This is a genomic window from Paenibacillus amylolyticus (assembly GCF_047302515.1).
Taxonomy (GTDB): domain Bacteria; phylum Bacillota; class Bacilli; order Paenibacillales; family Paenibacillaceae; genus Paenibacillus; species Paenibacillus amylolyticus_G.
On the sequence record NZ_CP168019.1, the window covers coordinates 749,726 to 807,396 of the forward strand.

Below are 57,671 nucleotides of genomic sequence, written 5' to 3' on the forward strand. Positions count from 1 at the left end.
GTATCTATTCATGCATAATAAGTGGAGAAACAACTGGGAACTTCCAGGTGGTATTATTGAAGCTTGAGAGAATGCGGAGCAATGTGTAATTAGAGAATTGTTTGAGGAAACCAATCAAAATATGGATTCGGCTGAATTCAAAGGGCTAATGAAGTTTAGACTCCAGCCAAGTTTTCATGGACCCGAGCGGACGGAGTATGGAGCTCTGTTCATGGGTGAATTGTGCCAACTTGATGATTTTGTTGAAAACGATGAAGCTTCTTCCATTATCCTTTGGGATGGTACATCGGAGATTGGTGATATCGCGGAAATAGATAGGAAGTTAATTGAATTCGTGTGATACATGATTGAACTAACAGTAAACAATATTTAAGGGAAATTAAGGAACAATTTGAGCAACCCTTTCTATACATCATTCGTTAGAGTATGAGAGAGGTGAGATGAAATTATTAAAATGAGTAATAGCATCTTAATGTTGGTGTTAGCGTTATCCATGATATTTGCGGGATGTTCACCAAAAGAAAAAAATGAAGATACAATTACTGAACGTATAGTAACATCTGATTTCGTTCTTGAAGTAACAACACCAACTGTTTTAGGTACTGGTGAGACAATGAAAGTAAAAGGAACTCTGAAATATAGAGGTATGAAACCCGTTGAAGTTTCCCATGGAAAACCTATCATTCGTTTTTTCTTTTCCGGTAGTGACGAGCAGCGTAATTATGGGGATGTGGGATATGTAACTGAGTTTAAGTCAGGTCAAGTGGTTGAGGTTGAAGATGAGTTTATAGTAACCAAAAAAGGGAAACAAAATCTCATTGTGGATATGACCGCGGATATCTCTATGACCATGAACCCAATTGAAATTGTTGTGAAGTAATCTTAGTAATATTTAACTGACAACAAACGTTAGCTCACATGAAATGTTTACGAAAATAATGCCTAATGAAATCATTGAAATTGATAAAAAACCTCCCGTCCCGCATGACATCTGGGCTTGGGAGGTTTTGATTATAGTGCTAATTCAACGTTTATCGTACAAACCATCCAGTGGGCTGAGGGGCTACGTCTGCGGTATCTCGTAAATCATGGACTTTGACATTACTGCCATAGATCATGGAATCGCTACTCAGTCGGAATGAAGGGAAACTGTGCTCGGATTGCAGACGCAGAGAGGGTTCAAAGTAAATCTGCTGCTGTTTGTTGATTACAAAGGGAAGCGACCCCGCTTCTACGGTAACATCATCGCTATCCGGTTCGTTCAAGATCAGAAGTACCGCAATTCCGTCACAACCGCATCCATCGGTATCATAAAACAATTTGAAATAGCCTGGTCGATCTCCCAGCTTTTCAGTAAGTCTTGCTTCTGCCAGCGGACTGACTTGAATGATCATGACGTTGTTCACACTCCTCTAATCTCCAATGAATTCGCTTACAATTTAATATATGGACCATAAACGCAGATTAGAAGGTGAAATAAAGAAAAGCAAACATGTCCTGTATATATTGACGCTAATGCGTAATGCAACGAACAATTCACGTATGAATGTTATACCCGGAATTTCTATGGGTTCAGTGTGAAATCATTCGCCCGTCAATGAAACCCATTTCATCGCCATTCCTTATCTGGTATGATAAGCAGGGAAAATAGGGAAAATTAGAGAAAAAGGAAGGTTCCGCTATGACACCGATTACCATATACGACATCGCCAAAGAAGCAAATGTATCTGTAGCGACGGTCTCCCGGGTACTGAATGATACGGCACCTGTGCGTGCAAGCACCCGAGAGAAGATTATGTCCATCATTGAAAAACACCAGTTTCAGCCAAACGCGCAGGCGCGCAGTCTGATCAAGAAAGAGACGGGCACCATTGCCATCATCCTGCCGGACATTACCAATCCCTTCTTCCCGGAAGTGTTCTGGGGCGCGGAGAATGAGGCTCGCGGATTGGGGTATACCTTCTTTCTGTGTAATACCGCAGGCGACTACAACAGGGAATCTGAATATTTGTCCATCCTGCGAGAGAAGCGGGTAGACGGGATTATTTTTCTCGGCGGGCGAATCAACATGCAGGTCTGTCCGGATGACATGGCTCAGGAATTGATTGATATGGGCAAACGTATGCCGATTGTGCTGGTTAATGGCAATATTGCCAAAGGCGGGTTCCACCGGGTGTACACGGATGAAGGTGCAGGAGCAGCCCTTGCAGCGGAGCATTTACTTGAACTGGGGCATCGCGATATCGCCTTTGTTGGCGGCCTGAAAGAGTTGTCCACCACCATGGTCAAGGTCAGAGCTGTGCAGAAGAAACTTCGGGAGCATGGGCTCGAAATACCAAAAGAACGGCAACTGCTCGGCAGCTTCTCCATCGACGACGGCAAACGGGAGATGTCCAAACTGCTGGATCGTGACAATCCGCCCACCGCAGTCATCTGTGTCAATGACAATACAGCGATTGGTGCCATTAAGTCAACGATTGAGCATGGGCTCTCGATTCCGAGGGACATATCCATTGTGGGTTTTGATGATACGCCGCTCGCCAGTGCCGTTATACCGGAACTGACAACCGTATCCCAGAACACGTATCAGCTTGGCAAACAGGCTGTGGATGTGCTTCATGAGTTGATTAACCAAGGCAAACCGAAGAAGCAGATCATTCTGCAACCGGAGCTGATTGTGCGTCAAAGTACAGGACCTGCTGCAAGATAAAGGGGCCTGTAATTGGAAAAGAAAGCGTTGACATTTCCTCGAAGGGTGAAATATAATGAGTGCGTGAATGAAACCCCTTTCATAAAGTGGAACGGGTTTTATGTTTCAGCTTAATGAAACCCATTTCATGAAACGGGTTTCAGTGTAGTCATCCATTCATTATATCAAGGGGGCGTAACGTATGAGAAGAAGTCTAAAGGTCATTTCGTTATTGATGCTGGTCATGGTAATGGGTCTGACAGCCTGTAGCAGCGGGAGTAAAAACGGTTCTTCCGGCGAGTCCGGTGGCAAGGTTGATTTGAGCATGACAATCTGGGGCTCGGAGGATGAGAAGAAGATTTATCAGGAACGACTCGACATTGTGAAACAGACGTATCCCGATATTAACGTGAAGCTGAACGTGGTTGCAGGGGATTATGACCAGAAGGTACAGACCATGATCGCCGGAGGAACGGCACCGGACATCATGATGATTGCCGAGAACTATCAGGCTTACGCCTCCAAGAATCAGATTATACCGCTGGATGACATGATTCAGGCGAACAATGTGAACATGTCCGAGCGTTATTCCGATGATATCGCAAACCTGATGAAGTATGATGGCAAACAATTTGGTTTGCCGGATCGGGCAGGCGCGATGGTCCTCTTTTATAACAAAGATCTGTTCGACAAGGCTGGGGTGGAATATCCAACCAAAGATTGGACGCAGGATGATCTAATGGCGGCAGCTCACAAGCTGACGGTGAAGGAGAATGGCAAAACGGTTCAATGGGGTTACTATCCGGGCAGCTGGTGGCCGCAGTGGATGCAGCTGATCTACCAGAACGGTGGCTCATTGTTCGATGAGAGTGGCAAACCAACCTTCAATACAGATCCTGTGCGTAAAGCATTACAATTCATGAATGACCTGACCTTCACACACGGTGCGGGACCAACGCCAACCGAGATTGCCGACATGGGGAATATCGGAGCTGATCCGCTGTTCGCCCAAGGCAAGATCGCCATGGAAACGACAGGCTTCTGGAACATCGGTTCACTTGCCAAGGTGGAAGGCATTAATTGGGATATCTCTCCGGTATGGGGCGAAACCAATGCATTCTTTAACGGGTTAACGATTACCAACGCATCCAAACACAAGGAAGAAGCATTCAAAGTAATCGAAGCACTGACCACACCTGAAGCACAGATGCCAATGGTCAAAGCCGGTCAGGATGCTCCTGCAACCAAAGCGGGTCTGTCCAGTGATGAATTCCTCAATGCTGAATATGGCGGCAAGAAAATCAACATGGCTGCGTTTAGTGAATCGACGATCTATGCTGAACCATTCAACCCGCAATGGAACGAAATGATGAAGCTCATTAACGATAAGCTGGGTGTGTACTTCAACAACAAAGCCTCGCTTGATGATACCGTAACCGAAATTCAGAGTGGACTGGAAAGACTCTACAAATAGAGGATTTTTCTGAACATGCACAAATAGCAGCGACAGCAGGACAGGTGGAATCGGCGTGAATGCGGGTTCCATCTGCTCTCTGCGTCATGGGAGGGCTTAACGTGATAAAAAAGGACGGGAAATGGTTCTACATCTTCATCTCGCCTTGGCTGATCGGGTTTCTGGGGCTGACTCTGGGTCCGATCCTGTTTTCCATCTATATGAGTTTCACAAATTGGGATCTGTTCCAGTCCCCTGAATTCATCGGTATCGACAATTACAAAACACTACTGACTGATGATCCGATTTTCTGGAAATCCGTCGGCAATACATTCTTCTATGCGCTAATATCCATTCCGCTGGGCATGTCGATCTCGCTCTGGATTGCATATTACCTCAACAAAAAAATCAAAGGGATCACCTTCTTCCGTATTCTGTTCTATCTGCCTTCCGTTGTTCCGGTGGTTGCGAGTTCATTGCTCTTCATCCACTTGCTTGCACCGACTGAAGGATTGATCAACCAGGCACTTGCGATCTTCGGTATTCAGGGTCCTGCCTGGCTTCTTGATCCAAACTGGGTTAAGCCTGCATTGATTCTCATGTCCTTATGGGGTGTGGGTGGTGGCGTGGTGTTGCTGCTTGCAGGGATGAAAGGTATTCCACAGGAGCTGTACGAGGCCGCTGCCATCGATGGGGCGAAAAGTACACAATCGTTCTTCCATATTACATTCCCAATGCTGACTCCCGTCATTTTCTTCAATCTCGTGACTGGCATGATCGGAGCGCTCCAGACCTTCGCGCAGGTATTCATCGTAACTGCCGGGGGACCTGACAATTCAAGTCAGATGGTTGTTCCCTATTTGTTCCAGAATGCGTTCCAATTCTACAAAATGGGATATGCATCGGCGATCGCCTGGGTATTATTCATCATCATCATGGTGTTGACACTCGTTGTATTCCGTTCATCGGCGCTATGGGTGCACTACGAGGAGGGAAAAGCCAATGAGTAATCCATCCACTGTGGAGAAGACGATATCCTATATTTTTCTGATTCTGGTCGGGGTGCTGCTTGCTTCGCCTTTCCTGTACATGATCTCCATTGCACTGGCAAGTGACGCAACAACTGTCAAATCAGCCTTTACCTTCGTTCCAATGGAGTTTCAATGGTCGAACTTTTATACCATCTTCACGAATAACAATCTTGGCACGTATCTCAAAAATTCGGTCATCATTACCGTCTTTACGATTGTCGGATCGGTATTATCAGCTTCGATCGTATCCTACGGCTTTGCCCGAATCAAGGCAAAAGGCAGCCGTTTCCTGTTTATTGTGTTGCTCAGTACGATGATGATTCCGGGTGAGGTGACGATGGTACCGCAGTTCATCATCTTCCGTCATCTGGACTGGATTAATACATTTTACCCGCTGATCGTACCGAGCTTCTTCGCCGGAGCGTTCAACGTATTCCTGATTCGGCAGTTCGTTATGAGTATTCCAAAATCACTGGATGAAGCCGCCATGATCGACGGTATGGGGCACCCGGGAATCTACTGGAAGATCATTATGCCACTGACGTATCCGATACTTGCGGCCATTGCGATCTTCTCATTTTCCTATAACTGGGGTAACTTCATGGGGCCGCTCATCTATATCAATGATCCGGAGAAGATGCCGCTGGCACTTGGGGTGCAGCTGTTGACTACGGTAGGTGGTGGACAGATGCCGCCATGGAACCTTGTGATGATTGCTTCCCTGTTCCTCACCATTCCGATGGTGCTGGTATATCTGTTCGGACAGCGTTATGTCTATGAAGCCAACATTAGCGGCGGAAGCAGCGGAATCAAGTAACCGAAGTGTCTGTAGTGGTTGTATGTATTGAACTTGATGTTCAGGGTCAACGGAATAATCAACGTACATGGAGAAAGGATTGTATAGCCCATGGCGCATAAAGAACAACGCAGCAGAGGCAAACGGAGTTATATCCTCATGGGTGTCGCTCTGATTGCTCTGCTGGCAGGAGGAGGAATTGTTATCAATCATTTTGCCAATGAATCATCCAAAACACTTGAGTTCCAAGGGGAACCAGTACGTCTGAAGCTGGATCAATCCTATGATCATTTTGAAGGTTGGGGTACGTCACTTGCTTGGTGGGCCAATAATCTTGGTGGATGGAAGGATCAGGCGAAGGTTAGTGAAGTGATGGATCTGGTCTTTGATCCGGAGAAAGGATTAGGTCTGAACATCGTTCGTTACAATATTGGCGGTGAGGAAAATCCGGAGATGAAAGCCCTTCGTCCCGGCGGGGATGTACCTGGCTTCCAGCCTGAACCTGGAGAGTGGGACTGGGATGCTGATGCAGGTCAGCGGGCTGTATTACAAGGCTCGATGGAGCGTGGCGTGAATATTGCTGAAGCATTCTCCAATTCACCACCTTACTGGATGACGATCAGTGGATCGGTTACCGGAGCCGTGGATGGCAGCAATAATCTGCGTGACGACCAGTATGATGCATTTGCAGATTATCTGACCGAAGTTGTGAAGCATTATCGGGACGAGTGGGGGATCACCTTCCGCACACTGAATCCGCTCAATGAACCTTCCTCCGACTGGTGGAAGAAGGGCAATATGCAGGAAGGCAGTCATTTTACGAATGAGAAACAGGCCGAGATTATTAAGAAAGTTGCTGCATCGTTGAAGAGCAAGGGACTGGATGGAACCGTCATTAGTGCCGCGGACGATAACAGCATTGATGAGACGGTGTTTAATTTCAACCTCTATGATCAGGACACGCTGGACGTAATCCAGCAGATCAATACCCACTCCTATAATGGTAGCAAAATGGAGGAGCTGCGCACGCTGGCAGAACGCCAAGGCAAGAAGCTGTGGATGTCCGAGTACGGAACCGGCGGCAGCGAGCCGCACAGTCATGAGGATATGACCTCGGTGCAAGAATTGGCGGAGCGGATCATGTTTGATCTGAAAATCATGCAGCCATCCGCCTGGGTATACTGGCAGGCCGTTGAAGATGAAGGTGCCAATAATAATTGGGGATTCATTCATGCCAATTTCAACGGAGAAGAGCAGTACGAGATGACCAAACAGTATTACGGCATGGCCCAGTTCACGAAGTTTATTCGTCCCGGCGCGACGATTATTCCAACCGATGGTGGACGCACACTGGCTGCCTATGACGCGGAACATCAGAGACTGGTACTGGTGATTCGTAACGAATTGTCAGCGGGTACAACGGCGTTTGAACTGGAAGGGTATGCATATGGAAAATCATCCACCGCGCAGGTGTATCAAACTTCACCGGAACGGAACATGGAACAGCTTGAAGACATTCCGGTGTATGCCAACGGACTGGAAGTACCTACCGCAGATAATTCCATCACAACGGTTGTACTGGAAGGCGTGACGTTGCAGGGGAACTAATGATTAAGGAATATAAGTTCAACTACAGATTTACACAGAAACGGAGAGGACAGAAAAAACCTGAAAAAGCGAAGCACTCGCCTACAAGCTTTCTGCAAGAAAGCTACATCGGAAGCATACGCTATCCCCGGATTTTCCCTTTGAGAAAAGGGAATCAAAAAAAATCTGGGGATAACAGCGATCGGAAGGTTGTTCTGTCATCGGAGTGCCAGTGTAAATAATTTTAGTTCAATTTATATCAATAAAGAGAAGGAGGGGATAACTTTGACAGAGAAAGCATCCCTTTTGCTGCAGGAACAGGAGAAGAACATCGCAAGGGCTGAGAATGGTGTTCTATCTGAATTAACATACGATGCACGCAGCTTTTTCCTAAACGGAGAGCGTGTATTTCTGAACAGTGCCACGGTCCATTATTTCCGTATGCCAAAGGAGGAATGGCGTGAGGCTCTGCTGAAGGCGAAGCTGGCAGGTATGAACTGCATCGACACCTACTTTGCGTGGAACGTGCATGAACCGGAAGAAGGACAGTGGTCCTTTGAAGGGGACAACGATTGCGGAGCATTTCTGGATTTGTGCGCAGAATTGGGCATGTGGGTCATTGCGCGTCCGGGTCCATTTATCTGTGCAGAATGGGATTTTGGCGGTTTTCCATATTGGCTGGGTACGAAGGAAGGCGTGAAATTCCGGGAAAATAATGAGACGTATCTGCACTATGTGAATTTGTATTTTGACCAGCTTGTGCCGATTATTCGGGAGCGCCAGTTATCAGCTGGGGGTACGGTCATTCTTGTGCAGGTGGAGAATGAATACGGGTATCTGATGGATGACGCTGCTGCAAGTGAGCATATGAATACGCTGAGAGATGAATTGTTGCAACGTGGCATTGACGCTACGCTGATCACTTGCGTTGGCGGGGCGGAAGGCACGATTGAAGGGGCTAATTTCTGGTCAGGTGCTGACGGGCATTATGAGAAACTTCGAGTCAAACAGCCGGACACCCCGAAGATGGTCACGGAATTCTGGACCGGATGGTTCGAGAATTGGGGAGGGCCTTCAGCCATTCAGAAGACAGCCCCTTTACTAGAGAGACGTATCATGGAGATTCTGCGTGCCGGGTATACCGGAATCAGTCACTACATGTTCTATGGTGGCACGAACTTTGGTGGATATGGCGGCAGAACGATGGGTAGCAGTGACATCTTCATGATTACGTCCTATGACTATGATGCACCCCTGAACGAATATGGACGGGTGACACCGAAATATGCAGTAACCAAGAATTTGTCCTATTTTGTCCATGCTTTCGGGGCCCTTCTGATGAAAACAGAGGGAATTCCAGAAGAACAGATCGTTGTACGTCATCCTGAAGGCATATCTGTACGAGGCAGACAGGCTGACAACCAGAAGATTTGGTTTCTGGAGAGTCACAAGGATGAACGCGAGACCATGCACATTACGCTGGAGGAAGGCCGGACTCTTCAAGTATCGGTGAATCCGGGTCAGATTGTTCCGTTGCTGGATCGAGTACAGATTGCTGAACACGTATACCTGACTGCGGGTACGATGATTACGGGCAATGAAATGATAAACGGAGACTTAACCCTGTTCATCGTGGCCGCTGCGGGACAGCGTTCTGTTATTGAACTGGAAGCCGAGGCATTGAACGTCACAGATAGCACGGTGCAAGTGCTGGTTGAACATGATTCAGCAAGGAACCTACACCGCTTCGATCTATTCCATTTCCAAGAGCCGGGAATGATCCAACTGGAAGCAAACGGCACACCGATCCGTTTCGTTATTCTGGATCAAGAAACGATGAATCGAACATGGCGATTGGAAGCAACAGACCAGAAGGGACTTCGTTATGTGATCGGCTTCGATGACGTGGACGTGTTGCCATCTGGTCAGGTCAAGGGTATGATCACGGACCCAGATCGCACAATTATGCTGCTTGGTGACTGGACCGATGGAGAACGGACGTTAACAGGTCACGAGTTCTATGCCAGCGTGAAGCCTATTGCAGGCAAACAGCAGCAGCTTCCGTGGACATTACCGAGTGCGCCGACATTGTCTGATTCTCCTGAGATGTCACGTATTACGTTAACTGCGAAGCAACGCTCGGCGAGTGGACAACCGGAAGACTTTTCCCGGTATGGACAAGATTTTGGTTATTTATTGTACGAATGTGATTTCGAGAGGCCAACCGAAGGGGTCACTAACCTCATTTTGCCGGATATACAGGATACTGCCAGAATCATCGTTAACGGTGTTCAGCAGGCATTAGTGCGTCAGGTAGGTGCCGCAGGAGTGCAGTTACAAGTAGCCCAAGGGCAGAACACACTTCAGATTCTGGTTCAGCATATGGGCAGATTGAACTTCTCTCCATATTTGGGTGAGAGCAAAGGTCTGGCTGGTGCTGTGTATCTGGGCGGCAAAGTTCAGGATATTCGCCGGGATTGGCGTATGGAGAGTGGACTTGTGCATCTCGATGAGGTGAACTCTCTCCAAGGATCGCCACTTCTGAGCAGAAGCTTTACACTGGATAGCATGGATCGGGCGATTCTTGTAGGTGCCTTGAGCAAAGGTTTACGTATCAATGGCATCGAAGTTCCGATGGAAGGATATCAGGACTGGTTTGCCTTTCAGACGCTGGACATATCCTTGTATATCAAGCCCGGAGAGACGAATACACTGGAAATGCCGTATAGCCGTTCATCACTGAATCGACTGGAACTAATCACATATCCGAGTCAGGGAGAACTGAAGGATTGGCGTATGGCAGGGACGGATGCATTGCTTCCGCAGCAACAATGGGAGAGCTACGAGGTAGGACAGGAATCGATCCATCTTGGAGCACAGGGGTCAATCCAGCGTGTAGGACAGCCTGGTATCGCCGCAGGTGGCAATTGTACTGCCAATCTGGTGCCCGACACCACGAATGAATCGGTTAATCGTGCTACATTGAGTGAGAAGTCTCACCCTGTATCCAATCATACTCCAGTCCGAGGATCGTATGGTCAGCCGGTCTGGTACCGCTGGCGTTTCGCGAAACCTACTATTTCCGAGCACCATAAGGTGAACCTGATGCTTCGCCTGACCGGAATGAGCAAAGGAACCATTCACCTAAACGGACATCATCTGGGCCGTTACTGGCAGATTGGTCCTCAAGAGGATTACAAAATTCCAGTAGCATGGCTACAGGAAGAGAATGAATTACTTTTGTTCGATGAAGAAGGCAGAACACCAGAACGGGTACGATTCCTGTTGGACGCATTATCCCGTTATCCGTGGGTTGTGGTGGAATAGTTCGTGTATTGATCGTTAGCTGTCTTACCGATCCAACTATGGTTGAGAACAAGAACTGGATTGAGATAGTTCGAGTTGGACGCAGCATTTCACCTTTTACGACAGTCACACTACCTCATTTTCTTAGTCAAATAACTCGAGCTTGTGAATCTTTCGGATTCAGTTTTGCGGAGTGAATTAGGCTAAGGGAATGGGGGGAACTGTGGTGACCAGGTCGGTACAATTAACTAAGGTAACACTTGTAAGTTTATTAATTGTAACCGTTTACATATATAAAAAAGTGTTCATCCATGATCTGTGAAGGGAGTGATGCTTCATGTAATTGGAATTGGAACAGGTGGTCGTGAGGTGTTGCTCATCAGGGGCAGTCCCAGGTACGCTTTGTCTTTGGTAATACAGTGAGGTATTCCTCTGTTCATCACTTATGGATAAGGAGATGACCCAATGTTGACGAAGAAGGAAGAGGGAATAGGAGGAATAGGAGTAGGAAAGTCCAAAGGTTTCAAGGCCGGAATGATTCTGCTGCTCGGAACATTACTTCTATTAACGATATTATTCCCCAATACAGCCAGAGCAGCGACAAGTGTATATACGATATCCGCCTTTACGAACACAAGTGAGTCCAATATGTACATCTATGAATCATATAATGCGACCCACTATGGTTTGCTAAAAGGGCCAGCCTATACACCTCCGGCCGATCTGATCCGCGATCCCAGCATCATGAAGCACACAGATGGTCTATATTACGTTATTTACACCACGAACTGGTCGGGTAACACCATCGGCATTGCCTCCAGCCCGGATAAGGTAAACTGGACATTTGTCCGTAACATTACATTATCCACACCTACCACAATTGCACACACCTGGGCACCAGAATGGTTCAAAGACAGCAACGGCAGTCTGAACATTATCGTGTCCCTCTCACCAGGCAACTATCAGAATTTCAAACCTTATGTACTCACAGCTTCAGGCAGCAATCTAACATCTACCTCATGGTCTGCACCTACTGAACTGGCAGGCATTGCTCCCAATTATATCGACACTTTTATCGTGAAGACAGGCTCAACCTATCATGCTTTTACCAAAAACGAGACCACCAAATACATTGAATATGCGACATCCACTTCGCTAACGGGTCCATATACCTTTAAAGGCACAGGGGATTGGGCAGGTTGGGGATCTTGGGTGGAAGGACCGGCGCTTGTTCAGCTGGATAATGGTTCATGGCGAATCTACTTTGACGGCTATGCAACACAAAAATATTATTACAGCGACTCTGCTGATAACTTCCAGACTTGGGGTGTCAAACAAGAGATTGCGGGTCTTACCGGACTCGTCCGGCATATGACCGTAATGAAAGAGTCCGGACAACCGGGGGATATCCGCAAGCTGGAGTCATTCAATGTGCCTGGCAGTTTCATTCGTCACTACAACTATCAGGCACGGATTGATGCCAATGTCAGTCCGGCGGAAGATGCACAATTCCGTATCGTTCCCGGGCTGTCGAATGCAACAGGCATTTCGTTTGAGTCCATGAATTATCCGGGTTATTTCCTGCGCAATAATAATGGCAACATCACACTCGTGAAAAATGACGGCAGCACTACATTCCGAAATGACGCCACGTTCAAACGTGTAAACGGACTTGCTAATGCTAGTTGGACATCGTATACCTCGTTTAGTAACCCGAACCTGTACCTGAGACATTATAATAATATGCTGAAACTGGAAGCTGTCGTTACCGCACTCGATAAGTCAGACGCGACCTTCAGAGAGGTTGCACAATAATAGGTGTTTATTTTCTAAGTTAAACTATACATTTACACGATAACGGAGAGGTCAGAAATAACTTGAAGAAGCGAAGCGTGCGCCTAAAAGCTTTCTGAAAGAAAGCTACATCGGAAGCATACGCTATCCCGGGATTTCCCCCTTTTAGAGAATAATTAAAAAAATCTGGGGATAACAGCGATCGGAAAGTTGTTCTGACATCGGAGTGCAAGTGTAAAATGATAAGGAGTGAAGCGGATGAAGTGGTTAAAACGAATGAGCTCGCTGCTGCTGGCAGGAAGTCTGCTAACAGGAAGTTTAGGTGTGGGGACAGAGGTATCTGCGGCGGGAGCCTACACGGCTGTTGCCGATCCATCGAAGCAATATCAGACGATGGAAGGATGGGGGACATCCCTCGCGTGGTGGGGCAAAGTGGTTGGAGAATATTCCAATCGGGATGAGTATGTGGAGAAAATGTTCAACGCAAATACCGGACTTGGGCTGAATATCCTGCGGTACAACATTGGAGGCGGGGATAATCCATCATCCAATATCCTCGAATATCGTAAAGCCGTTCCTGGTTACCAGCCTTCTCCCGGCGTGTATGACTGGAATGCAGATGCAAACCAACGATATATGCTGCAAGCTGCCAGAGCTCAAGGCGTGAATGTCATCGAAGCTTTTGCGAATTCCGCACCTTACTGGATGACCATCAGTGGTAATGTGTCCGGTTCGGCCAATGGTGGGAACAACCTCAAGCCTGATTACTACGATGATTTTGCCGATTACTTAACTGAGGTTGTGAAGCATTTTAGGGATAACTGGGGGATCACATTTGATAGTGTAACTCCGCTGAATGAACCAATCTCGACATGGTGGAAGCAGGGCAATGACCAGGAGGGCATGCACTTTGACCGTGCGGATCAGAACACAATTCTGAGTCAGGTACAAGCTTCGTTGAATGCAAAGGGCCTGTCCACAAAGCTGAGCGCACCGGAAGAATACAGTATCGATGATACCAATGTGTCGTTCAACAGCTATAGCAATGCCGTTAAATCAGCGATAACTCAGATTAACACCCATACGTATGGCGGAAGCGATCGTACTGCTTTGCGCAACACAGCGACGTCTGCGGGCAAACATCTGTGGACCTCGGAATATGGAGACGGAGATGCAAGCGGACTTACGATGTCACGGACCATCCTCAAGGATATTCGCAATATGGGCGCAAGTGGATGGGTGTATTGGCAAGCCGTGGATAGTGCAGAAGGATGGGGATTCTTCAAGAACGTGTTGAACAATACCCAAACGACCAGTTACACCGTGAACCAAAAATATTATGTCATGGGCAATTACAGCAAATTTATTCGTCCTGGGTACAAGATTATCGGCATGAGTGATGCCAATACCCTTGCAGCCTATGATGCAGCTTCCGGCAAAGTTGTGCTGGTTACAACCAATTCGGAATCGACGGATACAACGGTAAACTATGATCTCAGTCGTTTTACTAACACAGGCACGTCTGCTCAAGTATATCGGACCTCTTCAACGGAGAAGTTGCAGCAACTGACCAATATTTCGGTGCAAAACAAAACCTTTACCGCTACGGCCAAGGCCAATTCGGTCACAACCTACGTCATTTCCGGTGCAACTTACAATGGCGGTACAGGATATGAATCCGGGGCCATCTACAAATTAATCAACCGCAACAGTGGACTTGCACTCGATGTTAACGGTGCTTCTTCTACGGGTGGGGCAACAATCATTCAGTGGAATGATAATGGAGCAGCCAACCAGCAGTGGAAGCTAGAGTCCGCAGGTAACGGATATTACAACATCCGCAATGTGGGCAGTGGGCTTTTGCTGGATGTGAATTCGGGTTCTACACAAGGCGGAGCCGCTCTGATTCAGTGGCAGGATAACGGGGGCAATAATCAGCAATGGCTGCCCATTGATGTGGGAGGATATGTGGTACTTGGGAATCGAAACAGTGGCCTGACAGTTGACATCAATCAAGGTTCTCTGACCGCAGGTGCCTCCACGATTCAGTGGGCCGACAATGGCGGAGCCAATCAGCAATGGAGCCTCGTCAAAGTTAATTAGTGTGAGTACGAATGAATTAAACGTTATTACGTGTCCTTTTTTCTTGGGGGTGCAGTGCTCTAAGCAACACTGCACCCTCAAGGAAAGTAGCTATTTTAGACATACATATATTCATCCACCCAGCTGGTACTTAACGAAAACGGGATAGGGCGAACCTGCTAATATCTCGATCCGTGTGCCCCGTTTGCACCAAGTCGGATAGAATCTGCCCAATGGCACTTGCAAACTTGAAGCCATGACCGGAGAAACCGCCTGCGAGCCACACACGTTCATGGGCAGGGTGTCGGTCGATAATAAAATCTTCATCCGAAGTGAATTCATACTTGCACACACTACCACGTTTCAATGCTCCAGCTGCCTGAGGCATATGAAGTTCGAGCAGCCTGCGCAGATCCCCCTCGTCCGTTTCTTCCGTACCAAAAGGAGCCATTGTACTTCCTGGTGTCCACACTTGGCCCGTATCATGACGACCCATCTTCAGACCTGATCCGCCAATGCTTGGAAATCCATAATATGTACCTTCTTTTCCTGCGAGTGTGAATCCGGGGAAATGTGCCTCACCGTACAAAGCTTCTGGTGCATCAAACCATCCAACCGTTTTACGCACTGCCTGAATGGGGAGATCCACGAAAGGTTTTAATGTCTGAAACCAGGCGCCAGCGCTCAGGATGATTTGATTTGCATGGTATGTATCACCACCTGAAGTCTGAACTGCCACGGAATGTGGTCCGTATTGGATATGCTCCACAAGCGTGTGCGTTAACAAGGTGGCACCGTGAGTCTCGGCTGCTTTGCGGAAGGCACGAATACAGGGTTCACTATACAAATAACCCGCATCAGGCTCATACATGCCCTCGTAATGTTCAGGTATTGTAATACCTGGCCAGCGTTTCATCACCTCGGCTGCGTGCAACGTTTCATAACGAATGCCTGCATCATCTGCATGGCTCAATCGGTTGTGGAAGGAATGAATCTCTGGATCAACCACATTTATTACACCGGAAGGAACAAACAGTTGATCGCCAACCGTTTCCTCCAGCTCGTGCCATAACTTCTGTGCAAGTAATGCCATGGCAATATAGTCAGGCCCACCACTGTACACATGGCGCATCAGTCTGCTATCCCCGTGATGACTTCCTTCCGTATGCGGAGGATCAAAGGCATCAATTAATAAAGTTTTGCATCCACTGCGCGATAGATAATATCCTGCACTCATGCCCATGGAGCCGGCTCCAACGATAATAACGTCATATGATTGTGTGATAATAGCACGTCCTCTCCTATGTATCCTTTTCTACAGTAATGCCTTAATAGAACATATTAATAGTAAAAGCTTGATGAAGGCAAGTGTAGTAAAATGGACTTTACAATGAATGTTGCAAAGGAGACCTCGCATGAGTGAGCAATTTAGGTTTGATCTATTTCCATTAATTCAGACAGAACGATTCATCCTCCGGTCAGCCGAGGCTGGAGACAGCCATGATCTGCTCGCGTTATATTCCGATGAAGCTGTGGTTCAATATATGCCATTCACTCCCTTTGAATCCGTGGAGGATGCACAGGGTGAGATGAATTGGTATACGAAGATTTTCAAAGAACACACGGGTTTACGCTGGATGATTGAAGACCGTGAAACTCGTAAAGTGATCGGAACCTGTGGGTTCCTGAACTATGAAGATGTACATAACCGTGCAGAGATTGGATACGATTTGCGTTCCTCTTTCTGGGGCCGCGGTGTTATGACTGAAGTAGCCCGTGCTGTGTTACATTTTGGATTCACAAGCATGCAGCTCAACAAGATCGAAGCAAAGGTTGAACCGGAGAACGAGGCGTCAATTCGCCTGTTACATAAACTTGATTTTCAACAGGAAGGTGTACTGCGGCAGCATGAGTTTGAGAAAGGCAGATATATTGACCTTGCGGTGTTCTCTAAGTTACGAAGCGAAATATAGGCAACCTAGCCCACAAGGATTCCAATGACTCCATCTCATTCCAGAGCCGTAAGGCTTGTCCCTCTGAATGAGCCCGTGCTATATTGGAGAGATGTGAGGAGATGAGGATATGAAGCTGGTGTCCTGGAATGTGAATGGCTTAAGGGCATGTGTGACCAAAGGATTCATGGATTATTATCAGGAGAGTCAGGCGGATATTTTCTGCCTTCAGGAGACCAAATTACAAGCCGGACAGATTGAGATGGACCTGGGGGAAGATGTTTATCAATATTGGAATTATGCGATCAAAAAAGGTTATTCCGGTACGGCTGTATTTAGCCGAATCAAGCCTTTATCCGTTCGTTACGGGATGGAGGAGGTTAGTGAGCCGGAAGGCCGGATGATTACACTGGAGTATGATGAGTTTTATCTGGTGAACGTCTATACCCCTAATGCGAAGCGGGATCTGACCCGGCTGCCTTACCGTCTGGAATGGGAGGATCGATTCCGGGGCTACATTCTGCAATTGGAGCAGACTAAGCCGGTTATCGTCTGTGGTGACTTGAATGTGGCTCATCAGGAGATTGACCTGAAGAATCCGAAACCCAATCTGGGCAATTCCGGATTTACCCTTGAAGAGCGCGGCAAGATGACCGATTTGCTTGCTTCCGGGTATGTGGACAGCTTCCGCCATCTCTATCCAGATCGTACAGATGTATACAGCTGGTGGTCTTATATGCCCAAGGTTAGAGAACGGAACGTGGGCTGGCGCATTGATTATTTTCTCGTATCCAATCAATTGGCACCTAAGGTGGCAGATGCGCATATCGACTGCCATGTGATGGGCAGTGATCATTGCCCGGTGGGTCTTACTTTGCAACTATAGGTAAGGTTCATCGTGAGATAGATTGAGGTAAGAGTTTTAGAATACAAGTATAGATGAACTGCAAGTTTCCTGAATGGGAGATTTGCAGTTTTTTTGCGTCACAGGTAGGGGAGGGACACTGGACTTTGGTTGGGGAAAGAACTGGACTCGGGATTGTTTCAATCCCGCTATTTCTTGGGTACGATTGAAGCATACATATATAGATGAACCTTTGGGATAAGGGGTAGAGAAGATGAAGAAGGGGTTACGGAGAGGGTTAAAAGTGCTGGGAGGCATCATGCTTGCCACAGGACTTTTGCTGCTGGCAGGTACAGCGTATGAAGCGTATCAATCCACGCAGGATATGAAGTCCTATCCCCCGCCAGGCAAGTATTATGAAGTGAGTGGTCGCAATATGCACCTCTACACCGCTGGCAAAGGAGAGGTAACCGTGGTGTTTGCCTCAGGCTGGGGTACGCCCAATCCGTATGTGGATTTCAGTCCGCTATATGACAAGTTGAAATCACAGGTGAAAATTGCGGTATATGATCGGTTCGGATACGGATACAGCGACTATACGGATGACCCTCGTGATGTTGATACCATCTCGGAAGAGATCCACCAATTGCTGCGAACATCCGGTCAACGTCCACCTTACATCATGGTCGGTCACTCCCTGGGTGCGCTGGAGACACTGCGGTTTGCGCAAAGGTATCCTGATGAAGTGGCTGGCATGGTTATGATCGATGGCGGAAGCCCGGAGTATTACAGTCGTACGGACTTGAATACACCAGAATGGATGATGGATTGGTCCCGTTTTCTGGTGAAAACAGGCATCGCACGAACATTGCTGCAATCGGATCGCATGATGGCATCTCTGGTCATTGACCCAAATCTGGTAACGGAACCGATGAAAAAAGCCGTCACGATATCCACGCTGAGACATGCGTACAATGACAATGTCATGGAAGAGGTTCGGAATTCCAGAACAAATGCAGCGTGTGTGCTTGAGAACAAAACGAAGTTTGGCTTCCCCCTGACGATCCTCACAGCCGGTTCGGAGGAGTCGGATGAGGACAGTCATGCATGGCAGGACGACCAAGCGAATTTTGCTTCATGGTCAAGACACGGAACACAGCTGACGGTTCCACAAGCGACACACAGTATCCACAACAGTCAACCGGATATTGTCGCCGCCGAGATCATGAAATTAGTGACACCGTCCAGTGACCTATGAGTAACATGATTCCACAAACACATGATGAACAGGAGGAGGAGGGATGGATGAAAAAGTTTAAAGTAATCACCCGCTTCCTGTCCATTCTTGTAGCCAGTTGTCTATTGTCTCTAAGTGTATTATCTGTATCTGTCATATGGGTTAAGAATAACGTTCATGACGTGCCTGTAATCCAGTCGTTTGAACGTGATTAGCACATAAAACGAAGAAGAATGAGTGGTAACGGATGGTGAAGAGAAGGAATTATGTATTGGTCTGTGCGGCACTGGCGATGATGGTGTCCTTGCCAAAAAGTTGACGGATGCAGGTCAGACGATCGATGACAAAAATATTATCATTCAGGGAACCGATCCGGAGACGAAGGATGTCTGGTCCTTGATTGGAGGAACATTGGCGGGACAGGAAGGCGTCATTGAACTGACGTTGACCTGGACAGAATCATAAGCAGAAGATAAGGGCTACTTTTCTTTCCTGCTTTTTTTTCTTCCTAAAATAACGAATGAACGCCATAATACCTTGCATACGGAGCCGCATTATTGCTGCACCGCTGCAAGGGATTTTTATTTCGAACTGGAAACCTGACAGGTTACATGTTATGTTATATCATTATAAACAGAGTAATAGACAACTATAGAAGAAGACAGGAGAGGATTGAACATGATTAGAGTGGGTATTGTTGGTTACGGTAACTTGGGTAAAGGTGTAGAGAAAGCCATTTCCCAGAACGAGGATATGGAACTGATTGCTGTGTTTACACGTCGTAATCCGGAGCAGATGGTCGCTGAAAGCACAGAAGTACGTTTTGAGCATATCTCTGCAGCGGAGCAATACATAGGCAAGGTTGATGTTATGATCCTCTGTGGCGGTTCTGCAACCGACCTTCCAGAGCAAACACCAGCCATCGCCAAGTTGTTCAATACGGTAGATAGCTTCGATACACATGCGAAAATTCCTGAATTCTACAAAGAAGTTAATGCTGCGGCAGAGCAAGGCGGTCACGTAAGTGTCATTTCCACAGGTTGGGACCCAGGCTTGTTCTCCATGAACCGTCTGCTTGCACAGTCCATCCTGCCAGAAGGAAAAGAGTACACGTTCTGGGGCAAAGGTGTGAGCCAAGGCCACTCGGATGCTATTCGTCGTGTTCCAGGCGTTAAGGCGGGTGTACAGTATACTGTACCTGTTGAAGAGGTAATAAACCGTATTCGTGCAGGGGAGACACCAGAGCTGTCTACACGCGAGAAACATCTGCGTCAATGTTATGTGGTAGCAGAAGATGGTGCTAATCAGGATGAGATCCGTGAGACGATTGTGTCGATGCCAAACTATTTTGCAGATTACGATACAACTGTAACGTTCATTAGCGAAGAAGAATTGAAATCCGAGCATGAAGGTATGCCGCATGGTGGATTTGTAATTCGCAGTGGGGTTACAGGTGCAGGTCAAAAGCAAATTATTGAATTTGGTCTGAAACTCGACAGCAATCCTGAATTTACAGCAAGCGTGCTTGTAGCGTATGCAAGAGCCGCACAACGTTTGAGCGTGGAAGGACATAAGGGAGCGAAAACAGTATTTGATATTCCGCTTGGTCACTTGTCTCCAAAATCGGCTGAAGATCTCCGCCGCGACTTGTTATAATTCTGATTCGTTCCAGTGATTTTATAGAAACAGCTCGTCCTTGGATGTATAGGACGAGCTGTTTTTTTGCTGTTGCTGTATACGATTCACACATTCATATGAATTGGCAGGTACTATATTGCCTGTATCCCTGCTTATGCTCTTGCGGAAATGGCATCCTACACCCAGTGTGAGGGAATGTTAAGATGGTCCGGCAACTTGGTATTCACATTACCTTTGGCTGCATTAATCTGGGATTGCGTCAGGAAGATGCCACCTCTCAGGTCTGCATCGCCCAGATCCGTATCCCGCAAGTCCGCGCCAATCCAATCCGCATTTCTTGTGTCTGCATTTCGGAGATCGGCTGCGATCATTAAAGCCCCTCGGAAGCTTGCGCCCCGCAGGTCAGTCCCTTTTAAATTGGCACCAAAAAAGTCACTTCCGGTACGTTTTTTACTCTTCTTCGACTTCCCTTGTCCATGAGCGGTGGGTGGCACATTCGCGCGTACCATCTCACTTGCCTGGACCAAGAGTTGATTCACACTGGACCGATAATTGGCGATGTCCAGACGGAGAAGGGCCGCAGGCTCCAGATTGCTCAAGCGCTCAACCTCCTCATATAACTCACCAAATGCCGAGTGAAGGGATGACGTCTCCGGTCTCATCATCATTTCCTTCATATAACTGAGCAACTCGTGAAGTTGTCGCAAGGCAGGCAGACAATCGAACATCTCGTTTGCAGTCTCTGGATGATCACGCCAATCTTTGCCCGCGTAGGTCACTTGGGACAGCTTCTGTCCAGCTCCGAAACAGTCGTATACCGTGCAACCTTTGAACCCTTTCTGCCGAAGCTGGGTATGGATACCGCAGCGATTGTCCGTGCGCAGATTGGGACAGGGTGTGCCGCTGGCTTTATCAAAAGCAAAGTCAGATGACTTGCCATAGGGCAAGGCAACACAGCACAGGCCAAAACATTGCTCACAGTCTGCGCTAAGATGAGGACTCGCAGTGCTGGCAAATGGTTGGTTAGACAATGTAAACACTTCCTTATAATAGTACAAATAGATGGAATTACGTCAGTACCACTTTACCATTGCCTTGCGATTAGAGCAATTGAAGACAAGGAAAAAAGGGCAGTTACCCAAATTGATGGGAACGCCCTTTGATCGTGGAGAATCACGTATTTAAATTAAACTACACCTTGAGCGATCATGGAGTCCGCTACCTTGAGGAAACCGGCGATATTCGCTCCGGCTACGAGGTTGCCTTCACAGCCATACTCTTCAGCAGCTTCTACACAGCTGGTGTAGATGTTCTTCATGATGTCATGCAGCTTGGCGTCTACTTCTTCAAATGACCAGGACAACCGCATGCTGTTCTGTGACATTTCAAGAGCAGACACGGCTACACCGCCGGCATTAGCTGCTTTGGCTGGACCGAACAGCACGCCTGCACCGTGGAAGACGTCAATGGCAGCCAGGGTGGAAGGCATATTCGCGCCTTCGCCAATGGCCTTCACGCCACCTTTGATTAGAAGGGCCGCAGCTTCTTCATCGATCTCATTTTGCGTTGCACATGGAAGAGCAATATCACAAGGGATAGACCAGATGCCTTCACAGCCTTCGGTATATGTAGCATGCGGGTGTTCTTTGATGTATTCGCTGATGCGAAGACGATCAACCTCTTTCAGACGTTTCACGGTATCCAGGTTGATGCCTTGTGGATCGTGTATATAGCCACCTGAGTCACTACACGCCACGACTGTAGCTCCAAGCTCCTGTGCCTTCTGAATGGCATAGATGGACACATTACCAGAGCCAGAGACAACGACTGTGCTGTCTTGGAAGCTGAGCCCCTTGGATTGCAGCATCTCCTTCACGAAATACACACAGCCGAAGCCAGTCGCTTCCTTACGTGCCAAGCTTCCTCCGTACAGCAGTCCTTTACCTGTCAAAACGCCTGCCTCATGCCCGCCATGGATACGTTTGTATTGGCCGAACATGTAACCGATTTCCCTTGCGCCTACACCAATGTCACCTGCCGGTACATCCGTATCGGAACCGATATATTTGTACAGCTCTGTCATGAAGCTTTGCGTGAAACGCATGACTTCCAGATCCGATTTTCCTTTGGGATCGAAGTCAGAACCGCCTTTACCACCGCCAATGGGCAGACCGGTCAAAGCATTTTTGAAGATCTGTTCGAAGCCAAGGAACTTGATGATGCCCGAGTATACAGAAGGATGGAAGCGAAGTCCGCCTTTGTAAGGGCCAATGGCACTGTTGAATTGCACCCGGAATCCACGGTTAACCTGAACTTTGCCCTGATCATCTACCCATGGGACCCGGAATGTGATTACACGTTCGGGTTCAACAAGCTGTTCCAACAGACTATGGTTCTTATACTTGGGGTGTGCTTCAATAACAGGAATAAGGGAATCCAGAATTTCTTTGACAGCCTGATGGAACTCGTCTTCGTGCGGATTTCTGGCGACAACCGACTCATAAACGGAATGAACATATTCTGCGGCAGTAACTTGAACGGACTCTGTAGTTTCTTTTGTTATCGTGGACACTTTTTCGATGCACTCCTTTATTGTGTTAAAGTCTGTAGAGGCTTATTTGCATAAATTGAATAAAAGTTTGTAGTTAAATATACAGGAAAGCAAATAAAAATACGAGATGAAAATTCATAAAATGTTTTTTATGCAGTAATTAAAATGTTCTATGGATCTATCATATGATGTGAAGAATTAAGTTATTAAATGGAAGATATGACCACAAATGATAATAAAAAAGCAAGTTAGACGAATATACTGGATTAAAATATTAGTTTTGGTAAGATGGTAAGAAGGTCTCGTATCCCGGGGTCTTTTTAAAATAAAAAGGAGGAAAACAAGATGATGAAGAGAAACATGCCAATCAACATGGAGAACAAGGCTTGTATAGGGGGTGAAATCTATTATGAACCATAGGACTTCCCGCCATAATTGCAGAGAGAAGCTGGTGAGCCAGCTATTTACATTCGGTGAAGAGAAAAGAACATTTCTCGACGCCTATTTCGACGCGCGTGATCCAGAGCGGATACAATTGGAAAAACAATTGTCCGCATATACAGAGTATGTGGAAAAACTGCTCCTGGGCCCGGATGAAGATCTGGACTCGGCGGTATTGATCGGTAGTCATATTGATTTTGAATATATCGATTTTCATACATCAGATTCGTTCATGATTGTCATGCCAGAGGATACCAATCCTGATGAGGGGCGTATTTCCTTCCTCTCTCCAGTAGGGAGTCAATTACTGCTTGGCAGTGTAGGGGAAATTAGGTCTGTTCATACACCATCAGGTTCCATGAGAATACGCATTACGGGGATTGAGCTGAGGAGCGAAACCTTGAACGAGCCGGCCCTAGGGGGTGCAGATCATGCACTTTAAAGAGACGGACTTACCAGGGATTGGACGTAAATACTGGCTGCATACCCGTAGTGGTGAGCATTTGGTCATTGTGATTCATAACGACGAGCGACGTGACCTGTTCCATATGGAGTCAGGGGATACACCTGAAGAGGTGGGTGATATGGTATCTCTTGTCACCCTGGACGATGATGAAGCCCGGGCGGTAGCCGCTATTGTTGGTGGTATGACCTATAAACCGAAGTTTCAGGATGAGCGTGAAGTGATGCTTGAAGGGCTGTTAATCGAATGGCTACGGATTGAGCCTCACGCCGCAAGCGTAGGCATGACGATTGGTGAACTAGATATCCGTCAGGCCACGGGCGCCGTAATTCTCGCTGTTGTGACTAAGGATAAGGAGAAGCATTTTAATCCAGGCCCGGATTATGCTTTTACCGCTGGAGCTACAATTGTAGTTGCCGGTGAACGGAATCAGATCAAACATCTCAAACAATTGTTGACTGATGGACGGACTTAGCCTATGGATATGCTCATATTCGAAGTGGGAATTGCCGTTGCGCTGATTACACTTACTGGGCTGATATCTTCACGATTACGATTTTCGGTCATTCCTTTCTATATCCTGATTGGTATGGCTGTTGGACCACATGCACCACAGATTGGCATAGTGGATTTACGTTTTATCGAAAGTTCGACCTTTATTGAATTTATGGGCAGGCTTGGCATTTTGTTTCTGCTATTTTATCTGGGTTTGGAGTTCTCGGTCTCCCGGTTATTAAAGTCTGGCAAAGCCATTCTGACCGGGGGCATGTTCTATGTGGGCCTGAATTTTGTCTCTGGATTGCTGTTGGGGTGGTTCATGGATCTGCCCCTTCAGGAGACACTTGTTGTCTGCGGGATCATGACCAGCTCTTCTACAGCGATTGTAGCTAAAGTGCTCGTTGATCTGAAACGCACGGCAAACCCTGAAACAGAGATTATTATGGGCATGATCATGTTTGATGACTTGTTCATCGCGATTCATATCTCTATCCTGACTGGGCTTGTGCTCAGCGGGGCAACTTCATTCTTAAGTGTTCTGCTGGTATCGCTGTCTGCCCTGCTGTTTATTGTGCTGTTCCTGATTATTGGCAGGAAAAGCATCAAATATATTGATAAGGCACTGAATATTAAGTCATCAGAGTTGTTTCTGCTTACCGTAATGACACTGCTCTTCCTGGTGGCTGGTTTCTCGGAGACACTGCATGTAGCAGAAGCCATTGGAGCATTGATGATGGGGCTTGTGTTGGGCGAATCAAGACATGTGAGTCGGATTGAACATCAGATCATGCCTTTCAAAGATTTTTTTGGTGCAATTTTCTTCTTCAGTTTTGGCCTGACCATCGAGCCGGCTTCACTTGGCGGAGCTGTTGGGATGACGATTATTGCCGTTATTCTGACGATTGCCAGTAACTATGGTGCAGGTATGATCGCTGGCAGATTGGCTGGAATGAGCCCTAAGGCCTCATTGAATGTGGGCTTTACCCTGGTCTCGCGGGGCGAATTCTCCATTATCATGGCGAATATCGGCAAGGCCGGAGGGCTGATGGCATCCATCCAATCCTTTGCCGTGTTGTATGTGTTAATTCTGGCTGTGCTGGGGCCTATACTGACAAAAGAATCTCCGCGGATCTATGCTCAGTATGCGCGGCTAAGGAAGCGGATGAAACGAAGGGAAACGGGTTGAGTCAAATGCTGGCCGTCCTTGGACAGACCGGGTATTCTGACCGTAGTGTTTAATAGGCGCCACACCATTTGGAGAGCGAAATTACTCCAGGGTGTGGCGTTTTTTTATTACTGGGAACCCATCCAATACAGCCTTGTTATTATACCTATTTCACCAAATTATGGTATGTATCCATATCTTGTGCGTGGTCGTGAATGTTTAAGTCTAGAGGCAGGACTATAGATGTGATTTAGTATAGAGGGATTGAAAATAAGAAGTTATTATGTAAAATAATGTTATATTCAAATCTAGCAGACTTATGTTTCAGTGTAACAGAAGGTAGAATGACGAGGAGGAATAGCTCATGAACAAGAAAAGTAGATTTCAACGGTTAAAATGGGCCGGTACAGGGATGTTGCTCAGTCTCGTATTATTTGCTCTGCCTGCATCTGCCGCATGGAATGATACATATCAGGGTTACGCGACGTATACTGGCTCAGGTTACTCGGGAGGTGCGGTGTTGCTTGATCCCATTCCGGCGGACATGAAGATTACTGCACTTAATCCGTTCCAACTCAATTATAACGGTGTCAAAGCCGCTTTAGCGGGAGCCTATCTCGAGGTGCAGGGTCCTAAAGGCAAAACAACCGTCTATGTAACAGACCTCTATCCAGAAGGCGCCAGCGGAGCGCTGGATCTCTCACCGAATGCCTTTAACCTGATCGGTGACCCAAAGGCTGGCAAAATCAATATCAGTTGGAAAGTGGTCAAAGCCCCAATTCAAGGCAACGTCTCCTATCGGATCAAGGAAGGCAGCAGTCAGTGGTGGGCAGCCATTCAGGTTCGTAATCACAAATATCCGGTGCTGAAGTTCGAAGTGAAACAGAAGGATGGTACGTGGCTCAATCTTGAAAAGCAAGACTATAATCATTTCCTCGGAACTGGACTGGGCAAAGAAAAACTAAACGTTCGTATTACTGATATTCGCGGTCAGGTATTAAATGACACGATCCCGGCTCTGCCTAATGATGGGTCAGGTGGTGCATATATTGTACCGGGCAATGTGCAGTTTCCCGATTGACAGATATACGAAGGTGTTATAAAAAGAAGTATGGTCATAGACGTATTCTTAACGAAAAGTCGTACACTGTACGGCTTTTTTTGTATACGAAAAGAGGAGAATATACCGTATGAAAAAAAGTTTGCCTTCATATCAGACAACACATCCCTATTGGAAACAGTATCAGGCCTTTTTCCCGGAAGAAGTGAGGTTAGGGGAGAATACAGTTCCTGAGGAAGAATGGTGGGAGTCAAATGGGGTTCATCTGCATATCGATCGCTTGCCTGCGTCGGAGTCTTCAATCAAAATTCTGTTCATTCATGGTGCGGGAGGCAATGGCAGGTTGCTCGCTCCGTATGCCCGCATGTTGCAGCGACATGGATACGAGGTGGTATCGCCAGATCTTCCGCCATATGGGTTAAGTTACGCAATGTCTGGTACAAGTATTAACTACGAACTATGGATAGAGCTACTTGTGTCACTCATCGAACGGGAATACAAGAATGACGGCAAGCCAATCGTTGTATTGGGAAGTAGCATCGGAGGTATGCTTGCCTATCACACCAGTGCACGCAGCAAGCGTGTTAAGGGTTTGATCGCAACTACATTTGTAGATACGAGTAATCAGGAAATGCGTGACCAACTTGCGCCGAATCGTCTGGTGAGTCGGGCGGGAAAACGGATGATGGATCTGTTCCCTGGTCTGCTGGATCATGTACGTATTTCGGTCAAACAGGTATCCCGAATGCAACTGATTACTAATAACAAGGACTTAACCCGGCTTATTATGGATGATCCACAAGCGGCAGCTACACGTATTCCGTTGGAATTATTAAGAACATTCCTTAATAAAGAACCGGAGGTAAGCCCGGAACAGTTCAGCCAGTGCCCGGTCCTGTTGGTTCATCCTGAACTGGACCCCATGACACCGATCAGGTTCAGCCAATCTTTTTTTGATCGTCTGATGGTGGACAAGGAATGTGTGATCTTGGAAGGGGCAGGCCATTTTCCTATAGAGCAGCCAGGGCTGGACCAGTTGGAGGTAGCGGTACTACGATTTTTACAACAAATTCAATGATTTAAGGTCATGATATTGCTTCAAGTACATAATTCTCATATTCGTAGTACGGACAACACCTCCCATTAAGGGAGGTGTATTTGAATGTTTTCGATATGAATTGCACTACCGCCAACCTGAATCTGTGTGATTTCATTAGAGCTGTCCAGCGTTAATCTGGCTCGGATCTCGGAGGGGCGGTTCATGGTATACCCTTGTCTGATCGTGTACGTGTGAAGATGAGGATCTGTGAGTTGGTTGTACTGGGATAAATAACAGAGCATGGCACCATTGGATGTGCCCGTCGCGCTCTCTTCCGGTATATCATAAAGCGGTGCAAAATTACGGCATTCTGCGAGAACGTCCATTACATCTGATTCGAGTGTAAACACGTGATAACCTATGGCATGATGAGCCTTGCTTATTTCAGTGATACGCTGGAAGTCAGGATCGATTTTGGTCAGAACATCAACATCTTTAACAGCTATCATGATATCGGGTAGCCCGGTAGACACAATCTGCACAGGTAGCTCGTAATGCAAATCCTCCATAGAAATACGTAACGAATCGGCAATCTGCTGTCGATCCACGATCTCCCCAAACTCCGGCAACGTCTGAGACAGATAGACTTCTCCATTGACTTCGATATCAACTTTAAGAATTCCGGCCAGTGTCTCCAGTGTATATATACCAACATTAACGAGATGTTGTGTCTTCATTAGATAAAATAAAGCAATGGTGGCATGTCCACATAGATCGACTTGATCACTTGGGGTGAAATAACGCACTTTGAAATTAGCCTGATCCGACGGCATAACAAATGCAGTCTCTGAAAAACCGACTTGTCTGGCAATCTCCTGCATCTGGGATTCAGACAGATGCGCTGCTTGTAAAACAACACCTGCGGGGTTTCCGCCTTGAGCCTTGTCCGAAAATGCATGTAATGTATTTACTTCTACTTCCATCGTGTTACCTCGCTTGTTCAGTTATTGGGTTAAGATTTAACGTAATCGATAATCGACATTATATCACGATTGTTGAACGGGCATGTGAGCCCCAGATTGCTGTGAATTTTGAATGAATAGGTCAAGTGATCGCCGGGAAAGGGTAATGAAGGGAGAGAGAGTATAACAATAATCAATGGAAAGGCTGGGATTTCTAATGAAAGCAATTGTGATTGAGGAATTTGGTGGAGCGGAACAATTGAAGGAACAAGAAGTAGCCAAGCCAGCATGTGGAGTGAATCAGGTATTAATTCGAACACATGCCACGTCGGTGAATCCGGTCGACTTCAAAATCAGACAAGGTTATATGAAAGAAGCAGCGGAGAATTTTCCGTTGATTCTGGGCGGCGATGTTGCCGGTATTGTGGCTGAAGCAGGCTCAAATGTCACGAGGTTCAGAGAAGGTGATCGGGTATTTGCGCGTCCGCGTCAATTCGGAACCTATGCAGAATATGTTGCTGTTGATGCGGATATTATTGCCCGTATACCGGAGCAACTGAGTTTCGAGGAAGCAGCAGCGATCCCGCTGGCGGCGATGACGGCTTGGCAGGCCCTTGTGGATCACGGACGTTTAGGTAAAGGGCAGAAGGTACTCATTCATGCTGGTGCAGGTGGTGTGGGAACGTATGCCATTCAAATCGCCAAGTCCCTCGGCGCTGAAGTGGCTTCCACGGCGAGTGAATCAAACGAAGCGTTGCTTCGCTCGTTGGGTGTGGATCATTTTATCAACTATAAAAAAGAAGATTTCTCGGAGATTCTCTCCGGTTATGATGTTGTACTGGACACCATGGGCGGTGATATTCAGCGCAATAGCTTCAAGGTGTTAAAGTCTGGCGGGCATCTGGTATCCTTAGTGGAACAACCGGATGAGAAGCTTGCCAAGGAAGCCGGAGTAACGGCCAACGTCTTCATGATGGAGCCCAAAGGGGATCAACTGGATCAGCTGGCTGAACTGGCTGCGGAAGGCAAGCTCAAATCGATTATTGATGGAACGTACCCGCTAACTCAACAGGGAGTACGGGAAGCACATGAGAAGAGTGAAACCCATCATACTCGCGGGAAACTGGTTATTCAGGTGCAATAGAATTCATTAACTGGTAGAAGTATTTGGACTCATGAGTCTGATACAGATTGAACCAGGCCTGTAATGTTTCTGGTGCAAAGACATTCAACAGCTTCAACACATGCATCGTAAATTCTAACGGAGCTATTCCAGATGCAGTAACTAGATTTCCGTCGGTTACTGCAGGCTCCGTTACATAATATGTTTCTCCAGTATAATCTGGGCATATCATCTTCAGGTATTCTAAATCATTGCTTGTATGTTGTCTGGAATCCAGTATCCCTATTTTTGCAAGTGCAACTGTCGCACCGCAAATCGCCGCAATAACCGTACCCTCTTCTATAGAGGCAGCAACTTTTTTCAATAGGGGATCATGGATGGTGTCCATCCACGTGTTTCCTCCTGGAAGAATGATGACGTCGTCACCTTTCAATGTACATTCATCAATAGAAATATGAGGAAGGATGTTCAATCCGCCCATGGTAGTTACCGGATGTTTATCCACGCCTACGGTTACGACCTGTAAAGGCTTGATCTCTTTCCTGAAATACCTTCCCGAGTTCAATTCAGCAGTTAGATATCCTACCTCCCAGTCTGCCATCGTATCAAATACATATAGATATACGTTCTTCGTTTGCATCATACATGCTCCTTTTGTTTTCATGATTGAATGGAATACTCTTGTATTATAAATTAACTTCACTGACATCTACGGTCAGTGAAGTTTTTAAAATTGAAAATTAACAGCCCTAAGAACCAATATAGGGACTGCTCCCCAATTGTAGTGGAATAAGATATAATAGGAGAAATTTATTCCATTTTGTGCATGAGGTGATTAGGATGTCCAACGAACTCATTCAAGCCATTCAATTGTTAAAAGAAAAGAAATGGGTGGATCTGACCCATACGTTTGGTCCAGGCTCTCCACATTTTTCAGCTTTTGAGGCAGCACAATTCGATACATTGTTTGATCACGATCAAGGTTTCTTTGCCCAGAGCTTCAAGTTCCCGGGTCAATACGGGACACATCTTGATGCGCCGATCCACTTCGTTCGGGATACCCGGTATCTGGATGAACTAGGTTTGAAGGAGCTTGTGCTCCCGCTTGTGGTCATTGACCAGTCTGCCGAAGTAGAGAACAATCCGGATTTCACACTGGATGTGGAGCATATTCTTGAATTTGAGAGAGAGCATGGCGTGATTGAAGCTGGAAGCTTTGTAGCCTTACGTACCGATTGGAGCAAACGCTGGCCTAAGCATGAAACATTTGATAACAAGGATGATAAGGGCAACAGTCATGCACCCGGATGGTCGGTTCGTGCGCTCATGTTTTTATTTGAGGAGAGAAAAGTGCAAGCCATTGGGCATGAAACCTTTGACACGGATTCCGCCGTGGATTATCAGAAGAATGGAGCACTTCTGGCAGAATATTATGTACTTGCCCAGGATACATATCAGGTCGAGCTGTTAACAAACCTGGATCAGGTGCCTGCTAAAGGCGCGGTGATCTTCAACATCGTCCCGAAGGCGGAGAAAGCATCTGGTTTTCCAGTCCGGTCTTTTGCCATTTTGCCGTAAAACGGGGGGATCAAAAGCTATAAGATAAATCAGGTACAGAACTCATAATGATACTCAAGCAGACAGCCGGCTAAATAGTCGGCTGTCTTTCAGTTAAGCTAACGGGCAGGATAGTTGAAAAAGGTATTTTAATTTAAACCTCGAATATTTAATGTAATCGGATAGCTAAAAATTTGATGATAGACAGGAGTTAGATACGATGATATAAGGTTTCGGAGGAGTATTTTGGAGAACTAAGAATCTTAAAGTTATAAAAAAAGGTATAGTGAGGTAGTGAGGTGTTGGGTGTTGAAGATTGAAATAGAAAATTGGAATGGGACTGTGATAAAACCCAATTAGGAAATGAGACGATCTTTTCTTTATCGAGAATGACAGTTATTTTCCAACAGAACAACAAGTGATGTTAAATTTCCAATTACATAATCTAAACGAGACTATGAAGCATCTTGAACAGATTAGTGTACTTCTTGCAAAGAAAAAAGAGGTTAGTGAATTTGGAAAGTTTATTTTGAATGAAGATCCTGAAGGTCGACTGATCGAGTTTTGGGAGAAATAACGGCATTAATTTTAAGATTAGAACAGGTATTCCATAATTTAAATATAAGGGGTAAGTGTATGCAGATTAGAGCTTTTCAAGAGTCCGATAAAGATTTCATTGTAAGTCTGGCTTTAAGATTTATGGACTTTGAGCTGATGAGCTGGCGTGATCCAGGCAAAATGGAAGAATCACAGCTCAGCCTAGCCCAAGAATCAGTAGACAGTCTTTCTCCTGGTACGGAGATTTTTGTGGCGGAAGATGAAACAGGAGAGCTACTGGGTTTCCTTGAAGTACAGCCGCATAAAGATAAATTGAACGATATAGAACAAGGCTATATTGTGGCGATTGCGGTTTCTCCACAAGGAGAAGGAAAAGGGGTCGGCAAGGGACTCATGACCAAAGCAGAAGAGTGGTCAAGGCAAAAAGGCTATCGACAGCTTATACTGAATGTCTTTAACAATAACCTTCGTGCCGTAAATTTCTATAAGCATTTAAATTATGAAATTGAAGTTGTGAAGATGGTAAAAGAGCTATAGAGACCCTTACTTATAAGCTAACGGGAAACGTTAGTTCATAAAGCACGGGGCAGACTGCAGGTTGGCAGGCTGCTCTTTTTTCATTTAGCTAACTGGCAAGAGGTAAGTAAGCTTATCAGGAACCAAGTCCAGCTGGGATTTGACCTATTGAAAGCATAATGTGAATATTGGCAAACTTATGGGTTAAGTCACAACTAATGAATTCTAAATGATTCAAATATGTAAATAGCAAGGGAGGCGTATTCCGCCTCCTTTTTATGTTGTTACTTTTGATCCGAGTGAGGATCTTGATTAAATCTTTGAGAGATTTTTTTCTCTGTTTTCTTACGCCGTATCCAGCGCTTAAGTATGCCTTCTTCTTTGCGTTCTTGCAGTGTTTCCTTCAAACCTTGAATCATAAATTCCGATCTTCGTCTGTCATCCCGACTAATCTCGCGTAATTCCTTAATAAATTTGTCGTCCATATCTGCCTCTCGCTTATTCAGGATAATTTCATTATACCGAACGTACGTTCTTTTATCAAGTTTTTCCATTACGAATGATTTTCGAGATCAATATAGTGAAAAGAAGCACAGGAACAATACGTGGCATGTGTGAGAATGGTACTAGAGGGTTTGAGCATAGTCCTCCATGTATGAAGTTGAGAAACGAGAGAACGGAAGGAGCCATTCATGATGAAGCAGCGTATGGGCAGATCGTGGTTACTCATGTTGATGCATGGAATTCTGGGGATTGGGGCGATTGTTGGAGGCGTCATTTTAATCATAGACCCATCCGGAAGTATGGTGAATTTGCCCGCATCTTTGTTGGGGAATTCCCCGTTTGCCAGTTTTTTGTTCCCGGGGATCATCTTATTGCTGGTTCTTGGCGTGATGCCTACAATGATTGCTATTTCGCTCATCCGCTACGTTCATTCGGGGCTGGGTGAGAGACTGAATCTCTATCCTGACCGCTATTGGGCTTGGACTTTTTCGTTGTATACGGGGTTTGCTCTCATCATCTGGATTATGGCGCAGGTGTATTGGATTCAGGATGTCTCTATCATTCACTTGGTCTATTTTGCATGGGGAGTGGGTATTCAAGTTGTGACCTTATTGCCCGGAGTACAGCGAATCTATTCGAAATAAACTGCTTGGATATTGAATAAACGGCTGCCGAAAGAATCGTTGAATGATTCTTTCGGCAGTTATTTTTTATGGGCATCGAGATAATACGCGTTGTTGTAGTCATGTTGTCCATGTTCCTTGGACTGAAAAGGGCTCGGATAAATCTATATCATATTGACAAAGAACTATTATCCTCGCATACTTACGTAATATACTTTATAAAGTTTGTTTATTAACTAGAGAAATAGTCACATGTGGTAAGTATCGCAAAATCATAATCCACATGAAACAGGGAGGTAAGTATGGATGGTCTACGTTATTATGGCAGTTATAATATGGGCAGGTACCTATGCAAGTATGGCCTTGTCAAAGCAACCGATGGAAGTGAAGCCTGTGAAGTCGATGGATGATTTGTTTGAGTGAACAAAGTAGCTCTGCCAATTTCGATCCTTTTCCAGCACGATGGAACTCATGTGTTCGAGTAAGGCATTATGTTATGATATGGTGTGAAATGACATCCATACCATTGCTTTGGCTCAATTGAACCAGAGTAGAAACGAGAGGGTTATGAAAAAAGCCAACGCTACAATGATGAAATACATCAATTTGAATAATGTGCGTGAAGTCATGCAGCAGATTGAGACGGCGACCAAACCGCAATTAGCTTTATTAACCAATCTTAGTGTTGTTACCATTAATGCGCTGATTCAGGAATTATGTGATGGCGGAGAGTTGTTCCAGGATAAAGTGGTTCCCTCTAACGGCGGTCGTCCTGCTCAGGCATATCGATATAATTATAACTTCAAGCTTGCTTTGGTTCTTTACATCAAAGAGATGAAAGGCCAGGAGTTGATTTCGGCGACGGTCATGAATCTGGAGAATAAGGTTGTGTTGAAGGAAGAGCGCATCTTGCCTGCTTTTGATAAACAGCATATGCTGCAACTTATCGCGCGTTTCATTAAGGAATATCCCTCCATTGATATGATCGGCATCGGTATTCCGGGGCAAGCCGTGGATGGGGACATCACGGTGAGCAGTCATGAAGAGCTTATCCATTCACATCTGATACGGGAGATCGAAAGCGAGTTTCAATTGAACGTTCTCGTGGAGAATGATGTTAATGCAGCGATTAGCGGATACTGTACACAGCATGCGGATATGAAGGAACAGAGTGTAGCAGGAATTTATTTTCCGAACCGATACCCGCCGGGTATGGGCATGATGTTGAATGGACAGATGATCCGTGGGAAAAACGGGATGTTTGGTGAGATCAAGTATCTTCCTTATTCACCTGATTGGCACCGTGACATGAGCAAAGATGATTTTGTAGTGAACGTATGTCACATCCTGCAAACGATTAATGCCGTCGTTGCCCCGCACCAGATTGTCATTTATCAGGAACGGGTGGAGAGAGAAGAGCTGGATATGGCGTGGAAACAATACGGGAAGGATCACCCCATGCCGTCGTTGCCTGAGATCGTACATCAGGATTCGTTCCAACATGATTTTGATGCTGGGTTACGAGGAATGGTGCTTCAGGCGTTGAAGTCAGGCATTCTATCAGAAGCCTTATAACCCACAGTTCATGTCTGTGGCTTTTATTTTATAAGCTAACCCTTGTAGAGGAGGATTCATGATGCGTGAAGAAGAGAGAATCATGAAGGGCGTGTTGTTCAGTCCAAGTGATCCCGAATTAAAGATCATCAAAAGGCGGGCCCATAATCTCAGTCAGCGTTACAGTCAGACCTTTGAAGAACAGACTGAGGAAAGGGATCAGATATTGCAACAGCTACTGGGGCAGATCGGTGAAGGTGGATTCATGCAAGGCCCCATCTTTTTTCATTATGGTGTGCATACCCGGATAGGCGAGCATTTCTTCGGTAATTACAATCTGACGATACAAGATGACGCGCAAGTGACGATCGGGGACTATACCAGTATTGGACCCAATGTTACGATTGTTACCCCCATTCATCCCATGATTGCCAGCGAGCGGAGACAGATGGTGGACCAGAACGGTGATGTGAAGTCGCTATGTTATGCCAAACCGGTCACGATTGGTAACGATGTATGGATCTCGGCAAACGTCACAGTGTGCGGGGGCGTAACGATTGGAGACGGCTGTGTGATTGGAGCAGGTAGCGTGGTGACTCGTGATATTCCACCGCATTCTTTTGCAGCAGGCGTACCGTGCAGAGTTATTCGCAAAATTACTGATGCGGACAGCATGCGAAACTATCCCGATGTTCTGGCAGATTGCCGTGTGCTGGAAGAATGACAAAAGGCTGCTATCAGGATCAAAAACATGATCCTAATAGCAGCCTTTTTGTTGGTATACGTTTACTTGGAGGCGTTGTATTTACTCAAGAATTCTTTTACTTTTGCAGGATCAGCTTTCAATTCATTCCCGGTCTGAACGAGCGGGCTTACTGTAGAGTATGCTTTGAGTTTGTTGTTCTTGTAGAAACTCAAAATCTCATCCTGATTAATGGAGTACAGCACGGCTTTTCTCAGGTCACTGCTCTTGGCAACTTCACGATTGGCCGTATTAAACAACAGATAGGAGACAGCGTTACTTGGCAGACTTTGCAGTTTCAGTTTGCTGTCATTTTCAATGATGTCATACTTGGTTTCAGGTACGCCGTAGTATAAGTGGATTTCACTGCTGCGAAGAGCAGAGAGGGCGCTGTCTGCATCCGCGATGAATCGGACGTTAACCTGAGCAATTTTTGGCTCATCTTCCGTGCCTTTACGGTAACCCGGATTTTTTAAGAATACACCTTCATAGTCATTTTTATAAGACAAAATATAAGGTCCGCTAGTATAAAGGGTGTTATTGTATGCTGCGCCTTCAGTCACCGTGTTCTGATCACCGTAAGGAATATCTTTGTTGACGTCAAAGGAAGCTACATCATATGTGTTGATGCTCTCCACCTGTTTTTTGGACACGATACCCGCAGATTGGTGAGCCAGATAGTTCAGTACTTGCGGGAAAGGTTCAGTTGTTGTCAGTTTAACGACCTGATATTTACCTGCGCTATTATCTGCTTTGGTTTTGTCCGTCACCAGTTCTGTAATTTTGCTGCCCAATCCTTGTTCCAATGCTTCGAGGATTGTGCCGTTACCGCTGGATTGTTTGATGGATTGTAATGCACTCAGATCCGTTACAACCTCAGCTTCTTTGATGTGTTCATGCAGACTGTACGTCCGGTGATCCGGAACGGAATCTTTGTTTTTAGCGCGATCCAGGGAGAAGATCACATCATCTGCACCGACACGTTCTCCTGTATCTACAGCTTTTTTGTTATCAATCTTCGCAAAGTTGATATCGTCTCTGAGAATGAAGTAGTAGTCGGAATTTCCTTCAGCAATACTGAAGTTATGGGACAGTGATCCATCTGCTGTCAGCTGATCGTCATCTGTCAGGTTAACGAGACGTACATACATATTGGTGTTCAACTGGTTGATGGAACCGTCGTTTCCTTTGATCGGATCAAGGGAAGTCAGTACGGATGCACTTTGCGTCAGAATCAACGGATCTTTGGCATTTTTGGAGCTGTCCTTGAACTCAATCGGTTCCCAAGCCATGGCGCGGGATTTGGAGAGACGAACGGTGTCGACATTCAGAATGTCTTGGTTCACAGCCTGACTTTTCAGGGAAATGTACAAAGGAGCGATATACGCCTGATCCGTTACCAAGCGATCTTCCAATTGTTTGTACGTGTCTTTGTACTCATCCGGAGTTTGAGTAGCTGCCTGATCGATGAGTTTATCAAGTTCCCCATCCGCAAGGATACTGTAATCTCCACCTGTTTTGAAAAGGGAACGCACCGCATAATCGGGATTTCCCGTTACCGTTGTCCAGCTGGACAAGGCAATGTCATAATTCCCTGCATCCTGCTGGGATTTGAAGCTACCGTAATCCGGCTGCAGGTTCAGCTTCACATTGAAGCCGTTTTTAGTCAGTTGGTCGCGGACAATGTTTACATCATTTTCGGAAGAACTCATGGCGAGCAGTTCAATGTCTGCCGGTTTTTGTGCAGTTTCTGTTGTATCCGCTGGTGTGGTCTCCGCCTGGGATTCGGTTTTCGTTTTTACACTGCAACCGGAAATCACAATGACGAGAATTAATAGCAATGAGATCAGTGTACGTTTTTTCATGGGATTACCCTCCATATCTTGAATGTGTGATGTGTGATTTCTTTTTTCTATATCATTCATTTCAACAAATCATTTAGGCCTTTTCCAGCTTGGGATCAAGCGCATCACGCAGACCGTCACCGAGAAAGTTAAACGAAAGAACCAGCAGAATAATAGCCAAGCCTGGATAAATCGCCAGATAAGAGTGGGTTTCCAGGTATGTACTGCCGAGCTTCAGAATGTTACCCCATTCCGGAATATGCGGCTCCACGCCGAGTCCCAGATAACTCAAACTGCTGGTAGCGATAACAGCTCCACCAATCGTGAGTGTGGATTTGATAATCATGGGCGCAAGGGAGTTGGGAATAATGTGTTTGAAAATAATCGTACGATTGTTGTACCCCAGTGCACGTGCAGCTTCCACAAATTCAAAAGTAGATACATAGAGCACACTGGCTCTCATGGTACGGGCGTAAGTTGGGATCGAACCCAGACTCAGCGCCAGAATGAGATTGACCGTATTGGCTCCGAACGCCGCAATAATGGCAATGGCGAGCAGAATTCCTGGAATCGCATAGAGAATATCCAGCAGCCGCATGATGATGTTATCCGTATGCCTTCCGTAGAAACCGGAGAATGCTCCGAGGACTCCACCAATCAACACAGGAATGATGGTCGACATGCAACCTACGATCAAGGAGATCCGGGCACCAAATACAATCCGGGAAAATAAACATCGTCCGAAGTCGTCCGTTCCCAAGGGATACGCAAGGGAAGGGGGTTGAAGCAGCGCGGAGTAGTTATTTTCCACAGCCATGCTGTAATCAAAAGTAAAAAAGCTGCAGATCGATATCGAGAACAGAAAAATGATAAAAAACAAACCGGACATGGCAGTCATATTTGGAGCAAGTCGCTCCCACAGATCATTCCAGAAGTTTGATTTTTGTTTCCCCTGTCTGCGAATGCGTCCAATAATGGAAATGCCGAGCAATAGAGCAAATACATTACCTGTGATCGAGGTCAGAATCAGCACTACACTGACACCGATCATCCAGCGAGGGAGGATAGAGGTCGCATTATATCGGGATACGATAATCAGTACGACCAGGTCGATGACCAGAATAAATATGAGCACCGCCATGGCTGGCAGAAAGTTATCAGCCACATAGGGTTTGAAAACATTTAACGCAGATACACCGATGACGAACAACTGAGTTAACAGCATATATACCGCAAAGGTGTACTCCACATTCCTCGCTTTTCGAATCAAATGAAAGGCTGCCGTTACGATAAATATATTGCCAGAAATGATGGCAAGTAGCTGAACCCAGGCTAACCTGCGGGTCAAAGTAGAGATCGTACCCGTACGGATCAAGTCTTTTCGAATCCGAAGGGTGATGACACTTTGGACCAGTGTGAAGAATACATAGATCCCAAGTATCGTTAGCAGAAATGGTTTGAAAGTCTGCCCACTCCAGTCATAACTGTTGAATAGTAGCAAGGCAGTCAAGAGAAGAGACGTGATCCAGGCGAAGCTGGCCTGACTGTATTCTCGAGAAGACTTAAGCCGGAAACGCATTTCTTGTGTTAAGGACGAGTTTGTCATAATACACCTGCTTTAAGAGGTAGTTCAACACACACTTTAATATTGTTTCATCTTGGAGCGCACTCTTGGATCAATAAAAGCGTACAGCAGATCAACCGCTACATTGATAATGGAGATCGTAATTGCTGTGTAGATTACTCCGCCCATGATACTCGGAATATCGGGAATAAATTGTTTATCCACAATATAGCTGCCGAGACCGCTGATATTAAACACTTTCTCCGTCACTGCTGCCCCGCCGAGCATAGCTCCGAATTGAAGTCCAACCACAGTTACGATTGGAATCAATGCATTACGTACAGCGTGTTTCAGCATGACCTGACGTTCGCTTAACCCCTTGGCGCGGGCGGTCATCACATAATCCTCATGAATGACTTCCAGTGTAGAAGACCGAGTCATCCGTGCCACCGCAGCCGTAAGTCCTGTACCCAGAACAATGGTTGGCATAATGATCGACAGCCAGTTCTGCGGGTTGAAGGTGGCGGGAAGCCACTGCAATTTGATCGAAAAATTCAGAATAAAAATAAGTCCTTGCCAGAAATTCGGGATCGATAATCCAATCAGAGCGATGAACATAAACGTATAATCGAACCATGAATTAGGCTTAATCGCTGAGATGATACCGATGGGTAATGCAATGACGAGTGCTAACAGCAGGGAGATGACCGCCAGCGTCAATGTAATTGGAAACTTTCTTGCAATCGTTGCTGTTACGTCTTCATTTCCTGCAAAAGACTTGCCAAGATCGAAGAGAGCAACTCCCTTAATATTGTTCCAGAGCTGTGTAAGATAAGGCTGATCCAAGCCATACACCTGATTGAATGCTGCAATCTGTTCCTGCGTTGCTGTCTCTCCGAGAATGTTAGCTGCCGGGTTGAACGGAGACATATACAAAATCGTAAATACGAGTGTGGCTACGCCCAGAATGACAAATACCGTCATCAGTATTCTTTCAAATATGTACTTTAGATAAGGATTTCCATACAAAAAGAGGATGCCATACATCAGACAGCCAGGAATAATGGATATCGCGAAAAACCATGGTTTGTCGATAAGGGTGTGGAATGTATCGGCCATCGTAAGACGTTGACTTCCCTGTTCCTGAAGTATGCGATACGTCCGCTCCTTCAACTCTTTCTGAACCGTCTCTTCCAACCATTCCTCGGTCTGACGTCTGAATTCTCCCTCAGTGACCTGCTGCTGGAAAAAACGATGTTTGCGTCGCAGCTGTTCTTCGACTTCCAACTTCAGCTTGTTCCGATAGGAAGAAGCGAGCAGTTCTTGCTCAGCCGTCTGCCTGGCAGCTACCCAGCCGTCATTTTTTCGATTCGAACGCCATATTAGAAACACGACCAGATTGATCGGTAATCCAAGAATGAACAGAACATATCGGTAGGAAGGATGAAGCAGCATTTTGCCATAAATAAAACTTAAATTGTGCACCAACCGCGTGAGTCTGCTGCCTTCTGCAAGATTCAAACCAAGCGTGCCTCCTTTCATTCAGGTTTAAATTGCATTATTCCGATTGATATAGTATATATTATTTAGGGTCTAAACAATTGTCAAGGAATTAAATGGTATACATATGAGATGAGTAAATGGGAAAAACGGATGAGAGCTGGTGATAACATGGAACCTTTATTGAAAGTTAATGATCTATCGGTCTCTTTTCATTCTGGAGAGAGTGAGTTTCAGGCAGTGCGAGGAGTGAGTTTTGAAGTGCGCAAAGGCGAGACGTTGGGCATTGTAGGCGAATCGGGCAGCGGAAAAAGTGTAACAGCACGTTCCATTATGAGGCTGCTTGCATCGCCGCCTTCACAGATGAAAAAGGGAGAGATTCTGTTCAAAGGGGTCGATCTGGCGAATAAAACGCAGAAAGAGATGGAGAGCATCCGTGGGCGTGATATTGGCATGATCTTTCAGGACCCGATGAGTTCTCTTAATCCGACTATTAAAGTGGGTAAACAGATCTCTGAAAGTCTGATCAAACATCAGAAGGTGTCCAAAAGGGAAGCCAAGAAACAGGCAATTGCCATGATGGAGCGGGTGGGGATAACTCGTAGTGAAATACGCTACAACCAATATCCACACGAATTCTCCGGAGGCATGCGTCAGCGGGTCATGATCGGTATTGCACTTGCTTGTCGTCCTGAATTACTCATTGCCGATGAGCCGACAACCGCACTTGACGTTACGATTCAGGCACAAATTCTTAATTTGATGAAAGATATGCAGGACCAACTGGGCACATCGATTATCCTGATCACGCATGATTTGGGCGTAGTAGCAGGCATGTGTGATCGGGTAGTTGTTATGAAAGAAGGACAGATTGTGGAAACCGGGACAACAACAGAGATTTTTGCTAATCCCAAACACCCGTATACGATTAGACTTCTGAATGCATTACCACGTCTGGATCAGAAGAAAAAGCCAAAACCGGTATCGTTGGTCCCGAGAGATCTGGAGGATGATCAGCCGTTGCTTGAGGTGAAATCACTCAGACAACATTTTAATCTGGGGAAAGGCAATACCTTAAAGGCTGTGAATGATATTAGCTTCCATATTCGTCAAGGAGAGACGCTTGGCGTTGTAGGGGAATCTGGCAGCGGAAAATCAACCACGGGGCGTGCGATTCTGCGATTGCATGAGCCAACAGGTGGAGATGTACTGTTTAAAGGAGTCCCGCTCAATCGCTTGTCGGCTTCGGAGATGAAAACGATGCGTAGACATATGCAGATTATTTTCCAAGACCCCTATGCATCTCTGAATCCCAAAATGAGGATTATGGATATCATTGGAGAAGCGCTTGATATCCATCAACTTGCAGGTAATGCCGCTCAGCGGGAGAAGCGGGTGGAGGAATTACTAGAGATGGTGGGTCTTGATCCTACCCATGCGCAGCGTTATCCACATGAATTCTCGGGTGGACAGAGACAGCGGATCGGTATTGCAAGAGCTCTCGCTGTGGAACCTGAATTCATCGTATGTGATGAGCCATTGTCAGCACTGGATGTATCGATACAGGCTCAGATCGTACAATTGCTTGAAGAGTTACAGCAGCGACTCGGATTGACGTATCTCTTCATCGCGCATGACTTGTCCATGGTTAAACATATCAGTGATCGAGTGGCTGTCATGTATAACGGGAAAATTGTGGAGCTGGCTGAGAGTGAAGAACTCTATTCTAACCCGCAACATGCCTATACCAAGGCATTGCTGTCTGCTATTCCTGTGCCTGACCCAGCGGTAGAAGCGAAGAAAAAGAGACATGTTGTCAAAGAAACAACAAGAGAAAATGTTGAAGTAGAGGACCGTTATAATCTGGAACATTCCAAGTGGGTAGAAGTCACGGATGGACATTGGGTCGCAATATCTAGTTAGTTAGTGCAATATATAGTCTTTTTCAAATACAAAAGAACCCCGACGATGATCTCCACAGATCGTTATCGGGGTTGAGTTATATGTTCTTTGTATAATGGCAGTAATCAAAAGCGATTATTTGAATTGAACCGATTTTTTGATGGTATCAATCTCGGCTTTGGTCTTATCATCCATGTAAGTGAAGATGAAGTTGAAAGCATACCCTTCAATAATTGTACTATAGTAATCTTGAGTAACGGTTGAACCGTCACCTGGATCCATCGTGATTTGCATCAGATCCATCTCTTTACCACCGATGGTTTCCGTTGTCATTTCCTTATAATCGTAAGGGAACTGGCTATCCACCATGAATTTTTTGGTTGCTTCCAGGTAGTCTTTACCTGTACGAATGCCTTGCAACAAGCTTACTTTCTCAGCAATGGCCATAGCGGAAGGGCCAACTTGACCTCCGTCCAATGGGTACTTTGAAGCCATAAGCAGATTCAATGTTTTGGTCTGAGACAGTTCAATTTGTTTTTTCTTCGTTTCATCATCACCAGCAATCGCTTCGGATGAAGCACTTGTCAGCTCATTCATACCTGCAGCATCCTGGAACTCCCATGCTTCCGGGAATTTCAGAGATACGCCAAAATAGTCATTGGTGTAAGAACCTTTTTCCGTAGTCCCCAGCTCAACGTCTTGGGAATTATCAGTTTCCTTGGACTCTTCGCTTGCTGGTTCTGTGTTCTCTGTTTCTTCTGTATTCGCTGTATCAGAATCAGTACCAGTGGTTGTTTCTGTCGGGGTAGGCTCTTCTGTTGCGGCTGTGTTATCTGCTTTGTCACCGCAAGCGGCTGCAACCAGCATAATCATAATAAGCATGGCGAATAAAGAAGCTTTTTTTGGAATTGTCATATTACCCTCCTGAAATGTGTGTGTTTGTTTCTCTCTCTACATGTTGCCTGCTTCCTAAATTGTAGCACAAACGTTCTCATATACTACCTATAGGAATCTATAGGGGTCTTCTATACATAAGACATTCGGCTGGCAATTGAAACAGCTTCTGTGCTGGATTGCACACCTAATTTGTTGAAAATCACTTTTTTGTGATGATTCACGGTGCATTCCTTGATCTTTAATTTCAAAGCAATGGCTTTTACCGTGAGGCCTCCGGCTATCATCTCCAGAATGGTTAACTGACGCTCGGTGAACTCCACCGCCGGTTTGTCGCACACTTCAGCAGTCTGTTGACTCTGATAACAGTTCTGCATGTACGCTGGAATTAGCTTGGCAATGGCGATCAGTTCACCTTGCATATCTGCATTAATGGTGGACACATCCAGATAACCTACATGTTGCGATCCCATGAACAGAGGTGCGGCGTAACAATGCCAGCTTTGAAAATAAGGGCTTTCATGCTGTTCCGGCAGCAACAGTACAGGTTTATTGTTATCCATCGTTTCTGATATGGCGTTAACTCCACAGCTCTTTGCGGTGAAGATCATACCCGGACATATAGGGGAATGTTCTACTACAGCTTTAAGATCTGAACTGTAATCCATGGAGAGTAACACACCTTCCGTATCTGTGAGTAGAAAAAGATAGGTGCCCGTTAAATTTTCTTTGATATCCGAGATACTGTTCTGGAATGCATGAATCAGGAAATGATTGATTTTATGAAGCCTGTCCAGACTGGATTTTGGTAAATAGTCGAACGGAGCCGTTCCTGCTGTATGCGAGCAAGTCGGGGACTCTTCGTGTCGTGTGGCAAATGTAATGGCAGGCATGTTGTTTCCTCCTTGCTGCACAGTTCTCATCCAATCGTTTGAATGACGTGTCCTTCCTGGTCCTTGATTTCTGTTCTAACAATCTGAACGATAATATGATCCAATGAAGTTATCTCAAATGTTCCTTCAACCGGGCGAAGGTTCTCTGCCAGCTCATTAACAATTTGTTTGTTCACCGTCAGGGTAACTTGTCTGTCCGATTCCAATACGGCTGGCTGTTCTCCTGCTTCGAACAGAATATTCGTATCCGGTCCGATCAAGGATAGAGAGGCACCTTTCGAAATTCGGCTACGAAGGATGGTACCAACTAATACGGCTTGTTTGGCTCCAAGCTGGAGTTTGGCCGGAACCGATTTTTGCAGCAATTTTTTGCGAGGGGACTCCCAACCCAGTTGTTGTATGAATAAAAACGCTGTGCTGGATCCGTCCTGTTCCATTCCATCCTCAACCGCTTGTATAACCGAAGGAATATCTGCGTACGAATTTCTCATCAGATCCGTCACATATTTGGGCATGAACATGGAGGAGGCAGACAGGAAGCCACGAGCATTCCAGCTTTGAATCATTTCCAGTTCCCGACCTGTAATGCCAACCATCTGAATAAATTGCACTGAACCATTAGGCGTAGAGATCGCGGGTAGATCCGGGTCTTCAATAAACGAGAGAGCTGTCAGCAAAGTATCGGATTCCAGACAGATGGGGCCATTGGCGTCCATGTAATCCCCTGGCTGAAAGATATTTCCGCTGTTGAACACGTATCGTCCTACATTCTGTAACAGATTCAGCGCCCAGGCTGGCGGATCAGTCTCTGCTTCACTGCGTGTAAGCCGAAAGGTGAGCTCAAAACCATACCCGCTCTTGGATGCATCCTGCATCTCTTTTTCATATAATTCAGAGAAACCGTAGGTAACAAAATGCCAGTGAGGCATAGGTGTGTTCACCTCATAAACGCTGATACCATCAAGTGGATCAGGGCCGCCTAGCATATACGGAAGGGCAGTGCCGTAGTGTTTTGGCTCTTGTTCCCCGTACAATTCACGCATGGATTGATCAATCGCATCCCAACCGGATGTGTTTTCTTCCTGAGTCATTATTGAATCCTCCTTGACTGTTCTTTCCCCGACTGTTCTTTCCCCCGAAAAACATTTAAAATTAAGTCTACCTGTTACAGAAACGGATTCAAGCGGCTTAAGGATGAATTGTGTCAGATAGGACTTCGGTGTTATTAATTGCAATCCAGGGAGTGAAATTACATGAGTATGAAAGGTATCTATTTAAAATGGGGGGTACGCTTTTGAATGGATGGCGAAAGATATCCCGGCTTTAGGGGACCAAAGTCCCGCTGTTTACCTGGAAACGGAGGAGGGAGCGCAGGCATTAAGGGCAGCGATTATGCGTATGCCACGTTAATTTTTTCGATGGTGAGAGAGTGTGAACGATCATATGATCCAGTGAAGTTGATTTTGCAAAATAGATATGTTACGCTTACATTACAAGAGCAAACACAACAGAATCTGCAATAACATCTTTTGATGGATTGTAACTGTGAAGACAGGCAAAACCTAAACTGATGGTGAAATGAAAGCTCCTTTTTTTGGTGCTATTTTACCTTGAGTTTAGGTTTTTCTTGTTTTCTGCTCTAAATTACACCATTTTTCACCTGGAAAAACCAAAATAAATTTCGAAAAGAGGTTGTTGTTCATGACCACGGCAAAAAAAGGATTCCCCGAAAACTTCCTATGGGGCGGCGCCACAGCTGCCAATCAATTGGAGGGTGCATTCGATAAGGACGGCAAAGGTCTCTCCACAGCGGACATGATCGCTCATGTTCCCAAAGAGAAGCGTACAGGCGGACATGCTATGGAAATTTCCTCTTCCCGAATCGAAGAGATCCTCTCCGGCAAAATTGAAGAACGTTTCCCGAAACGTTTTGGTATCGATTTCTACCATCACTTTAGAGAAGATATTGCATTGTTCGCTGAAATGGGCTTCAAAGTATTCCGTTTGTCCATTCACTGGGCACGTATTTTCCCGAACGGTTATGATCAAGAGCCAAATGAAGCAGGCTTGAAATTCTATGATGAAGTATTCGACGAATTGTTGAAATATGGCATCGAGCCGCTCGTTACATTGTCTCACTATGAGACACCGCTTGGCTTGACGCAAAAATATAACGGCTGGGCTGGCCGTGAAGTAATCCAGCACTATGTTCGGTATGCAGAAACGGTGTTCAACCGTTATAAAAATAAAGTGAAATACTGGCTGACGTTTAATGAAATTAACGTAATGCTGTTCAGCCCATACACTGGCGGAGGCATTCTGATCGATAAAGTGGACAACAAACTGCAAACCACTTATCAAGCGCTGCATCACCAATTTGTAGCAAGTGCATTGGTAACGAAGCTTGCTCACGAGATTATGCCTGGATCCCAAGTGGGTTGTATGCTTGCTCGTATGGAAACTTATGCAGCAACATGTAATCCGGTAGATGTTCGTCTGGCTCAACACGAGAATCAAATCAACCTCTTCTTCACGGACATGCATGCTCGTGGTAAATATCCGAACTACATGGCTCGTTATTTTGAAGAAAACGACATCGTGATTCAAAAAGAAGCAGGCGATGACGAGATCTTGCTGAACAATACCGTTGATTTCATCTCCTTCAGCTACTATATGTCCGTAACCAAATCTGCATCTGCAGACAAGGAAGAAACATCGGGTAACCTGACTGGCGGCGTGAAAAACCCTTATCTGGAAGCATCCGACTGGGGCTGGGAGATCGATCCGATCGGTCTGCGCGTAACCTTGAACAACTTCTGGGATCGTTACCAGAAACCATTGTTCATCGTAGAAAATGGTCTGGGTGCATATGACCGAGTTGAAGAAGACGGTTCGATCCATGACTCCTATCGTGTGGATTACCTGAAAAAACACATCGAACAAATGAAAGAAGCTATCAAAGATGGCGTCGATCTGATTGGATTTACAGCATGGGGCCCGATTGACCTTGTGAGCATGTCCACTTCCGAAATGTCCAAACGTTATGGTTTCATCTACGTGGATCTGGATGACGAAGGTAACGGAACACTCAAACGTTCCAAAAAGGATTCATTCGACTGGTACAAAAACGTAATCTCCAGTAATGGTGAGCAACTGTAGTTCTCACGTTTTCTGAGCGGGCAAACCTGATATAACAGTTAGTGTTTAATGGAATTTAATGTTCCTGAGGGCCTGCTGATTAGCGTTTGTCCGCTTTTTTATGTGCTGCAAACATTACATATGGAGGGATATCTTTTGAAAAGATGGAGTATGAACACAAAAAGTATGGGATGGATGCTTGCCCTGACACTAAGTCTGAGTGTGATCTGGCCAGCAACCGTTGGTGCGGAAAGCACCCAGGTTACTCGAATCCAGGCCAATACCTATGTTGGTGATCCTGGAGAGATGGTAGAGTCCTTTGACATTACTGTAGCGAATCCGGAGAAATATCAGAATCTGAAAGCTTCAGACTTCGAAATTACTGGCAATTATGATGGCTATCCTTTAAATGAAGCGGAAGAGATCATACAAAATGAGTATGAAGATGACGGAATAAAATTGACAATTACGGATCATACCATCCATATGGAGGTCGAGCCGTTTAAATATCCTGGAGGTATGATTTCAAAATTTAAGGTAACGAACAAAACGTATCCAGAGCTATCTTTTGATGAGACCAATGTGGATAAGGTTGTTACCCGAACCGTCGATGATTTTGAAAAAGGTACGTACACGGGCAGCAACGGTGAAGCGTTGTCTTACCGTCTGAAGCGTAGTCCTTCCACCAACGCACAACCGCTTGTCGTATGGCTTCATGGCGGGGGAGAAGTAGGTACGGATGGTAGAAGTCATCTTACGGCTAATCGTGGAGCAGTAGTCTGGACAGAATCGGGGTATGATACTTCCGTGCTTGCTGTACAGTATCCCGAGAATTACAGTTTCAAAATTTACGATAACCCTGAACAACTGGCTAAAATGCAAGCATATTTTGTTGCACAGTATGAGCTGATCCAGAAGCTTGTATCTGAAGGGGAGGTTGATCCGGATCGGATTTATTTGGCTGGTGTATCTAGTGGGGGTGGCGGAGCCCTTCGGTTTATGATGCAATATCCGGATCTGTTTGCAGGAGCTGTTGTCATTGCGGCCAAGGATACAGTTGCAGATTATACGGGGTCTGTGGATGGATTTAAAGATGCACTTAAAGATATTGTGAATGTTCCTATTTGGCTTCACCATGCTAAGGGTGATCCTACAACAGATAGTCGTACGAGTATACTTGCGTATGAAGCGTTGTTGGAACTAGGGAGTGATCCGGACATTTTCGTATACGATGATGATTTCATGGAAGGAAATAATCTCTATGGTGGATTGAAACATTGGTCATGGGTTCCTGCTTTGGCAAGTTATCAGACACCTGACTTTTTGTTTAATCAAGACAAAGGAATATCTGATGTCGATATATATACCCGGATGGACCGGAGAATTAAAGCGCATGAAATTGTGGATCGGACTCAGCTTGCCGTATGGATTGCTGATTTTTTGAAACTCCCAAATCCTCAATATGAAGAGAGTTATAGCGATACGTTTGAACGATGGTCTCAAAAGGCTATCTCGCAGGTTACAGAAGCAGGTGTAATGCAAGGAACGGGGAATAATAAATTTTCCCCTTTAGGTGATATAACACGAGCTCAATTAGCGGTTATTTTGGACAAAATGAAGAAAAACTTGGGTATAGAACCTGATCAATCAGAGGCGGCTATGTTTGATGACGTACCTCCGACTCATTGGGCATATGAAGCAATACGAAACAGCTCACAATACGATATTATGGGCGGCAAAGAGGCACAACTTTTTGCACCTAATGATGTGGTTGATGGAGAAGAATTTCATGATATTATGGACCGCTTGTATCTGACAAAGGCGAATCGACACTTAGAAGACTAAATAATGAGAGGAATGATTGATATGACTACACCATTTCCGAAGGACTTCCTATGGGGCGGCGCTGTAGCAGCCAACCAACTTGAAGGAGCTTATAATACAGATGGCAAAGGCCTGTCTGTTCAAGATGTAATGCCACACGGGATTACAACGCCTAGAACGGAAGTACCTACAGAAGATAACCTGAAACTGATCGGTATCGATTTCTACAACCGCTACAAAGAGGATGTTAAACTGTTTGCTGAAATGGGTTTCAAAGTGTTCCGTACATCTATCGCTTGGTCCCGTATCTTCCCTAAAGGTGATGAATTGGAGCCAAATGAGAAAGGTCTGCAATTCTACGATGACCTGTTCGATGTGTGCCACAAATACGGGATTGAACCACTCGTAACGATCTCTCACTATGAGACACCGCTGCATTTGTCCAAAACATATGATGGCTGGGTTAACCGTAAAATGATCGATTTCTACGAGCGTTATGTAACAGTGCTGTTCAACCGTTTCAAAGGCAAAGTTAAATACTGGCTGACGTTTAATGAAATTAACTCCATTCTGGAGGAGCCATTCATGAGTGGCGGCATCTATACGCCAAAAGCAGAGCTGTCCAAGCAGGATCTGTACCAAGCGATCCATCATGAATTAGTAGCCAGTGCGTTAGCTGTGAAACTGGGTCATGAAATTATGCCTGAAGCCAAAATCGGCTGTATGGTACTGAGCATGCCTACGTATCCGTTAACTCCGAACCCGGATGATGTGGTTGCAGCTATGCATGCGGAACAGCGCAATGATATCTTTGCTGATATCCATGCACGTGGTTATTATCCGAAATACATTAATCGTTATTTCAAAGCGAATAATATCAATATTAAGTTTGAAGATGGCGATGCTGAAATTCTGAAGCATACCGTAGACTTTATTTCGTTCAGTTATTATGTAAGCATCTGTGAGACAGGTGATCCCGAGAAACGTATCGAAGGAAAAGGAAACCTGTTCGCAGGTGTGCAAAACCCTTATCTGAAAGCGAGTGAGTGGGGCTGGCAGATCGATCCGCAAGGACTGCGCGTAACCTTGAACAAATACTGGGACCGTTATCAAAAACCATTGTTTATTGTCGAAAATGGTCTGGGCGCAGTCGATGAGCTGATTACGGACGAAAATGGCAATAAAACGGTGAACGATGATTACCGTATTCAATACTTGAATGACCATCTGGTACAGGTGGGCGAAGCTCTTGAGGATGGCGTAGAAGTGATGGGTTATACGTCATGGGGCTGTATTGACCTGGTAAGTGCTTCAACAGCAGAGATGAAGAAACGTTATGGTTTCATCTATGTAGACCGCAACAATGACGGTTCAGGAACATTGGATCGTTACAAGAAAAAATCATTCCATTGGTACAAGGAAGTTATTAGTACAAATGGCGCAAGTCTTAAGAACAACAACGAGTAAATACTAGTTCTATAAGCATAGTTGTGCAAGCACCTTCTGATGTCACATTAACGCACATTAACCGCTTTCACAAAAACATTGTCATATGGATAATTATATGGTAAGATGGGCCTAAGGCTAATGAATACTGGATTGTTACTGTTCAATCAGGCAAAACCAGAAGCGGGGCATATTTCGTGACCTGCTTTGGTTTTGCCTTTTACTACTTTGACGGTGCAAGGTGATGTGAAGAAATGAAAATTGAGAAGGTGCTGAACAACAACGTAGTTACCGTAATTGATCCGGGAGGAAACGAACTGGTCGTTATGGGACGTGGAATTGCCTTCAAAAAGCATACTGGTGAATCGATTGACGAGAGTCTCGTCGAAAAAATATTCTCGCTTGAAAGTAAGGAAGTATCACAGAAACTTAAAACACTTCTGTCTGATATCCCGGTTGAATATGTCGAGTGCTCGGATGAGATTATCCGTTATGCCGAGACGGTGTTAGGTGAGAAGCTGCATGAGAGCATCTACATTTCACTGACGGATCATATTCATTTTGCCATTGATCGACATCGTCAAGGATTGCAGATCCGTAACGCATTGTTCTGGGAGATCAAGCGCATGTACCGGAAGGAATATGCCATTGGACTCAAGGCGCTACAGATTATTGAGGAAACGTTAGGTGTCCTGCTACCCGAAGACGAATGCGCATTCATTGCAATGCATCTGGTTAATGCCCAGATGAACGGTGAGATGAGGGAAACGATCAGTATTACGAACATCGTTAAGGACATACTTAACATCGTAAGACGTAGCTTTGTGATTGAACTTGATGAAGATTCATTGAGTTATTATCGATTTTTAACTCATCTGAAGTTCTTTGCCCAACGTGTGTTGCAAGGAACGGCGATTGAAGATAAAGAAGTGGATAATCCGCTTCATGACTTGGTGAGCAAGCAGTATCCGGAAGCACATGCATGTGCAGTAAGGATCAGTGACTATACGCGTAAGATCTATAATCGGGTATTGTCCAAGGAAGAAATACTGTATCTGACCATTCATATTGAACGGATTGTCAGAAATGAACAAACAATTGAATAAAGTTGGGATTGTTACTGCTAAAAAGGCAAAACCTAAACGTTGAATAATGATAAGCTTTTCTGCTTTGTCATTATTCAGTGTTTAGGTTTTTTTTTAACCTTCATTACACATAAAAGGAGCAAAACACAATGGATAAACAACAATTGTCCAAGGATATTTTGAAGCTTGTTGGTGGCGAAGAGAATATCGATCAAGTCACACACTGTATGACAAGACTCAGATTTAACCTGAATGACAACCAAAAAGCAGACAAAGCGACGCTAAAAAATACACCAGGCGTTATGGGCGTGATGGAGAACGGTGGACAGTTCCAGGTTATCATCGGTAACGATGTACCTGTCGTGTATAACGCACTTGTTGGCAACATGTCCAAATCACCAACCACAGATAATGCATCATCAGGTGCTTCAACTGGAGAAAAGAAAAAGAGAAATCCAATAAGTGCGCTGTTCGACTTTATTTCAGGAGTATTTACGCCGATCCTGCCAGCGATTACGGGTGCAGGTATGATCAAAGGGATCGTGGCGATCCTGGTAGCCCTGGGCTGGTTGTCTGATACCAGCTCAACCTATATCATTTTGTCTGCAATCGGTGACGGCGCCTTCTACTTCCTGCCAATCATTCTGGCAATTAGTGCTGCACGTAAGCTGGGCAGTAATATGTATATTGCTGCAGCGCTCGCAGCGGGCATTATGCACCCGACGATTACAGCCTTGCTTGCCAATGGTGACACTACATTTGTGGGAATTAAGGTTATAGCAGCAACGTATTCTTCTACAGTTATTCCGATCATTCTTGCCATCTGGATTGCTTCTTATGTAGAGAAAGCCGTTGATCGTGTTACACATGCTTCATTGAAGCTTCTGATTGTTCCTACGGTTACCCTGTTAATTATGGTTCCGCTGACGTTGATGACTGTTGGACCATTGGGTACGGTTCTTGGTAATGGTTTATCCGGTGGTATATCATGGTTGTTTGACAACATGTCCATCTTCGCAAGTATCCTGATCGGTGGTACGATGTCACTGCTGATCATCACAGGTATGCACTATGCACTGTTGCCGATCATTGTCGGTTCAATGACAACACTTGGTTACGACTTTATCATTCCACTGATGTTTGCAGCTAACTTAGCACAAGGTGGTGCAGCATTTGGTGTAGGTCTCAGATCGAGAAATAGCAAAACCAAATCCCTTGCCTATTCCACGGGTCTTACGGCTATTATGGGGATTACGGAACCAGCGATGTATGGTATCAACATGAAGTTCAAAAAACCATTTATTGCAGCTCTTATCGGTGGAGCTATCGCAGGTGGATTCATGGGGATCGTCAATGTTAAAGCTTACGTACTTACAGGTCTAGTGGGTCTGCCAAGTATCGCAGCATTTATCAGTCCAGCAATTAGCACACTGCTCTATGCTCTGGCTGGTGGTTTGATTGCTATCGTAGCTGCAGCAGTACTGACGTACATTCTTGGATTCCAAGAAGAAAATGCAACAGAGCCAGCGCCAGCAGCTGAGCCGGCAACACCAGCAGCAACAACTTCTGCTGTTGTAACTGAAGAAGCAAAAGCACAAGATGAGCAAATCTTCAGCCCAATCACAGGTGAAGTTAAACCGCTGAGCGAAGTGCCAGACCCTGCGTTCTCTGAAGAGATTATGGGTAAAGGATTTGCGATTCAACCATCTGAAGGACGTGTGGTTTCTCCAATTAACGGTACTGTGTTCTCGTTATCGAAGAGCGGACATGCCATTGGTTTGGTAAGTGATACAGGCGCAGAGATGTTGATTCATATCGGGATTGATACCGTGAAGCTGAAAGGTCAATTCTTCTCTCCTAAAGTTCAAGCAGGTGCGAAGGTTGCTGTAGGTGATGTACTGATGGAGTTTGACCGGGAACAGATCGAAAAAGCCGGTTACACAACGATTACACCAGTCATTATTACAAATATGCATCAATATGAGTCGATTGAGTCTGCTGGTCGCACTACGATCAAAGAAAAAGACTTGTTGTTCACAGCTAAAGCTTAACCATAAAAATGAAACAGCAGCTTCACTGGAATGTAATCCGGTAAAGCTGCTGTTTTTTTGCGCCTTTTACACGGGAAGCATACCCTGCACCAGTTGCACAAAGTGTTGTGCAGGCTTGGACAGATAACGTTTCTGCAGCCAGACCAGCGCCGAACCGACCGTGGAATGCTGATCCTGGATGCGATATACGTGGAATGGGTGCTCGTGATATAGCTGTAGTACCGTGTGAGGCACGATGGAACTGGCGAAGCCGAGTCGGACCAGCTCGAGTAACATATTAATGTCTGAGCACTCACCCATGATGGAGGGGGTAACCTGATGCTCCCGAAACTTGTCCAAAATTAGCTCGAACATACCGAGTCCTTCTGTGCTTGGAAGCAGTAGAGGGATACCTGTAAGCTGCTCAAAATAAGTCCCCATCTCCACTCCTGGTCCCATCTCTGTCGGACAATCAAGCGGTGTTGAAGAAATGTAGAAAAGGGGTTCCTGTGGCAGATGCAGCACCTCATAACGTTCAGTCTGGACAGGCATGCGTACACAGGCAAGTTCAACTTTGCCATCTTCCAGCAATCGACATAATTGCGCAGATTCATTTTGTTGAATTTTATAGGTAACCTGTGGGTGGGTGGTGCGAAACTGTTGCAGTGCTTGCGGGATCAGGCGATCCGATATGGTATTGATGCCGATGGCGAGTTTGCCCCGTATGCCGTGACGGAAACTTTGCATCTCCATTACAGCTTCCTCCATATATTTGGTCAAGGTAACCGCATAATCATAGAAGCTGCGACCCGCCTGCGTTAGTTCCATTATACGTCCTTTGCGTTCAAACAAAATTACGCCAAGCTCTTCCTCCATTAACTTAAGTTGCTGACTTAAGGGTGGCTGAGCCATGTGCAGTCTTCGAGCTGCGGCTGTAATCTGTTTCTCCTCGGCAATGGCAATGAAATAGCGACATTGTTTGATATCCAAGTGGTTGTTCTCCTTCGCCTGCAATGTATATGTAATTCGTATGGAAAGGCAACAAAACATGTATTTTTAATATACTACGATCTTATGTTACCATACATTAGATTTGCATACCTGAATAACAGAGTTTGGTTTCTACATGAATATTACTGCATGAGAAAGACCTTGAATTGGAGGATAAAACAACGTGGTTAGAACAATACATGATGCTGCTCAAGCGGGCCATACCGATGAGGTCATTCGATTTATCACACAACAGGGTAACCGGTTGAACGAACGGGATACATTGGGGCGGACACCCCTGCTGGCAGTGGTGCACGGTAACAAGATAGACACGGCAAGGATGTTAGTGGACGCCGGAGCCGACATTAATCTTCGGGATGCACGATTGGACAACCTGCTGTTATACGCGAGTGCTGAGGGTATGTATGACATGGTCGAATTGGCGATTACAGCAGGTGCAGATACGAGGTTAACGAATCGTTTTGGCGGCACAGCTCTTATCCCAGCAGCGGATCGGGGCCATGTGGACATTGTGGAGCTTCTGCTGACACGCAGTGATGTGGATGTGAACCATATCAACAACCTGGGGTGGACAGCCTTGCTGGAAGCGGTCATTTTGGGAGATGGTGGGCCGCGTCACCAGCAGATTGTTGCCTTGCTTTTGCAATATGGTGCAGATCCAAAGATCGCGGATCGGGACGGGATTACGCCGCTTGCACATGCGAGCCGTCATCGGTATGCCGAGATGGAACGACTATTAACCCAAGTCTGAAGAGACTTATACATTTATGATACAGAACAGTGAAAGGATATTCCAAACGAATGAACAGACATCAAGAGCATTTTACACAAAAGAATATGAAGGACGTATCTTCACTGATTTTGGCAGGTATACAGTGGTTTTTCTTCCTGTTTACCAATACCGTTGTTGTTCCGCTATCCATTGGACATAATTTTCATCTGTCTCCGGATGCCATCGCTGCCTCCATGCAGCACGCATTTATCCTTACCGGAGCAGTGTGTATTCTTCAAGCCGTATTTGGTCATCGATATGCGATTATGGATGGTCCGTCAGGATTATGGTGGGGATTGACGCTAAGTTTGACGGTATCTGCTTCATCGGCCGGTATGAGTCTGGAGCGTATTGGCGGTGGGCTGGCTGCAGGTTTTCTGTTAGCGGGATTAACGATGGTTATTCTGGGTTGGCTGGGAGCAGCGCAAGTGCTACAAAAGCTGTTCACACCTATGGTGAAGAGTGCCATGTTGTTCTTAATGACGATTCAATTAACCATGAATTTTTTCAAAGGTATGATTGGATATACGGAGTTTGGTCGATTCAATCTGCCTGTTGCCGCATTGTCCGTTGTCATTGCATTTTTGGTGGCATGGATTCAATTAAAGGGCAGGGGGAAGCTGGGGAACTACGCGATCCTGATTGGGATTGTGGCAGGCTGGATCGCTTATAGTCTATTGTTTCCTGGACAACATAGTGGACAGCCGAATCAGGCCCCGGCAGGTCTCGAACTGTTTCCGTGGGGAGCACCCAGATGGGAACCGGGTATTGTCATTACTGCATTTTTCGTGGGACTGGTGAACATGACGAATTCGATCACCACATTAAGCACAGTTGAGAAACTATACCGAACAGAAACAACAAGTCGTCAGTATAGGCATTCCTATGCGCTAACGGGTCTGTTCACGATGTTGTCAGCCTGTGTAGGTGTGCTGCCCTTTGGTTTATTTGCATCATCGATCGGGTTCCTGGAGAGTACTCGCATTCTGCGTCGTGCTGCCTTGATTATTGGAGCGGGGATGTTATGTGTGATAGGTCTTACACCTTCAGTGACAGCATTTTTTGCACAAATACCACCAAGCGTCGGCAGTGCGGTTTTGTTCGTGGCTTATCTTCAGATGTTCGGCACGGCACTTAGAACGCTTGAAGGTACGACGTTTAATTCTAAAACGATCTATCGTGTAGCGTTGCCGGTCCTCACGGGAGTTGCGGTCATGAATATTCCTGCGGAGGCCTTTCAAACTTTGCCCATGTACCTCATTCCGATCATAAGTAATGGTCTCGTCATAGGGGTATTGGTTTCACTGGTTCTTGAAAAAACTGTGAACTGGTCCAAAATGGAACAACCAGCGACAGTTAGTAAAGCGGCATAAAGAGTTTCATCTTGCGACAGTCCAATTTGATTGGGCTGTTTTTTTGTTTTTGTTACAGGTTTTAAGGCTATCTAACTATTTCACGATAATTTTGCCTTGTCCTGCAAGCATTCGCATCTCTCTAGAGAGACGGTCCTGGTTCCCATCCTGCATTTCGAGTTGAACACCATAGTGCCATGAGGTATTTTTTTCTTGACCCCAGCGGAGAGTGCCTTCCATATATAGAGGGTCTTCAAAAAGCAGCATATTCATTCCAATCCGAATATCGTTATTCTCTACAGGAAGGGATAGCGGAAATGACAGCTGACAGCCGGATCGACTGATGTCACAGAGTTCAGCCTGAATGGGCTTGGCTGGTGCGTTAACCCCGTTGATGCTGAGAATATAGATCTCAAAGTGGATCGGTTCCTTCAAGGTGTAGCGAAAGGGTTCTTTTCTATTGTTAATTGACATGGCTTGGCTTCCTCCATCAGGTTCAAAAAAAGTCAGTTATGCTTATATCGACCATTTGGAGCGAGAAATGAAGAGTTGCGCAAGCAGAGATGGTCCATGGGTTCCTTTTACACGTGTATCAGGCTTGATATAATGATGGAATATATTTCTGAGGTCAGACCTGGATCAGACAGAAGG

Annotated in this window: 52 protein-coding genes and 1 pseudogene (1 of these 53 cut by a window edge); 38 read left to right on the forward strand and 15 right to left on the reverse strand. The window is 45.7% G+C overall.

Annotated features, from left to right (window positions below; translation table 11 throughout):
- The 3 genes from ACDJ59_RS03315 to ACDJ59_RS03325 all read left to right on the forward strand — a co-directional run.
- Positions 1-67: the 3' end of a hypothetical protein gene (locus tag ACDJ59_RS03315; RefSeq protein ID WP_413407653.1), read on the forward strand. It extends 131 nt beyond the left edge of the window; 67 of the gene's 198 nt are visible here — the last part of the coding sequence; its start codon lies off the left edge, out of view; the stop codon is at positions 65-67.
- A gap of 81 nt (positions 68-148) precedes the next feature.
- Positions 149-340, forward strand: coding sequence for a hypothetical protein (locus ACDJ59_RS03320; protein WP_413407654.1), 192 nt, complete (start codon positions 149-151; stop codon positions 338-340).
- Between the two features lie 114 nt (positions 341-454).
- Positions 455-880, forward strand: coding sequence for a hypothetical protein (locus tag ACDJ59_RS03325; RefSeq protein WP_413407655.1), 426 nt, complete (start codon positions 455-457; stop codon positions 878-880).
- Between the two features lie 151 nt (positions 881-1,031).
- Here ACDJ59_RS03325 and ACDJ59_RS03330 read toward each other — a convergent pair whose 3' ends face one another.
- Positions 1,032-1,394 carry an iron-sulfur cluster biosynthesis family protein gene (locus ACDJ59_RS03330; protein ID WP_017687018.1) on the reverse strand — a complete coding sequence of 121 codons (363 nt, stop codon included), beginning with the start codon at positions 1,392-1,394 and terminating at the stop codon, positions 1,032-1,034.
- A gap of 287 nt (positions 1,395-1,681) precedes the next feature.
- On the opposite strand from ACDJ59_RS03330, the gene ACDJ59_RS03335 reads away from it, so the two are divergent.
- The 8 genes from ACDJ59_RS03335 to ACDJ59_RS03370 all read left to right on the forward strand — a co-directional run bounded on the left by ACDJ59_RS03335 (position 1,682) and on the right by ACDJ59_RS03370 (position 14,759).
- Complete coding sequence (locus ACDJ59_RS03335; protein ID WP_413407656.1) at positions 1,682-2,710, forward strand: LacI family DNA-binding transcriptional regulator; 1,029 nt, start codon at positions 1,682-1,684, stop codon at positions 2,708-2,710.
- Between the two features lie 181 nt (positions 2,711-2,891).
- The gene (locus ACDJ59_RS03340) at positions 2,892-4,163 is read left to right on the forward strand and encodes an ABC transporter substrate-binding protein (protein WP_413407657.1); all 1,272 of its coding nucleotides are present in this window, start codon (positions 2,892-2,894) and stop codon (positions 4,161-4,163) included.
- Positions 4,164-4,264: 101 nt separating this feature from the next.
- Positions 4,265-5,152, forward strand: coding sequence for a carbohydrate ABC transporter permease (locus tag ACDJ59_RS03345; protein ID WP_413407658.1), 888 nt, complete (start codon positions 4,265-4,267; stop codon positions 5,150-5,152).
- On the forward strand, positions 5,145-5,990 hold the full coding sequence (locus tag ACDJ59_RS03350; protein WP_017687022.1) for a carbohydrate ABC transporter permease: 846 nt from the start codon (positions 5,145-5,147) through the stop codon (positions 5,988-5,990). The genes ACDJ59_RS03345 and ACDJ59_RS03350 overlap by 8 nt, the downstream gene beginning before the upstream one ends.
- Positions 5,991-6,080: 90 nt before the next feature.
- The gene (locus ACDJ59_RS03355) at positions 6,081-7,577 is read left to right on the forward strand and encodes a glycoside hydrolase family 30 protein (protein ID WP_413407659.1); all 1,497 of its coding nucleotides are present in this window, start codon (positions 6,081-6,083) and stop codon (positions 7,575-7,577) included.
- Positions 7,578-7,841: 264 nt separating this feature from the next.
- Positions 7,842-10,883, forward strand: coding sequence for a beta-galactosidase (locus ACDJ59_RS03360; protein WP_413407660.1), 3,042 nt, complete (start codon positions 7,842-7,844; stop codon positions 10,881-10,883).
- 444 nt (positions 10,884-11,327) lie between these two features.
- Positions 11,328-12,677: an AbfB domain-containing protein gene (locus ACDJ59_RS03365; RefSeq protein WP_413407661.1), complete on the forward strand. Its 1,350-nt coding sequence runs from the start codon at positions 11,328-11,330 to the stop codon at positions 12,675-12,677.
- Positions 12,678-12,914: 237 nt separating this feature from the next.
- The gene (locus ACDJ59_RS03370; RefSeq protein WP_413407662.1) at positions 12,915-14,759 is read left to right on the forward strand and encodes an RICIN domain-containing protein; all 1,845 of its coding nucleotides are present in this window, start codon (positions 12,915-12,917) and stop codon (positions 14,757-14,759) included.
- Positions 14,760-14,889: 130 nt separating this feature from the next.
- Here ACDJ59_RS03370 and solA read toward each other — a convergent pair whose 3' ends face one another.
- The gene (gene solA / locus ACDJ59_RS03375; protein ID WP_413409706.1) at positions 14,890-16,023 is read right to left on the reverse strand and encodes an N-methyl-L-tryptophan oxidase; all 1,134 of its coding nucleotides are present in this window, start codon (positions 16,021-16,023) and stop codon (positions 14,890-14,892) included.
- A gap of 130 nt (positions 16,024-16,153) precedes the next feature.
- On the opposite strand from solA, the gene ACDJ59_RS03380 reads away from it, so the two are divergent.
- The 6 genes from ACDJ59_RS03380 (at position 16,154) to ACDJ59_RS03405 (ending at position 20,427) form a co-directional block, all read left to right on the forward strand.
- Positions 16,154-16,711 carry a GNAT family N-acetyltransferase gene (locus ACDJ59_RS03380; protein WP_076318746.1) on the forward strand — a complete coding sequence of 186 codons (558 nt, stop codon included), beginning with the start codon at positions 16,154-16,156 and terminating at the stop codon, positions 16,709-16,711.
- Positions 16,712-16,820: 109 nt separating this feature from the next.
- The gene (locus ACDJ59_RS03385; RefSeq protein WP_413407663.1) at positions 16,821-17,576 is read left to right on the forward strand and encodes an exodeoxyribonuclease III; all 756 of its coding nucleotides are present in this window, start codon (positions 16,821-16,823) and stop codon (positions 17,574-17,576) included.
- Between the two features lie 232 nt (positions 17,577-17,808).
- Entirely contained in the window at positions 17,809-18,792 is a 984-nt protein-coding gene (locus tag ACDJ59_RS03390) for an alpha/beta hydrolase (RefSeq protein ID WP_413407664.1), read from the forward strand.
- 47 nt (positions 18,793-18,839) lie between these two features.
- Positions 18,840-18,986 carry a hypothetical protein gene (locus ACDJ59_RS03395; protein WP_413407665.1) on the forward strand — a complete coding sequence of 49 codons (147 nt, stop codon included), beginning with the start codon at positions 18,840-18,842 and terminating at the stop codon, positions 18,984-18,986.
- 22 nt (positions 18,987-19,008) lie between these two features.
- On the forward strand, positions 19,009-19,236 hold the full coding sequence (locus tag ACDJ59_RS03400; protein WP_413407666.1) for a hypothetical protein: 228 nt from the start codon (positions 19,009-19,011) through the stop codon (positions 19,234-19,236).
- Between the two features lie 213 nt (positions 19,237-19,449).
- The gene (locus ACDJ59_RS03405) at positions 19,450-20,427 is read left to right on the forward strand and encodes a diaminopimelate dehydrogenase (RefSeq protein WP_017687032.1); all 978 of its coding nucleotides are present in this window, start codon (positions 19,450-19,452) and stop codon (positions 20,425-20,427) included.
- 158 nt (positions 20,428-20,585) lie between these two features.
- Here the strand turns inward: ACDJ59_RS03405 and ACDJ59_RS03410 are convergent, their stop codons facing one another.
- Both ACDJ59_RS03410 and gdhA read right to left on the reverse strand, forming a co-directional pair.
- A complete protein-coding gene (locus ACDJ59_RS03410) occupies positions 20,586-21,440 on the reverse strand; it encodes a pentapeptide repeat-containing protein (RefSeq protein WP_413407667.1) in 855 nt (284 codons plus the stop codon).
- Between the two features lie 155 nt (positions 21,441-21,595).
- Complete coding sequence (gene gdhA / locus ACDJ59_RS03415) at positions 21,596-22,981, reverse strand: NADP-specific glutamate dehydrogenase (protein ID WP_174806476.1); 1,386 nt, start codon at positions 22,979-22,981, stop codon at positions 21,596-21,598.
- 388 nt (positions 22,982-23,369) lie between these two features.
- Here gdhA and ACDJ59_RS03420 point away from each other — a divergent pair, with 388 nt between their 5' ends.
- The 5 genes from ACDJ59_RS03420 (at position 23,370) to ACDJ59_RS03440 (ending at position 27,665) form a co-directional block, all read left to right on the forward strand.
- Complete coding sequence (locus ACDJ59_RS03420) at positions 23,370-23,843, forward strand: GreA/GreB family elongation factor (RefSeq protein ID WP_413407668.1); 474 nt, start codon at positions 23,370-23,372, stop codon at positions 23,841-23,843.
- Positions 23,833-24,339, forward strand: a complete 507-nt coding sequence (locus tag ACDJ59_RS03425; RefSeq protein WP_036617317.1) for a cation:proton antiporter regulatory subunit — start codon at positions 23,833-23,835, stop codon at positions 24,337-24,339. The genes ACDJ59_RS03420 and ACDJ59_RS03425 overlap by 11 nt, the downstream gene beginning before the upstream one ends.
- Before the next feature lie 3 nt (positions 24,340-24,342).
- Positions 24,343-25,548: a cation:proton antiporter gene (locus ACDJ59_RS03430; RefSeq protein ID WP_017687037.1), complete on the forward strand. Its 1,206-nt coding sequence runs from the start codon at positions 24,343-24,345 to the stop codon at positions 25,546-25,548.
- A 343-nt stretch (positions 25,549-25,891) separates the two neighbouring features.
- Positions 25,892-26,608, forward strand: a complete 717-nt coding sequence (locus ACDJ59_RS03435; protein WP_017687038.1) for an expansin EXLX1 family cellulose-binding protein — start codon at positions 25,892-25,894, stop codon at positions 26,606-26,608.
- A 109-nt stretch (positions 26,609-26,717) separates the two neighbouring features.
- Positions 26,718-27,665: an alpha/beta hydrolase gene (locus tag ACDJ59_RS03440; RefSeq protein ID WP_413407669.1), complete on the forward strand. Its 948-nt coding sequence runs from the start codon at positions 26,718-26,720 to the stop codon at positions 27,663-27,665.
- 65 nt (positions 27,666-27,730) lie between these two features.
- Here ACDJ59_RS03440 and ACDJ59_RS03445 read toward each other — a convergent pair whose 3' ends face one another.
- Complete coding sequence (locus ACDJ59_RS03445) at positions 27,731-28,609, reverse strand: PhzF family phenazine biosynthesis protein (protein WP_413407670.1); 879 nt, start codon at positions 28,607-28,609, stop codon at positions 27,731-27,733.
- A 196-nt stretch (positions 28,610-28,805) separates the two neighbouring features.
- On the opposite strand from ACDJ59_RS03445, the gene ACDJ59_RS03450 reads away from it, so the two are divergent.
- The gene (locus ACDJ59_RS03450) at positions 28,806-29,732 is read left to right on the forward strand and encodes an NADP-dependent oxidoreductase (RefSeq protein WP_413409707.1); all 927 of its coding nucleotides are present in this window, start codon (positions 28,806-28,808) and stop codon (positions 29,730-29,732) included.
- On the opposite strand, the gene ACDJ59_RS03455 is transcribed toward ACDJ59_RS03450, so the two are convergent.
- Entirely contained in the window at positions 29,716-30,351 is a 636-nt protein-coding gene (locus ACDJ59_RS03455) for a type 1 glutamine amidotransferase family protein (RefSeq protein ID WP_413409709.1), read from the reverse strand. The two genes, ACDJ59_RS03450 and ACDJ59_RS03455, sit on opposite strands and share 17 nt — an antisense overlap.
- A 200-nt stretch (positions 30,352-30,551) precedes the next feature.
- Here ACDJ59_RS03455 and ACDJ59_RS03460 point away from each other — a divergent pair, with 200 nt between their 5' ends.
- From ACDJ59_RS03460 to ACDJ59_RS03470, 3 genes and pseudogenes are all read left to right on the forward strand, one after another.
- On the forward strand, positions 30,552-31,289 hold the full coding sequence (locus tag ACDJ59_RS03460; RefSeq protein ID WP_413407671.1) for a cyclase family protein: 738 nt from the start codon (positions 30,552-30,554) through the stop codon (positions 31,287-31,289).
- Positions 31,290-31,539: 250 nt separating this feature from the next.
- Positions 31,540-31,845 (forward strand): annotated as a pseudogene (locus ACDJ59_RS03465) (VOC family protein).
- A gap of 59 nt (positions 31,846-31,904) precedes the next feature.
- A complete protein-coding gene (locus tag ACDJ59_RS03470; protein ID WP_413407672.1) occupies positions 31,905-32,363 on the forward strand; it encodes an N-acetyltransferase family protein in 459 nt (152 codons plus the stop codon).
- Positions 32,364-32,626: 263 nt separating this feature from the next.
- On the opposite strand, the gene ACDJ59_RS03475 is transcribed toward ACDJ59_RS03470, so the two are convergent.
- Positions 32,627-32,827, reverse strand: a complete 201-nt coding sequence (locus ACDJ59_RS03475) for a hypothetical protein (RefSeq protein ID WP_026080945.1) — start codon at positions 32,825-32,827, stop codon at positions 32,627-32,629.
- Positions 32,828-33,034: 207 nt separating this feature from the next.
- Here ACDJ59_RS03475 and ACDJ59_RS03480 point away from each other — a divergent pair, with 207 nt between their 5' ends.
- From ACDJ59_RS03480 to ACDJ59_RS03490, 3 genes are all read left to right on the forward strand, one after another.
- Positions 33,035-33,490, forward strand: a complete 456-nt coding sequence (locus ACDJ59_RS03480; protein ID WP_413407673.1) for a hypothetical protein — start codon at positions 33,035-33,037, stop codon at positions 33,488-33,490.
- A 546-nt stretch (positions 33,491-34,036) separates the two neighbouring features.
- Positions 34,037-35,044 carry an ROK family protein gene (locus tag ACDJ59_RS03485; protein WP_413407674.1) on the forward strand — a complete coding sequence of 336 codons (1,008 nt, stop codon included), beginning with the start codon at positions 34,037-34,039 and terminating at the stop codon, positions 35,042-35,044.
- Positions 35,045-35,102: 58 nt separating this feature from the next.
- A complete protein-coding gene (locus tag ACDJ59_RS03490) occupies positions 35,103-35,747 on the forward strand; it encodes a sugar O-acetyltransferase (protein WP_413407675.1) in 645 nt (214 codons plus the stop codon).
- 62 nt (positions 35,748-35,809) lie between these two features.
- Here the strand turns inward: ACDJ59_RS03490 and ACDJ59_RS03495 are convergent, their stop codons facing one another.
- The 3 genes from ACDJ59_RS03495 to ACDJ59_RS03505 all read right to left on the reverse strand — a co-directional run bounded on the left by ACDJ59_RS03495 (position 35,810) and on the right by ACDJ59_RS03505 (position 40,694).
- Entirely contained in the window at positions 35,810-37,630 is a 1,821-nt protein-coding gene (locus ACDJ59_RS03495) for an ABC transporter substrate-binding protein (protein WP_413407676.1), read from the reverse strand.
- Positions 37,631-37,703: 73 nt separating this feature from the next.
- The gene (locus tag ACDJ59_RS03500; RefSeq protein ID WP_076328215.1) at positions 37,704-39,215 is read right to left on the reverse strand and encodes an ABC transporter permease; all 1,512 of its coding nucleotides are present in this window, start codon (positions 39,213-39,215) and stop codon (positions 37,704-37,706) included.
- 36 nt (positions 39,216-39,251) lie between these two features.
- Complete coding sequence (locus ACDJ59_RS03505; protein WP_413407677.1) at positions 39,252-40,694, reverse strand: ABC transporter permease subunit; 1,443 nt, start codon at positions 40,692-40,694, stop codon at positions 39,252-39,254.
- Between the two features lie 150 nt (positions 40,695-40,844).
- Here ACDJ59_RS03505 and ACDJ59_RS03510 point away from each other — a divergent pair, with 150 nt between their 5' ends.
- Positions 40,845-42,596, forward strand: coding sequence for an ABC transporter ATP-binding protein (locus ACDJ59_RS03510; RefSeq protein ID WP_413409711.1), 1,752 nt, complete (start codon positions 40,845-40,847; stop codon positions 42,594-42,596).
- A 114-nt stretch (positions 42,597-42,710) separates the two neighbouring features.
- On the opposite strand, the gene ACDJ59_RS03515 is transcribed toward ACDJ59_RS03510, so the two are convergent.
- The 3 genes from ACDJ59_RS03515 to ACDJ59_RS03525 all read right to left on the reverse strand — a co-directional run bounded on the left by ACDJ59_RS03515 (position 42,711) and on the right by ACDJ59_RS03525 (position 45,453).
- Entirely contained in the window at positions 42,711-43,490 is a 780-nt protein-coding gene (locus ACDJ59_RS03515; protein WP_413407678.1) for a hypothetical protein, read from the reverse strand.
- A gap of 110 nt (positions 43,491-43,600) precedes the next feature.
- The gene (locus tag ACDJ59_RS03520; RefSeq protein WP_413407679.1) at positions 43,601-44,362 is read right to left on the reverse strand and encodes a LuxR C-terminal-related transcriptional regulator; all 762 of its coding nucleotides are present in this window, start codon (positions 44,360-44,362) and stop codon (positions 43,601-43,603) included.
- A 26-nt stretch (positions 44,363-44,388) separates the two neighbouring features.
- Positions 44,389-45,453: a suppressor of fused domain protein gene (locus ACDJ59_RS03525; protein ID WP_413407680.1), complete on the reverse strand. Its 1,065-nt coding sequence runs from the start codon at positions 45,451-45,453 to the stop codon at positions 44,389-44,391.
- 211 nt (positions 45,454-45,664) lie between these two features.
- On the opposite strand from ACDJ59_RS03525, the gene ACDJ59_RS03530 reads away from it, so the two are divergent.
- The 6 genes from ACDJ59_RS03530 (at position 45,665) to ACDJ59_RS03555 (ending at position 53,906) form a co-directional block, all read left to right on the forward strand.
- Positions 45,665-45,772 (forward strand): antitoxin Xre/MbcA/ParS toxin-binding domain-containing protein, encoded by a 108-nt coding sequence (locus tag ACDJ59_RS03530; protein WP_390926193.1) that lies wholly within the window; start codon positions 45,665-45,667, stop codon positions 45,770-45,772.
- Between the two features lie 291 nt (positions 45,773-46,063).
- The gene (locus tag ACDJ59_RS03535; RefSeq protein ID WP_169481317.1) at positions 46,064-47,521 is read left to right on the forward strand and encodes a glycoside hydrolase family 1 protein; all 1,458 of its coding nucleotides are present in this window, start codon (positions 46,064-46,066) and stop codon (positions 47,519-47,521) included.
- Between the two features lie 135 nt (positions 47,522-47,656).
- On the forward strand, positions 47,657-49,345 hold the full coding sequence (locus ACDJ59_RS03540; RefSeq protein ID WP_413407682.1) for an S-layer homology domain-containing protein: 1,689 nt from the start codon (positions 47,657-47,659) through the stop codon (positions 49,343-49,345).
- Between the two features lie 21 nt (positions 49,346-49,366).
- Positions 49,367-50,791: a glycoside hydrolase family 1 protein gene (locus tag ACDJ59_RS03545; RefSeq protein ID WP_413407684.1), complete on the forward strand. Its 1,425-nt coding sequence runs from the start codon at positions 49,367-49,369 to the stop codon at positions 50,789-50,791.
- Positions 50,792-51,024: 233 nt separating this feature from the next.
- Entirely contained in the window at positions 51,025-51,876 is an 852-nt protein-coding gene (licT, locus tag ACDJ59_RS03550) for a BglG family transcription antiterminator LicT (RefSeq protein WP_036617363.1), read from the forward strand.
- Between the two features lie 128 nt (positions 51,877-52,004).
- Positions 52,005-53,906 carry a beta-glucoside-specific PTS transporter subunit IIABC gene (locus ACDJ59_RS03555; protein WP_413407685.1) on the forward strand — a complete coding sequence of 634 codons (1,902 nt, stop codon included), beginning with the start codon at positions 52,005-52,007 and terminating at the stop codon, positions 53,904-53,906.
- A 66-nt stretch (positions 53,907-53,972) separates the two neighbouring features.
- On the opposite strand, the gene ACDJ59_RS03560 is transcribed toward ACDJ59_RS03555, so the two are convergent.
- Positions 53,973-54,875, reverse strand: coding sequence for a LysR family transcriptional regulator (locus ACDJ59_RS03560; protein WP_413407686.1), 903 nt, complete (start codon positions 54,873-54,875; stop codon positions 53,973-53,975).
- A 184-nt stretch (positions 54,876-55,059) separates the two neighbouring features.
- On the opposite strand from ACDJ59_RS03560, the gene ACDJ59_RS03565 reads away from it, so the two are divergent.
- Positions 55,060-55,647: an ankyrin repeat domain-containing protein gene (locus tag ACDJ59_RS03565; protein ID WP_413407687.1), complete on the forward strand. Its 588-nt coding sequence runs from the start codon at positions 55,060-55,062 to the stop codon at positions 55,645-55,647.
- Between the two features lie 50 nt (positions 55,648-55,697).
- A complete protein-coding gene (locus ACDJ59_RS03570; protein WP_405157694.1) occupies positions 55,698-57,041 on the forward strand; it encodes a uracil/xanthine transporter in 1,344 nt (447 codons plus the stop codon).
- 75 nt (positions 57,042-57,116) lie between these two features.
- Here ACDJ59_RS03570 and ACDJ59_RS03575 read toward each other — a convergent pair whose 3' ends face one another.
- Positions 57,117-57,494, reverse strand: a complete 378-nt coding sequence (locus ACDJ59_RS03575; protein ID WP_036617371.1) for a PilZ domain-containing protein — start codon at positions 57,492-57,494, stop codon at positions 57,117-57,119.
- Between the last annotated feature and the right edge of the window lie 177 nt (positions 57,495-57,671).

Bases quoted from the DNA above. Each gene is read 5' to 3' on its own strand.
- ACDJ59_RS03320 (WP_413407654.1), top strand. From the start codon at position 149: ATGAAGTTTAGACTCCAGCCAAGTTTTCATGGACCCGAGCGGACGGAG.
- ACDJ59_RS03325 (WP_413407655.1), top strand. From the start codon at position 455: ATGAGTAATAGCATCTTAATGTTGGTGTTAGCGTTATCCATGATATTT.
- ACDJ59_RS03330 (WP_017687018.1), bottom strand. From the start codon at position 1,394: ATGATCATTCAAGTCAGTCCGCTGGCAGAAGCAAGACTTACTGAAAAG.
- ACDJ59_RS03335 (WP_413407656.1), top strand. From the start codon at position 1,682: ATGACACCGATTACCATATACGACATCGCCAAAGAAGCAAATGTATCT.
- ACDJ59_RS03340 (WP_413407657.1), top strand. From the start codon at position 2,892: ATGAGAAGAAGTCTAAAGGTCATTTCGTTATTGATGCTGGTCATGGTA.
- ACDJ59_RS03350 (WP_017687022.1), top strand. From the start codon at position 5,145: ATGAGTAATCCATCCACTGTGGAGAAGACGATATCCTATATTTTTCTG.
- ACDJ59_RS03355 (WP_413407659.1), top strand. From the start codon at position 6,081: ATGGCGCATAAAGAACAACGCAGCAGAGGCAAACGGAGTTATATCCTC.
- ACDJ59_RS03365 (WP_413407661.1), top strand. From the start codon at position 11,328: ATGTTGACGAAGAAGGAAGAGGGAATAGGAGGAATAGGAGTAGGAAAG.
- ACDJ59_RS03370 (WP_413407662.1), top strand. From the start codon at position 12,915: ATGAAGTGGTTAAAACGAATGAGCTCGCTGCTGCTGGCAGGAAGTCTG.
- ACDJ59_RS03380 (WP_076318746.1), top strand. From the start codon at position 16,154: ATGAGTGAGCAATTTAGGTTTGATCTATTTCCATTAATTCAGACAGAA.
- ACDJ59_RS03385 (WP_413407663.1), top strand. From the start codon at position 16,821: ATGAAGCTGGTGTCCTGGAATGTGAATGGCTTAAGGGCATGTGTGACC.
- ACDJ59_RS03390 (WP_413407664.1), top strand. From the start codon at position 17,809: ATGAAGAAGGGGTTACGGAGAGGGTTAAAAGTGCTGGGAGGCATCATG.
- ACDJ59_RS03395 (WP_413407665.1), top strand. From the start codon at position 18,840: ATGAAAAAGTTTAAAGTAATCACCCGCTTCCTGTCCATTCTTGTAGCC.
- ACDJ59_RS03405 (WP_017687032.1), top strand. From the start codon at position 19,450: ATGATTAGAGTGGGTATTGTTGGTTACGGTAACTTGGGTAAAGGTGTA.
- ACDJ59_RS03420 (WP_413407668.1), top strand. From the start codon at position 23,370: ATGAACCATAGGACTTCCCGCCATAATTGCAGAGAGAAGCTGGTGAGC.
- ACDJ59_RS03425 (WP_036617317.1), top strand. From the start codon at position 23,833: ATGCACTTTAAAGAGACGGACTTACCAGGGATTGGACGTAAATACTGG.
- ACDJ59_RS03430 (WP_017687037.1), top strand. From the start codon at position 24,343: ATGGATATGCTCATATTCGAAGTGGGAATTGCCGTTGCGCTGATTACA.
- ACDJ59_RS03435 (WP_017687038.1), top strand. From the start codon at position 25,892: ATGAACAAGAAAAGTAGATTTCAACGGTTAAAATGGGCCGGTACAGGG.
- ACDJ59_RS03440 (WP_413407669.1), top strand. From the start codon at position 26,718: ATGAAAAAAAGTTTGCCTTCATATCAGACAACACATCCCTATTGGAAA.
- ACDJ59_RS03445 (WP_413407670.1), bottom strand. From the start codon at position 28,609: ATGGAAGTAGAAGTAAATACATTACATGCATTTTCGGACAAGGCTCAA.
- ACDJ59_RS03450 (WP_413409707.1), top strand. From the start codon at position 28,806: ATGAAAGCAATTGTGATTGAGGAATTTGGTGGAGCGGAACAATTGAAG.
- ACDJ59_RS03455 (WP_413409709.1), bottom strand. From the start codon at position 30,351: ATGCAAACGAAGAACGTATATCTATATGTATTTGATACGATGGCAGAC.
- ACDJ59_RS03460 (WP_413407671.1), top strand. From the start codon at position 30,552: ATGTCCAACGAACTCATTCAAGCCATTCAATTGTTAAAAGAAAAGAAA.
- ACDJ59_RS03470 (WP_413407672.1), top strand. From the start codon at position 31,905: ATGCAGATTAGAGCTTTTCAAGAGTCCGATAAAGATTTCATTGTAAGT.
- ACDJ59_RS03475 (WP_026080945.1), bottom strand. From the start codon at position 32,827: ATGGACGACAAATTTATTAAGGAATTACGCGAGATTAGTCGGGATGAC.
- ACDJ59_RS03480 (WP_413407673.1), top strand. From the start codon at position 33,035: ATGATGAAGCAGCGTATGGGCAGATCGTGGTTACTCATGTTGATGCAT.
- ACDJ59_RS03485 (WP_413407674.1), top strand. From the start codon at position 34,037: ATGAAAAAAGCCAACGCTACAATGATGAAATACATCAATTTGAATAAT.
- ACDJ59_RS03490 (WP_413407675.1), top strand. From the start codon at position 35,103: ATGATGCGTGAAGAAGAGAGAATCATGAAGGGCGTGTTGTTCAGTCCA.
- ACDJ59_RS03495 (WP_413407676.1), bottom strand. From the start codon at position 37,630: ATGAAAAAACGTACACTGATCTCATTGCTATTAATTCTCGTCATTGTG.
- ACDJ59_RS03500 (WP_076328215.1), bottom strand. From the start codon at position 39,215: ATGACAAACTCGTCCTTAACACAAGAAATGCGTTTCCGGCTTAAGTCT.
- ACDJ59_RS03510 (WP_413409711.1), top strand. From the start codon at position 40,845: ATGGAACCTTTATTGAAAGTTAATGATCTATCGGTCTCTTTTCATTCT.
- ACDJ59_RS03515 (WP_413407678.1), bottom strand. From the start codon at position 43,490: ATGACAATTCCAAAAAAAGCTTCTTTATTCGCCATGCTTATTATGATT.
- ACDJ59_RS03520 (WP_413407679.1), bottom strand. From the start codon at position 44,362: ATGCCTGCCATTACATTTGCCACACGACACGAAGAGTCCCCGACTTGC.
- ACDJ59_RS03525 (WP_413407680.1), bottom strand. From the start codon at position 45,453: ATGACTCAGGAAGAAAACACATCCGGTTGGGATGCGATTGATCAATCC.
- ACDJ59_RS03530 (WP_390926193.1), top strand. From the start codon at position 45,665: ATGGCGAAAGATATCCCGGCTTTAGGGGACCAAAGTCCCGCTGTTTAC.
- ACDJ59_RS03535 (WP_169481317.1), top strand. From the start codon at position 46,064: ATGACCACGGCAAAAAAAGGATTCCCCGAAAACTTCCTATGGGGCGGC.
- ACDJ59_RS03545 (WP_413407684.1), top strand. From the start codon at position 49,367: ATGACTACACCATTTCCGAAGGACTTCCTATGGGGCGGCGCTGTAGCA.
- licT (WP_036617363.1), top strand. From the start codon at position 51,025: ATGAAAATTGAGAAGGTGCTGAACAACAACGTAGTTACCGTAATTGAT.
- ACDJ59_RS03555 (WP_413407685.1), top strand. From the start codon at position 52,005: ATGGATAAACAACAATTGTCCAAGGATATTTTGAAGCTTGTTGGTGGC.
- ACDJ59_RS03570 (WP_405157694.1), top strand. From the start codon at position 55,698: ATGAACAGACATCAAGAGCATTTTACACAAAAGAATATGAAGGACGTA.
- ACDJ59_RS03575 (WP_036617371.1), bottom strand. From the start codon at position 57,494: ATGTCAATTAACAATAGAAAAGAACCCTTTCGCTACACCTTGAAGGAA.